Raw genomic sequence first — 54,163 nt, forward strand, 5'->3', positions numbered from 1 at the left:
AAGCCTGGGCGCAGGCAGCGCACTACGCCGTACAGACGCGACGCCCCTGTGAGCTCGCTTCGACGGACCGTTTCATCTGTGCGGTGACCGTGACGGACGACTTCGGCAGCGCGCTGGGGTACGTCGCGACCGACACGTTCATCATCACGGTCGAGGGTGAGCGCGCGTCGAACGTCGAGTTCGAGGGGAACGATCCGCCCGTGTTCGAGGAGCTGTTCGCGTGGATCGCGCAGCAGCGCCCGGAAGTTCTCGCCGGCCCGTGCCACGAGATGTTCGCCGGCGGCACGACTCCGGCCGAGTGTTCTCGTGCTGTCGCGGAGGCGGCGCGAGCTTTTGCGAGCCTCCGCAAGTAGCGCGGCGCGCAGGAACCACACGCGAGAATTCTCCGTGCTACGAACGCGCGCGGCGTGATCCGCTACGCCGCACACGATCCATCGCGAAGCGCACAGGAGTGAGAGATGACGACCCGCGACGAGCGCTACGACGTGATCGTCATCGGCGCCGGTGTGAGCGGCCTATACGCGCTCCACCACTTCCGCGAGATGGGCCTCTCGGTGCGCGTGTACGACGCCGCGAGCGATGTCGGCGGGACCTGGTGGTACAACCGCTACCCCGGCGCGCGCGTCGATGGCCCGGGCAGCCCCTTCTACTGTTACACGTTCTCCGCAGAGCTCATGCAGGCGTGGGACTGGCAGGAGACTCAGTCCGAGTGGTCCGAGGTGCTTGGGTACGTGCGATTCGTCGCCGACAAGCTCGACCTCCGCCGCGACATCCAGTTCGAGACGTGGGTGCGCAGTGCTCGCTACCACGAAGCGGCGCAGCGCTGGAGCATCGAGACCGATCGCGGCGAGCGCGCCTCCGCGCGCTTCCTGATCTGCGCGGTCGGCGCGCTCTCGACGGCGAACGTGCCGAACATCCCCGGCATCCACGACTTCGCGGGCGAGCGCTACCACACCGGCCGCTGGCCGCACGAGCCGGTCTCGTTCGCGGGCAAACGCGTCGCGGTGCTCGGTACGGGCTCGTCGGGGATTCAGTCGATCCCGGAGATCGCGAAGACTGCGGCGCACGTGACGGTGCTGCAGCGCACGCCGCAGTACTCGGCCCCGGCCGGGAACCGCCCCCTAACACCTGAGGAGCGGGCAACGGCGCGCGCCGACTTCGCGAAGTTCCGCGCGAAAATGATCGCGAACCCCGGCGGCTTCCCGTTCGATCCGAATCCGCGCGTCTCGCTCGACCACGACCGCGAGCAGCGCCGCGCCGTGTACGAAGAGCTTTGGCAGCGCGGCAGCTTCCGCTTCTTCACCGATGGCTACGGCGACGTCGCGACCAGCGAGCAAGCCAACGCCATCTTGTCCGACTTCATCCGCGACAAGATCCGGGAGATCGTGCACGACCCCGAGATCGCGCGGAAGCTGCTGCCCGACTTCTACGTGATGACGAAGCGGCCGATTCTCGACGACGGTTACTTCGAGTGCTTCAACCGCAGCAACGTCACGCTCGTCGACCTGCGCGAGGACCCGATCGAGCGCTTCACCAAGAACAGCGTGGTGACGCGCTCGGGTGAGCATCCGATCGACATGCTCGTGCTCGCGACCGGCTTCGACGCGATCAGCGGCACGATGCTGAAGCTCGACCCGATCGGGCGCGGCGGCGTGCACCTGAAGGAGCGCTGGCACGATCGCTTCCACAACTACGTCGGCATGACGGTCGCCGGTTTCCCGAACCTGTTCATGATTCACGGTCCGGGCTCGCCCGGCGTTCTCTACAACATGCCGCTCGGCGCCGAGCGCCAGATCGGCTGGATCGGGGAGCTGCTGCGCCACCTCGAGAAGACCGGCGCCGGTGCCGTGGAGCCGACGCCAGAGAGCGAGACTGCCTGGTCCGCCGAAGTCGCCGGCATCGCGAACATGACGCTCTTCCCGCGCACGAACTCGTGGTGGACGGGCGCGAACATCGAGGGCAAGCCCCGCTACTTCTCCGCCTACCTCGGCGGCTCGATTTATTATGCGCGCATCGCCGACGTGGCGGCGAAGGGCTACGCGGGCTTCACGTGCGAGCCGGCGCACACGTGAGCCTCGCGCGATGCGCCCCGCGGACGCGCCCGGTGAGCGCACCCACCACGCGCGATTGCGTCTCACGTAGGAACTGAGCGCCGGCGCGACCGAGGCTCTCTTCTGCAAGTTGCCGCCGCGCGACTGAGTCGCCGCGCGCGCGGGCTACGGTGCGCCGCCGCACCTGGAGAGCAGGCGATGGCGATTCGCGTGATCCAGTGGACGACGGGCCACGTCGGCCGCGAAGCGGTGAAAGCGATCCTCGCGCACCCGGAGCTCGAGCTGGTCGGCGCCTACGCGTGGAGCCCCGAGAAGGACGGCCGCGACATCGGCGAGCTGTGCGGGATCGGCCGCCTCGGGATCACCGCAACACGCGACGTCGACGCGCTGATCGCACGCGGCGCGGACTGCGTGTGTTACACGCCGAACCATCCCGAGCTCGACGAGATCTGCCGGCTGCTCGCCGCGGGGCTCGACGTCGTGGCGAGCAATCTCACGAACTGCCGCTCGTGGGGCGACGGCGCGCGGGCGCGCGTCGAACAGGCCGCGCGCGCCGGAGGCGCGACGCTGTTCGGCTCCGGGATCTTCCCCGGCTTCGCCAACTACATCGCCGCGCAGATGGCGAGCGTTAGCCACGGCTTCCGCCGCATCCGCTTCCTCGAGTCCGTCGACGTCTCGACTTATCAGGCGATCGCGAACTACGCGAACCTCGGCTGGGGCCAGCCGCCGGCGCCGCAGTGGCTCGAAGCGAGCCGCCGCGTGCTCGGCTTCTACGGCGAGTGCCTCGACGTGATGGCGCAGATGCTCGGCGTGCCCGTCGCCGAGTCGAGCTTCTCGTGCGAGTGGGCGCTCACGCCCGCCGATCGCGAGATCTACGGCTTCCGCATGCCCGCCGGCACGATCGCGGGTCAAAAATCCAGGTGGACCGCGCGCGTCGCGGGCGAAGCGGATCCCGTGATCGAGCTCGACGTGTGCTGGATCGCGGGCCGTGGCCTCGAGCCCGAATGGCCGATTCAGCACGGCTACACGATGCAGGTCGAGGGCAATCCGAACGTGCAGACGCGCGTCACGTTCTCGCCGGCGAAACGCAACGCGGGGCTGAAGGACTGGGTCGACATGTCGAACACCGTGACCGCGATGCCGGTGGTCGCCGCGATCCCCACCGTGTTCGCGGCGCCGCCCGGCATCCGCACGTACGCCGACCTCCCGCTGATCACGACGCGCTGGTCGCCGGGGCCGCGCGCGTGAGCGCGGCAGCGATCGCCGCAGGCGCGAACTCTGAGCCCGCTCGCCGCCTGGAGTGATTAGGGACGGCGAGGCAGCGCGAGCTCCTCCGGCGTGAGCGCGAGGAACTTGCGCCACACCGCGTCCATGCGCGGCTCCCACTTCGCGAGCATCGGCGAGCGCGCCTCGGCTTCGGGCAGGCCGAGGTCGTGGCGCAGGTAGTGGTACATGAATGCCGAGACGCGCAGGTTCATCGCGCAGTGCACCCACACCGGGCGATCCTCGAGCGCGCGCATCACGCCCACGAACGTGCGCAGCTCCCCTACGCGCGGCGCGTCGAACAGCACGGGCAGGTGGAAATAGGACATGCGCAGGCGCGTCACGTGGCCGGCCTCGTCCGCGAGCGCGTTGTCCGAGGTCGGCAGCGCGAGGTTGATCACGGCCTGATAACCCGCGCCCGCGATCTCCTTCAGCTGTGCGGGGGTGGGCTGGCCCGACGTGCCGACGCGCGGCGTGAGCTGCACGTAGTTGAGGATGTCGGCGAGCGGCATCGCTTCTCCCTTGCGGCGCGCAGCGAGGCTTAGCAGCCTGCGCGATCGCGGAGGTGAGATGAAGCTCGAGCATCAGTTCACGGTGAAGGCGAGCGTCGACGAGACGTGGCGCGTGCTGACCGACCTCGAACGCCTGGCGCCGCACATGCCGGGCGCGGAGCTCACGGGGCGCGAGGGCGAGGCCTACAAGGGCCGCGTGAAGGTGAAGCTCGGGCCCGTGCTCGCGCAGTACGAGGGCAAGGCGAGCTTCATCGAGAAGGACGACGCGGCCAAGCGGGGTGTGCTGCGCGCCGAAGGGCGCGAGACGAAGGGGCAGGGCAACGCCAAGGCCACGGTGACGGCGGCGCTCGCGGAGACGCCCGAGGGCACGCGGGTCACGGTGGAGACCGATCTCGCGATCGTCGGCCGGCTCGCGCAGATGGGCCGCGGCCTGATCGCCGAGGTGAGCGGGAAGCTGTTAGGGGAATTCGTCGCCAATCTCGAGCGCGAGCTGGCGGCGCGCGCGACGCCACTCACCGGAGTCGCGGCGACCGAGCTCGCGCCTGCGGCGGCGGATGTCCCGGCTCCCGCGCCGGCTCCGCGCGAGGCCGCGCCGGTCGACCTGCTCGCGACCGCGGGCGTGCCCGTGATGAAGCGCGTGCTGCCGCTCGCGATCGTCGCGGCGCTGCTCGTCACCGCGCTGCTCTGGCTGCTGTAAGAGGCGGCTTCGCGATGCGCGACGAGGCCGAGCTGCTCGCGCGCATCGAGGCGAACGTCGCGCGCGATCCGCGCGACGTCGCGCTGCGCACGGGCGACCTCGTGCGCGTGTTCGGCGAGCGCGCGCGCGGCATCTCCCCCGAGTCGCTGCGCGCCTCCGCGGTGCTCGTGCCGATCGTGCTGCGCGCGGGCGGCGCCACGCTGCTGCTCACGCGCCGTGCGAGCGGCGTGCCCGTGCGCGGCGGCGACATCGTGTTCCCCGGCGGCGGCGTGCGAGGCGAAGAGTCCCTCGTCGAGACCGCGCTGCCCGAAGCGGAGGAAGAAGTGGGCGTGCCCGCGGGCCGCACGCGCGCACTCGGCTTTCTCGATGCACACCCCACGCTGATCGGCTTCTGGATCCAGCCCGTCGTCGCGCTCGTGCCGGGCGACTTCACGCCGCGTCCGAATCCGCGCGAGGTCGACGCCTTCTACGAGCTGCCGCTCGCGAGCGCGCTGGATCTCTCGCGCCATCGCCGCGTGCGGGTGACGTTCGACGGCGGCGAGCACGAGGTACAGAACTTCGAGCACGACGGCGTCGCGCTCTGGGGCGTCAGCGCGGCGATCGTGCACGACCTCGCGGAGCGCGCGGGGAGCGCCTGACAACTCCGCGCTTCAGCTCCGACCGCTCTGGGCGTCGGCGCGCGCCGTGAGCTCGCGCCAGAATCCCCCCGCTCCCCACTGCGCAGCGGTTCCGCCGAGCTGCTCCGCCCAGAAGCGGTCGTTGCCGAGCTCCCCGCGCCAGGCGAGCAGGCGCTGCGTGAAGAGGCGCAGGTCTTGCTCGCGCGTGAAGCCGATCGCGCCGTGCACCTGATGCGCGCCCGCGGCGCACAGGTCGGCCGCGAGATTCGCGCGCAGCTTCGCGCACGCGATCTCGAAGCCCGCCTCGCCGCAGTCGGCGGCGCGGCTCGCCGCGGTGACGGCGCAGTCCGCCGCGATTCCCTCGCTGCCCATGCACGCGAGCAGCTGCTGCACGGCTTGGAACTGCCCGATCGGCTTGCCGAACTGCACGCGCGTCTGCGCGTGTGCGATCGAGCGCGAGATCGTCGCCGCGAGCGCGCCGGCCATCTGGCCCGCGCGCAGCAGCGCCGCCTGTGCAAAGAGCGCCGCGCCTGCGCCAGCCGCGGCAGGTGCAGACGCCGCCCGGGCGTTCTCGAAGCGCAGCGTGGCGCGCGGCTCCGCCGCGAGGTTCGCGCTCGGCTCGCAGTGCGCGGCGTGCGCGGGCGCGAGCAGCGCGACGCGCGGCGCTGCGGCGTCCCCTAACAACGCGACCACGCCTGTCGCTTCTGCGCCCCACCGCACGCGCGCGAGCGTGCCGCGGAAGAGCCCGCGCTCGGCATCGAGCTGCGCGCCGGGCGCGGCCTCGAGCGCGAGTGTGAGCGCGCCCGCGGGCCGCTCGATGCCGGCAGCCGCGAGCGCCTGCTGCGCGAGCAGTGTCTCCGCGAGTGGGATCGCAGCCGCGTGGCGCCCCACCTCGCGCGCGACGACGAGCGCGTCCTCGAAGCCTCCCCCGGCGCCGCCCTCGGCGTCGGGCACGAGCAGCGCAGGAATCCCGAGCTCCTCGACCTGCGCCCACAGCGGCGCGTCGAAGCCGGGCCGCTCCGTTTGCGACGCGAGGCGCGCGGCGGCTTCGGCGAACAGCCGGCCCACGGTCTCGGCAAGCATCTCGCGCTCACTCATGCTCGACCCCGCTACCGCGTTGAACTTCGCTCGGCTGCGCCTCGCTGCGCGCTTCGCTTGCGCGTTGAACTTCGCTCGGCTGCGCCTCGCTGCGCGCTCCGCTTGCGTGTTGAACTTCGCTCGGCTGCGCCTCGCTGCCCGCTTCGCTTGCGTGTTGAACTTCGCTCGGCTCTGCCTGGCTTGCGCTCATCGCAGCCCCAGTCCGCGCGCGATGATTCCGCGCAGGATCTCGCGCGTGCCGCCGCGCAGCGAGAACGAGGGCGCGACCTGCAGCAGGTACGCGAGCACGCGGGCGAGATCGCTCGCGCTCGCGAGCTCCTCGTCGAGCGCGGCCTGCACGAGCCTCGGCAGCTCCTGCTCCAGGGCGTTGCCGAGATCCTTCACGACCGCCGCTTCGAGCATCGGGTCGCGACCGGCGGCGAGCTGGCCGGCGACCGAGAGCGACATCTGCCGCAGCGTCCAGAGCTGCGCGGTGGTGCGGCCGAGCAGCGCGCGCACCGCCTCGCTCGGCTGCGGCCCCGCAGCCCGTAACAACTCGACGAACAGCGCGAAGCTCGATAGGTATCGCTCGGGCCCGCTGCGCTCGAGCGAGAGCTCGCCCGTGACCTGCTTCCAGCCCGCGCCCTCGGGGCCGAGCAGCGCGCCGTCGGGCAAGAAGGCGTCGTCGAAGAACACCTCGGCGAAGTGAGCGTCGCCCACGAGATCGACGATCGGGCGCACGCGCACACCTGGCGTGCTCATCTCGATCAAGAACTGCGAGAGACCGGCGTGTTTCTCCGCCTCGGGCCGCGTGCGCACGAGCGCGATCATCAGCTGACAGTCGTTCGCGTGCGTGGTCCAGATCTTCTGGCCGCGAATGCGCCAACCGCCGTCGACCTTGGTGGCGCGGGTTCGCACGGAAGCGAGGTCGCTGCCCGAGCCGGGCTCGCTCATGCCGATGCAGGTGTAGATCTCGCCGCGGCCCATGCCGGGCAGCCACTTCTGCGCCTGCGCCTCGTTGCCGTAACGCAGAATCGCCATGCCCGATTGGCGGTCCGCGATCCAGTGCGCCGCGACTGGCGCGCCCGCTGCGAGCAGCTCCTCGAGCACGACGTAGCGCTCGAGCGGACTGCGCTCGTGCCCGCCGAATCGCTTCGGCCACACCATGCCGATCCAGCCGCGCGCGCCGAGCTTGCGCGAGAACGCGGCGTCGAACTGCGCCCACGAGTTCGCGCGCCGTTCGGGCGCGAGCGCGGGCATCTCGGCTGCAAGGAATCCGCGGATCTCCTCGCGGAGCTCTCGCACGGAAGCGGGGAGGTCGACTGCATCGAAACGAAACTGCATCGTGCCACTCTATAACGCGAAGCCGTACGATCGCGCGGAGGAAGCGAGGAGCGTTCCATGATCAAGCGCGTCGGCGGCAATCTCACGGTTCGAAGCGAGCCGGCGCCCGAAGCGAGCGCGCAGCTCGAGCGCGACGGCTACGCGGTGTTGCGCGGCGTGCTGGCGCCGGAGCTCGTCGCGCACCTAACAAGCGAGATCGAGGCGACGTTCGAGACGCTGCCTCCCGAGCGCGGCCGCTCCGATCGCGCCGAGTTCCGCTACGAGATGCTGAACCGCTCCGCCGCCGCGCAGGAAGCGGTGGGCCACGCGGCGATCCTCGCCGCGATCGAGCCCCTGCTCGGAGACGACTGTCACGTCATCGCGAACACGGCGTGGAAGAATCCGCCGGAGTTCGGCGGCGGCCAGTGGCACTGCGATGCGGGCCCGCACGTCCCGCGGCCCGACGGCGTGCCCTGGGACGACCGCATCCCGTACCCGGTGTTCGCGATCGGCGCCCATCTCTACCTGCGCGACTGCCCCCTCGCGTGCGGCCCCACCGCCGTCGTTCCGGGCAGCCATCGTTCCGGACGCCTCCCGCCGTTCGAGCGCATGAACGACCCGGCGCTGAGTTATCAGGGCCGCGGCGCGGTCGCGCTCGAAGCGCAGGCGGGCGACGTCGCGCTGTTCGTCTCCGACTCGTGGCATCGCGGCATGCCGGCCCTGCCCGGCGGCACGGGGCGCCTGTTCTTGCAGGTGCACTACGCGCGCCGCGACATCGCGCAGCGCATCCGCACGACCGTCGACGCGAATCAGCTCTCGCCGGAGGCCGCCGCGCGCATCAAGACGCCGCGCTAGCGCAAGCTGTTAGGGCTGCACGCCGCGTTCTTCTACGATGGTTGAGCGCGGCGATCAGCGCCGGCCGGCCACGAGCCCCTTCAGCAGCTGGGCCCCGAGCTGCCCGAGCTGATTCTGCGCGGGCGCCTTGCCCTGCGGTGTGAGCTGGTCGATCACGACGGGCAGCAGCTGCGCGAGGACGCTCGCGCCCTGGCCCTGCGGAACGCCGCCGCGCTGCGCGAGCGCGTCGATGCGCCACTGACCGAGCGCTTTTGTCAGGTCGGCTGGCGAGATCGCCTGGTTCTTCCCGGTCGACACCCACGAGGCCATCGCGTCGCCGAGGCCGGCCTGCTGGAACTGCTTCGCGAGCCCATCGATGCCCCCCTGCTGTCCGGCCAGCATCTCCATCACGCCCTCGACGAGCGCGCCGCCGTTGGCACCGGCCTTCGCGCCGCCGCCGGCGAGCGAGCCGAGCGCCTGACCGAGCACCTGATCGAGAAGTCCCATCGCGCGTCCCTCCTGATGGGTTCGAGTGGACGGAACGCTAGGCCCCGCGCTTCAGCTGCCGTGCGCGAAATCCGCGAATGCGAGCGGTCGCATCGCGCCGTCGAGGCGCGAGCCTCACTCCTCGATCACGTTCGGCTTCCCGAGCCCCTGCGCTTCGCATGCGGCCTTGTAGAACGCGAGCGTGCCGATGCCGTCGGCGACCGACTCGACCGTGCCGTCGGCGCGCAAGTTCAGGTTCACGCCGTACATGTGGAACCACACGCGCGTGTCGTTCTCGACGGCCACGAGCGTGTGCACGGAGCCCGCGGGCTCGTAGAGGAACGAGCCGGCTCGGTTCACGTAGTCGTACTCCTTGTACTTCCACGCGCCGGAGACCGTGTAGCCCCAAACCGGCCCCGTGTGGCGATGCGTCTGCACCGCGTAGCCGGCTTGGAAGACGTTCTCGACGATCCACAGCCCCTCGCCGCGCTTCACGTGCAGCACGCGCAGCTTGTTGCCGCCGCCGATCTCCACCCACGGCAACTCGTCGCGACCGATGTGCTGCGCAACCTGATTCGCGTACGGGTTCTGCATCGCGTTCTCCTGTGCGGGCGCACGTTGGTAGCGCACGCACGAACGCTGCCGGACGCGAGCGAATCGCATACGGTCGCGAGCGGACACGAACGGACAAATCGAGGGTCCAGCGTCAGACGCGGAATCCTCGATTCCGGGGAGAGACGATGCGCATCGAGTACGCCGGCAGCGTTCACGACGAGGAGGAGATCGCGGCGGTCGTCTCCGTGCTGCGCGGCGGCCCCTCCGCGCTGCGCATCGGGAAGCACGTGCGCGAGTTCGAGCGGCTCGTGGCGGCGAGCTTCGGCAAGCGGCGCGGCGTCATGTGCAACAGCGGGTCTTCCGCGTTGTACCTCGCGATCGAGCTGTTAGGGCTCGCCGAGGGCGACGAGATCGTCACTTCGCCGCTGACGTTCTCGACCGACATCGCGCCGATGGTGAAGAGCCGCCTGGTGCCCGTGTTCGTGGACGTCACGCCCGACACGTTCCAGATCGACGTCGCGCAGATCGAACGGAACATCTCGCCGCGCACGAAGGCGATCCTGGCGCCGAACCTCACCGGCAACTGCCCCGACTGGGACGCGATCCGCCGCATCGCGGACACGCACGGCCTGCGCGTGATCGAGGACTCGTGCGACTGCCTCGGCGCGACGCAGGGCGGCACGCCGACGGGCACGCGCGCCGACATCTCCGTCACGAGCTTCGCGCTCGCGCACATCATCACCGCGGCGGGCACGGGCGGCATGGTGTGCGTGGACGACGAGGCGCTCGCGGATCGCTGCTTGTTGTTACGGCGCTGGGGTCGCCGCAGCGAGGTTCAGCTGTTCGGCAGCCGCAAGGGCAAGGGCGACCGCTTCTTCAGCGACCTCGACGGCATGGAGTACGACAACCTCTTCATCTTCGACGAGGTGGGTTGGAACTTCGAGCCGTCCGAGCTCTCCGCCGCGTTCGGCGTGGTGCAGATGAAGAAGCTGCCCGCGAATCTCGAACGCCGGAAGCGCAACTTCGCGATCCTGTGCGAGCGCCTCGGCCGTCACCCCGGCGCGTTCGTGCTGCCGCGCACCACGCCCGGCATCGACACCGCGTGGCACATGTTCGCCACGCTGATTCGGCCCGAGAGCGGCATTCGCCGCGCGCACTTCCAGCAGTACATGGAGCAGAGCGGCGTCGACACGCGCATGGTGTGGACCGGCAATGCCGCGCGGCAGCCCGCGTTCAAGAAGATCGCGATGCGCATCGACCCGAACGGGCTTCCGAACGCCGATCGCGTGATGGAGCACGGCGTGATCCTGCCGATGAACCACGCGCAGGGCGACGAGCAGATGCACTACATCGGCGATCTCGTCGACGCGTACGTGAAGGAGCACGCGCGGTGAGCGAGTCCCGCGAGCCGCGGCTGCTGCTCGCGCTCGGCGCCGTCGCGCTCATCGCCTCCGGCATCGCCCCGTACGATCGCCTCACCTGGGCGCTCGAAGTCGCGCCCGCCGTGATCACCGCCGCGATCCTCGTCGCCACGCGCCGCCGCTTCCCGCTCACGCCGCTCGCGTACCGCCTCGTCTTCCTGCACGCGCTCATCCTGCTGCTCGGCGCGCACTACACCTACGCACGCGTCCCGGTCGGCTTCTGGGTGCAGGACGCGCTCGGCCTCGCGCGCAATCACTACGACCGCGTCGGGCACTTCATGCAGGGCTTCACGCCCGCGATCGTCGCCCGCGAGGTGTTGCTGCGGGCCTCGCCGGTTCGCGCGAACCCGTGGCTCGCGTGGCTCACGCTCTGCGTCGTGCTCGCCGCGAGCGCGTTCTACGAGTTCATCGAGTGGTGGGCCGCGCTGATCGGCGGCGTCGCCGCGGAGGCGTTCCTCGCGACGCAAGGCGACGTGTGGGACACGCAGTGGGACATGTTCCTGTGCCTGTGCGGCGCATGCGCGGCGCTCGCGCTGCTCGGGCGGCGGCATCAGCGCGAGGTGGAGCGCCTCTCGCGCTGATCTACCGTGCTCCCACTTCTCGAGGAGCACGCCATGCACGTCGGCACCGGCATCGTCTATCAGGCCATCGGCGCAGGTCGCACCGATCGCGAGGTGTATCAGCGCGAGCTTGCCCTCGCGGACCTCGCGGAGCCGCTCGGGTACGACTCGCTGTGGGGAGTCGAGCACCACTTCACCGACTACACGATGTGCCCCGACGTGCTGCAGCACCTCACCTACTTCGCGGGGCGCACCTCGCGCATTCAGCTCGGCTCGATGGTGGTGGTGCTGCCGTGGCACGACCCGGTTCGCGTCGCGGAGCAGGTCGCGATGCTCGACCACATGTCGAACGGGCGCTTCGTGTTCGGCATCGGGCGCGGGCTCGGGCGCGTCGAGTTCGAAGGCTTCGGCGTGAATCAGGGCGACTCGCGCGAGATCTTCACCGAGAGCGCGCAGATGCTGCTCGAGGGCCTCGAGCGCGGCTACGTCGAGTTCTCGGGCAAGCACATCCAGCAGGCGCGCCGCGAGATTCGGCCGCGCCCGTTCAAGTCGTTCCGCGGGCGCACGTACGCGGCGGCGGTGTCACCCGAGAGCAGCGAGATCATGGCCCGGCTCGGCGTCGGCATCATGATCGTGCCGCAGAAGCCCTGGCCGCACGTGGTGCGGGAGCTGAAGGCGTATCGCGAGATCTATCGCGAGGTGAACCGCGCGGATGCGCCGCCGCCGCTGCTCTCGGGCTGGGTCTTCATCGACGACGACGAGAGCGTCGCGAAGGAGCTCGCCCACAAGTACATCGGCCGGTACTACCGCTCGGTCGTCGAGCACTACGAGCTCGACGGCACGCATCTACAGGGCCTCAAAGGCTACGAGATGTACGGGAAGATCCAAGAGAAGATGGGCGCGCCGGGCGGCGTCGACGCGGGCGTCGAGTTCTTCACGAGCCTGCATCCGTGGGGCACGCCGAAGCAGGTGTACGAGAAGATCATGGACGCGCGCGGGCTGATCGGCGCCGAGGGCTTCGTCGCGATGTTCAGCTACGGCGGCATCCCGTACGACGTGGCGGAGCAGCAAAGCAAGCGCTTCGCGGCGGAGGTGATGCCGAAGCTGAAGGCCGTCGTGCCTCTCGCGGAGCAGCAGGTCGCGCGCGCGCGGCCCGCGCTCGCAGGCGGAGCGATCTCGGCGAGCGCTTAGCTCTGCTCGTTCGACTTCGTCGCCGGTTGCGCCTGCGCCGTGGCGGCGTCGGGCATCTCGATCAGGCGGAACTTCGCGCCTTCGTCGCCGAACACGTAGAGCCGGCACGCGCCCCATTCATCGGGCACGCGCCAGTTCTTGGCCGTCTCGAACTTCGCGGTGAAGCGTCGCCCCTGACAACGCAGCTCGAAGCGCTCGATCTTCCCGACCACGTCGACGAAGCCGAACTCGCGCCGCAGGAGGCGCGCCTCCCAGAGCGCCGGCTGCGCTTCCTTGTCGCAGCGGCAGGTGAGCTCCCCCGCGGTGGCGATCGCTTTGTCGCCCTTCACCTTGCCCGCAATCTCTTCGCCCACGTTGCGAAGCGGCTCGCTCAGCTCCTTCGGGTATTCGGTCTTCAGCTCCTCGTAGAGCGAGAGCGCGTCTGCCCATAGCTGCAGGTTCGTCGCGAGCGCGAAGGCCGAGCGCGTCGCGTCGGCCTTGAGCCGCTTCTCGACGCCGTACTCGAAGCGTCGCGCGGATTGCGTCTCCTCGTATTGCGCTCGTCGGTCGTTCCTCTTCTCTGCGATGCGCGCACGCGCGAAGTGCATGCGCGCAGATTCGTAGTTGTTCTCGGGCACGAGCTCGCTCAGCTTCGCCTCGGCGCCGGCGAGATCGTTCGCGTCGATCAGCTTCTGCGCGGCGCGCCACGGCTTCGCGAACTCTTGTCGAGCGCCGAGTGGACCTTCCATGTTGAAGCTCAGGCGGACTTGCGTTGCGCACTGCTCTACGGGCGCGCCATCGAGCGTCGCGGGTTCATACTTCCACTTCGGAATCGAGTTCAGAGCGGCGCGTTCGAACTCCTTCGCCCCGCTCGAGCGATCGATGACTGGGTCTCTCACGGCGCCGGTCGCATCGATGCAGTACGAGACGACCACCCAGCCTTCCTTCCAGCGCGAGATTGCGGTCGCCGGATAGCTCGGGTTCCGACGCTCCACGGGCTTCGCCGAGACGAACGTGCCGAACTGAGGCAGATCCGCGGCAGCAGGAGCGCACACGAGCAGCGCAGCGAAGAGCGCAAAGACAGTCATTCGCGATCGCTTCTTCATCGTGAGCCTCCGACGTTCTGACACGAGCCTACTCGGCGAGCTGGCGCGAGCGCGCGTCAAACTTCGTCAAAGCGAGTCGGAAGCCGTCGCTTCGCTGGAGGGCGGCTCGACGAGCGTGAAACGCGCGCCCTCGGATCCGCGGATCTGCACCTGACACTGACTGGCGCCTTCCGGAACGCGGATCAGGGTGTCCGGTGCGAACTCGAGTGCCGCGTCGAGGCAACACAGCTCGGCGCGAGTGATCTCGCCGCTCTCGCGCGCGAGGAGAAAACGCTTGCGCGTGAGCGGGCTGCTCCAGTGGCTCGGGGCGCGCTCACTCGCGCCGAGCCGTCTCGCGACTCCCGGCGTTGCGAGATCGACGCCGCCAGGCGCCAGACCGTCGAGCTGTTCCGCGAGTCCGACCAGCTCGGCCGGCAAGGCACCCAGCTCGCGCAAGCCGCGCACGATCGCCGCGGCTCGCCCGTACTGACGCGCGGCGACGAGTGCGCTCGCTTGCCGGCTCGAGGTTGCGACGAACGCATCGAGGGAGAGCTGGTCGGCCCGCGCTGCCCTGTTTCGCGCGGTTCTTTCGACGTGTGGACCGAAGCGCGAGGGCAGGCCCGCCCGAGCCACGCGCTCGAGCGCGACGAGCTCGCCCTCGATGTCGCCCGACGCGCGGGCGAGGTGTGCGCGCATCAGCTCGCGCTGCGTGAGCTCTCGGAGCGAGTTTGCGTGGAAGTCATCGAAGATCGCGCGTGCCGCAGCGATGTCGCCCGCCGCGAACGCCTCGTCGAATCGCTCGAGGCGTTTGTTGGGTCCGGTCCTTACGCCCATCTGCAAGGAGAGCCGAACCTGCACCCCACAACGCGCGGACGAGCCCGGTTCGTAGGTCCACTTGGAAACCGCGCGCAAGACGGAGGCATCGATTTCGGCTTCGCCACTCGAGTCGGAGACGAAGGCGTCCTCGACATTCCCGGAAGTGCTGATCCGAAACGAGATGACGCTCCAGCCCTCGACGCGCCGCTCGACGAGCGCCCGGGGGTAGTCGGGACCCACGCGTCGTCGCGGAGTGCTCAGCGGCGCGTCCTACGCGAGCACCGGCATTGCGACGAAAGCGGCCAGCAGCGATCCCCAGCCCAATCTCATCGCCTCACCCCATTCGCGCACTCTCCAAATCGCGCAGCAGCGTACGCGTCCCTAACAAGAGCGACACCACGCCGAGGCTCATCGTCGCGAGCACGGCGATCATCGCGACGCGCAGCGACTCCGCGCCGTAGCGCAGCGCGAGCGCGTCGCTGAGCGCGCCCATCGCCCACGGCCCGAACAGCATGCCGCCGCCGGTGATGAAGAGGATCAGCACCGAGGAGGTGACGGCGCGGATGCGCGCGGGCGCGAGGCTCTGCGCGATCGCGAACAGCACGGGCGCGTAGCCGGCGCCGACGATGCCGCTCGGCACGGACAGCCAGATCGCGAGCTTCGGGTCGGGCACGGCGCAAATCGCGATGAGGATCGGCATCGAGAACGCCACGGAGGCGGCCGCCACGCGCAGGCGCCAGCGCGGATCGAGCCGCGCGAGGCGGTCGGCGAGGAAACCCGCGAGCAGCGTGCCGGTGATCGCGGCGGCGCCGTTCACGAGGCCGTAGCTCATGCCGAACGACGCCAGCGACATGCCGTGCGAGCGCTGGAACATCTGCGGAAGCCAGGAGCCGAAGCCTGTGCCCGCAAGCGAGGCGAGCATGCCGCCGAACGCGATCGCCACGAACGTCGGGATGCGCAGCAGCAGCGCGATGCTCGAGAAGAAATCAGCGAGCGCGGAGCCGAGTGACGAGGGGCGCGGCGCGGCGCGCGCGGGCTCGCGCACCGTCGTCCACAACAACACGGCCAGCACGATGCCGGGCAAGCCCGCGACGAAGAATGCGCCGCGCCAGCCGAGCGGCTCGACGAGCAGCCCGCCCATCAGCGTGCCGAGCATCGAGCCGATCGGGACGCCGAGCTGGAACACCGAGAGCGCGAACGCGCGGCGCTCGGGCGGGAAGTAGTCGGCGATCAGCGAGTGCGCGGGCGCGGCGCCAGCGGCTTCGCCGACGCCTACGCCGATGCGCGCGAGCGCCACCTGCCACGCCGTCTTCGCGATGCCGGTGTAGGCGGTGAACGCGCTCCACACGAGCATGCCTACGGCGATCAGCTGCGTGCGCGAACGCCGATCCGCCAGCCACGCCACGGGAACGCCGAGGCCGGAGTAGAGCAGGGCGAAGGCGGGGCCGAGGAGCAGGCCCATCGTGCCGTCGGAGATCGCGAACTCGGCCTTGATCGGACCCGCGAGCATCGAGAACACGAAACGGTCGAGGTAGTTGACGACGTAGCTCGCCGAGAGCAGCGCGAGCACGTAGCTCGCGTTCGAGCGGGGCGTTTTTTCGCTCACGGCGCGCGAGTTACCCCGGCGAGCGCTCACATTCAACGCAGCGCGTGCCCCGGGTCACAGATGCGAGCCGCGTTCGCGTGCACGATTCGCGCGGGGTGCCACCCATCACTTGCGCGCATCGACCCGTCGGTGACGCGCTTCATTCAGGGAGAGCTCATGCGGAAGGTGATCTAGGGTCTCATGCTGGCTTTGCGCTCGCCGCTGTCGGCTGCGCGTCGACCTCGGACATGGACACGCTGCGCAGCGACGTGAACGCGGCGCGCTCGGAAGCGGCCGAGGCGAAGCGCGCCGCGGACGAAGCGAAGGCGGCGGCAGCGGCAGCACAGCAAGAAGCGAGCGCCGCGCGCTCGGCCGCGGATGCAGCCGCGGCGGAGGCCAAGACGGCGAGCGAGAAGGCCGACCGCATCTTTCAGCGCTCTCTGCACAAATAACGAGCGCTTCTCGATCGGGGCGCGGGAGGCGCAGGTGCAGCCGGCGGCTCAAGAGGCCGCGGCTGACCTGTTCAATGCGACCGAGGGTGAGCGGGCGGGGCTTCGCCCCGCAGGCCAGCTACTCGGAGATGACACGTCCGGGCCGAGCTGCGCGGAGCGCGTTGCGTCCGGCGAGATTCGCCCGCGCGTGGAACGCGTGCTCGTGGAGAAGAGCGCGCGGCGCCTCACGCTCTGGTTCGCGGGCTTCGCGGTGCGCGAGTACCGCGTCGCGCTCGGCCGCGAGCCGGTCGGCGACAAGCGCTTCGCGCGCGATGGGCGCACGCCCGAGGGCGTGTACACGATCGACGCGCGCAATCCGGGCAGCGAGTTCTACCGCTCGCTCCACATCTCGTATCCGAGCGCGGCCGACCTGAAGGCTGCGCGCGAGGCCGGGCGCGATCCGGGCGGCGAGATCATGCTTCACGGGCTGCCGAACGGTGCAGACTGGGTGGCGCGCGATCACGCGCGCTTCGATTGGACCGAGGGCTGCATCGCGGTCACGAACGAAGAGATCGACGAGATTTGGGAGCTGGTCGCGGATGGCACGCCGATCGAGATTCGCCCGTAACAACTCGGCGCTCGCGCTCGCCGCGGGCCTCGCGCTGGCGGGCTGTGGCTCGCTGCCGAGATTCGAGCTCGCGCCGAAGCCCGCGCCGGCGCATGCGCTCGAGAATCCGCCTCCGTCGGCTGATTTGGTCGGGCGCCTCTCGTTTCGCGAGGCGAAGGCGGAGGACACCTTCGTCGATCTCGCGATCGAGCTCGGCGTCGGATACCTCGAGCTCGCCGAGGCGAACCAGGAGATCGACCCCTGGGTGCCGACCGCCGGCGCGCGCCTCGTGATTCCCGACGTGCACTTGCTTCCCGCCGGCGCGCGCGAGGGCATCGTCGTCAACACGGGCGACCTGCGGCTCTACTACTTCGCGCCCGGCGAAGCGCCGCGCAGCTACCCGATCGGCGTGGCGAAGGAAGGTTTCGCGACGCCGCAGGGCACGACCAAGGTGACGCGCAAGCAGAAGGACCCGACGTGGTACCCGGGCCCGACCGCGCGCCGCGACGATCCTTCGCTGAAGCGCGCGGTTCCGCCCGGCCCCGATAACCGCCTCGGCGCGTACGCGTTGTATCTCGGCTGGCCCTCCTACCTCATTCACGGCACGAACGATCCCGCGGGCGTCGGGCGAAACACCTCCCGCGGCTGCATTCGCCTCTACCCCGGGCACATCGAGGAGCTGTTCGCGGCCGTGCCGATCGGCACCAAGGTGCGCGTGACGCACGAGCCGGTGAAGACGGGCTGGGTCGCGGGCGAGCTCTATCTCGAGGTGCACCCCGATCGCGAGCGCGCGCTCGCCTTCGATCAGGGCGAGAAGCTCGTCCGCGAGCCCGCTCGCGACTTGCGCGCGCTCGTCACGAAGGCGGCCGGCGCAGAGCTTGCGCGCGTCGACTGGGATCGCGTCGCGCGCGCCTCGCTCGCGAGCGCGGGGATCCCGGTGCGCGTCACGCAGCCCGCTGCGACTGTGGCTGCGGACTGAGCGTTCGCTCTGCGCGCACGAACGGCGTGCGCACCTGAGCCCACCAGCCGTGCGGATGGCTGTGTTCCTCGCCCGGCACGCCGAGCTTCGCGTCGCGCGCCGCGGGCGCGGTCGTCAGGCGCCGCGCGAGGCGATCCCACACCGAGAAGATCGCGCCGAAGTTCTGCTCGCAGCTCTCGGGGATGTGGTGGAGGTGATGCAGGCGCGGCGTCACGAGCAGCCACTCGAGCGCGCGCGAGCCGACCTGGAGGTTGCCGTGCACGAACGCCGCCCAGCCGCCGGCGAGGATCGAGGCGACGGCGACGTGCGCAGCGGGGAAGCCTGCGAGGAGCATCAGCACCGGCGAGATCGCGTGGCGGATCGCGTGCTCGAGCGGATGCATGCGAAATGCGGCGAGCCAATCGAGGTGTGGGCTGGCGTGATGAACCTTGTGCGCCTCCCACAGGAACGCGAAGTGATGCATCGCGCGGTGCGCGAGCCAGGCGCCGAGGTCGTAGACGAGGAGCGCCAGCGCGAGCGCCGCAACCGGCGGCCACGCGGCGAGCGGCGCGAAGCCGAGCTGCGCGCCGAGCGCGGCGGCGGCGCTTCGCATCGTGAGCCCGAGCGCAACCACGCCGGTCGCGAAGAAGGTGAGGTCCGCGGCGAAGTGGGGGCGCAGAAAGCGCGCCGGCAGTCGTCGCCAGCGCGTGCGCTCGAGCCCGATCACGGCCAGGAACGAGAGTGCGATCCACGGGAGTTCCATGCGTGCTCCTTTTCTCAGAGCACGCGCAGTGCGCGCGAATCGTTACGGCGCGAACGAGATGCGCGCGAGCTTGCGGGTCCCGAGCACCGAGTGAATTGCGGCGATGCGTCCGCCCGCGTCGAGCTCGCAGCGCATCAGCACGTGGCGCGCTTGGCGCGCACTCGCGCGCGCGAACGTGATTGCGAGCGCGGGTAGGCCGTTCGCGGTGCACGGCAGGATGCGCGCGCCGACGCCGCGACTCGTCGCGATGCGCAGATGGAAGCGCGCGACGCCGATGCGCCCGCGGCGCACGCCGCGCAACGCGTTGAATTCGCCGCCCGCGTCGGTGGTGGTGGAGACGTCGTCGCGCAGCAGCGCCGTGAGCCCCGCGAGGTCCCGCGTGACGAGGCACTTCACCAGCGCTTCGAGCGCTTTGCGGTGCCTCGCCACGAGCTCCGCGTCGGGCCGGCAAGGCGCCGCGTCGTAGCCGCCGAGCACTTTTCGCGCGCGGTGATGCAGCACGCGCACGCTCTGCTCGCTCGCATCGAGCACGGCGGCTGCCTCGCTCGCCGAGAAGCCGCACACGTCGCGCAGCACGAGTGCAGCGCGCTGGCGAGGCGTGAGCGCTTCGAGCGCGAGCAGGAACGCGAAGGTCGCGCTCTCGAGCGTTGCGTAGCGAACGTCGGGCGCGCGCTCGCGCGGCGCGGGCAGCTCGCACGCGTCGTCGCGGGCGAGCGGCGACGGCAGCCAGCTCGCGTCCTCGCCGCGGCGGCGCCGCTTGCGCACGACATCGATCGCGAGATTCGTCGCGACGCGCACGAGCCACGGCGCCCACGGCTCCTCCGTGCGCGCGGGGGGCTTCGCGAGAGCACGCACGAACGTCTCCTGCACCACCTCGTCAGGGTCAGCCGCGCAGCCTGTCAAGCGGTACGCGAGACCGAACAGCTCTCGGGCGTGCGTGCGATAGAGCGCCTCCGTGCTGGGTGCGCGCCCGCTGAGCTCGGTCATTCGGAGGAAGCTAGTTCGCCGACGAGCGCTTCCACGCGCCTCTCCAGCGTCGCGCGCGAACGCCAACACCGTTCTCGCATCGGAGGGGAAAAGGCAGGAAGGAGGATTCGCAGCATGCGTTCTCCACGCGCGGGCATCGAGAATCGTTACGCGGTACCAGTGCTCCGTCGCCCCGGAGGCCCCATGCGCAAGCTCGCCATCGCGCTCATCGCCATCTGCGCGGTCGGGTGCACGCAAGAGACGCAGAACAAGCTCGGCCGCGCCGTTCAGAACTGGACCGGCACCAACGGCGTGCTCGAGATCTACGCGGGCGACACGCTCGTGAAGCGCTTCGTGCAGATCGACAAGCTCTCGACCGCGATGGGCACGAGCGATGGCGAGCCGCGCGAGTACCGCTTCGGCTATGGCGTGCTCGACGCGAATCAGAACGGCGCCGCGGACCCGGGCGAGAAGAAGATCTACTTCGAGGTGAGCAACTTCTCGACCTACGTGTTCTACGAAGACCCGAATGGCTGAGGGTTCGCCCGGTGTAGAGCCTGCGCCCCCGCGCGAGTCACTAGGGCGGCTGTTCCTCCGGTTCCTGCGCTTCGGCGCGCTCGCCTGGGGCGGGCCGGTCGCCCAGATCGGGATGATTCGGCAGGAGCTGGTCGAGGAGGAGCGCTGGATCTCGCCGGCGCGCTTCAACCGCGTGCTCGCGGTTTATCAGGTGCTGCCGGGGCCCGAGGCGCACGAGCTGTGCGTGTACTTCGGGGCGCGCGCGCGGGCGAATCGGGGGAGTGCTCGCGGGGCTCGGCTTCATGCTGCCCGGCTTCGTGCTGATGTTCGCGTTGTCGGTCGCCTACGTGCATCTCGACTTGCGCGCGAGCGCGCTCGCCGCGGCCTTCGCGGGCGCGCAGCCCGCGGTGGTGGCGCTGATCGTGCGCGCGGTGCACCGCATCGGCTCGCACGCGCTGCACGACCGCTGGTTGTTAGGAATCGCGCTCGCGTCGGCGGTCGCGACGCTCGTCGGCGTGAGCTTCGCGTTCGTGCTGCCGCTCGCGGGCATCGCGTACGCCGCGGTCCGCGGGGCGCTGCCGAGCGCGCACGCGGGCGTCGTGTTCCTCCCGCTCGCTGCGAGCGCTGCGCCGGCGAATGCGTTCGCGCCGAGCGTGCTCGCCCTGTTCGTCACGGGGCTGCGCAGCGGCCTGCTCACCTTCGGCGGCGCCTACACCGTGATCCCGTTCCTGCGCGCAGACGCCGTCGGCCCCGGCGGCTGGATGACCGACGCGCAGTTCCTCGACGGCATCGCGCTCTCGGGCATGCTGCCGGCGCCCCTCGTGATCTTCTCCACGTTCGTCGGCTACGTCGGCGCGGGAACCGCCGGCGCGCTCGCGCTCACCGCGGGCGTGTTCCTGCCCGCGTTCGCGTTCACGCTGATCGGGCACCAGTGGGTCGAGCGCGTCGTCGAGGAGAAGCGCACGCACGCGCTGCTCGACGGCGTCACCGCGGGCGTCGTCGGCCTCATCGCGGTGACCGCGCTGCAGCTCGCGCGCGAGACGCTGCTCGCGGACGCAGGCGTGCGCTGGGGCGCCGCTGCGATCTTCGCCGCCGCGCTCTTCGCCGCGTTCCAGTGGAAGGCGAAGACGGCGGTGCTCTGGATCGTGCTCGCGAGCGCCGCGGCGGGTTTCGTTCTGCTGGGCTGACGAGATGCGCGCGAAGTTTCCGCGAAGATTCGGTGATTCCCGACGGAACACACTGATAGAGTGCGCGCGCCTCGGGAGGGCGTGATGGCGTTCCGGTTGATTCCGCGGGAAGAGAAGTTCTTCGACGACTTCGCCGAGATGGCGGGCGCGATCCAGAAGGGCGCGACGCTGCTCGCGGAGATGCTCGAGCCCGAGCGCCCGATCTGGGAGAAGTCGCAGGCGATCAAGACCGTCGAGCACCGTTGCGACGAAATCTCGCACGACGTGCTCACGCGCCTGCATCGCACGTTCGTCACCCCGATCGATCGCGAAGACATCCACGCGCTGCTCGGCGCGCTCGACGACGTGATCGACGACATCGACGCGTCGGCGGACATGCTGCGGCTCTACCGCATCGAGACCGTGCGGCCTGCGGCGCGCGAGCTGTCGCGCCACATCGTCGAGGCGTGCAACGAGATGCTGCGCGGCGTCGAGGCGCTGGCGCGCGGCAAGGGCGTGACGGAGGCGGTGCGCGAGATCTCGCAGATCGAGAACAAAGCGGACGGCGCGTACACGACGGGCGTCGGCACGCTGTTCGAGCAAGAGAAGGATCCCATCCAGGTCATCAAGTGGAAGGAGATCCTCGACATGCTCGAGGGCGCGACGGACCGCTGCAAAGACGTCGCGAAGGTGCTCGAAGCGATTTACGTGAAGCACAACTAGGCCGCGCGATGGAGACCGGGCTGCTCGTCGTCGTTGCGCTGGTCTTGCTGGCGCTGGCCTTCGACTTCATCAATGGCTTCCACGACGCAGCGAACTCCATCGCGACCGTCGTCTCTACGCGCGTGCTGTCTCCAGGGATGGCCGTCGCGTGGGCGGCGTTCTTCAACTTCATCGCCGCGTTCTTCTTCGGCACCGCAGTCGCGAAGACGGTGGGCGCGGGGATGGTCGATCTCGGCGTCGTCACGTTCGCCGTGATTGCCGCCGGGCTCATCGGCGCGATCGTGTGGGACCTGATCACGTGGTACTTCGGCCTGCCGACCAGCTCGTCGCACGCGCTGTTCGGGGGCTACGCCGGCGCCGCCGTCGCGCACGCGGGCTTCGATGCCGTGATCGTGTCGGGCTGGACGAAGACGCTCGTCTTCATCGTGGTCGCGCCCACCATCGGCCTGTGCGTCGGGCTCGCGCTGATGACCGCGCTCTACTGGACCTTTCAGCACACGCCGCCGAAGCGAATCGACGGCTGGTTCCGCCGCCTCCAGCTCGTGTCGGCCGCCTTCTACAGCCTGATGCACGGCGCCAACGACGCGCAGAAGACGATGGGCATCATCACCGGCGTACTCGTTACAGGCGGCTATCTCGCGACCTTCGAGGTGCCGTTCTGGGTCGTGATCGCAGCGCACACGGCGATCGGCCTCGGCACCCTCGCGGGCGGCTGGCGGATCATTCACACCATGGGCAACAAGATCACGAAGCTGCAGCCCGTGAGCGGCTTCGCGGCGGAGACCGGCGCCGCCGTCGCGATCTACACGGCGACCGCGCTCGGTGTCGGCATCAGCACGACGCACACCATCACCGGCGCGATCGTCGGCGTCGGCGCGACGCGGCGGCTCTCGGCGGTGCGCTGGGGCGTCGCGACGCGCATCGTGTGGGCGTGGGTGCTGACGATTCCCGCGAGCGCGGGCATCGCGGCGCTCACGTACTGGGCGGCGGCGGTGTTCGGGGCGGAGTAGAGGCGGAAGCTGCGCCTGCGCTCGATGGCAGCGCAGAAGGCCCGGGGCTAGGGTGCGCCGCCTTTCGAGAGACGAAGGCAACGCCCGACCGAACGCGGCTCGAGAAGCCGCAAGCGGTCCAGCACCGCGACGCGGTGCAGGCCGCGCGCAGTGAGCCGCAGGCGAACGGAGCTCGTACGAAATGGCGCGAGACGATCTGATCCAGGCGACCGGCGCGGTCGAGAAGATTCTCGGCGGCGGCCGCTATCAGATCGCGCTGGACGGCGGCCAGTCCGTAACCGCGCAGCTCTCGGGCCGCATGCGCCGCTTCCGCATCCGCGTGATCCCCGGCGACCGCGTGCAGGTCGGCCTCTCGCCCTACGACCCGTCGCACGGCTTCATCACGTTCCGCCTGCGCGACGGCGAGGGGCCTCAGACCGTCACCGAGTAGGGCGGTGAGCGCGGCGGACGCGTTCCGTCGCGCGTGGCGCATCGGCGGCATGCGCGTGCGCGCTGCGAACGGGCGCGTGCGGATCGCGGCGCTGTCGGCGCTGCATCCGGGGCTGAGCGTGGACGCGAGCGCGTCGCCGTGCTTCGGCGTCGCGCGCATCTCGCTCACGCCCGGCGCGCGGCTCACGATCGGCGCGAACGCGGCGACCGAGTACCGGCCCGGCCTCTTGAACCTCGTCGTATACGACGGCGCGGAGATCGTGCTCGAGCCGAGCTCGTGGCTGCGCACCGAAGTGGGCGCGGTGAATCTGGTGGCGCACGCCGGCGCGCGCATCGTGGTCGGGCGCGAGGTGATGCTGAACGCGTGCAGCGTGAGCGCGCAGCGCGAGGTGGTGCTCGAACGCCGCGCGACGGTGGGCCCCGGCTCGCGCATCTACGACTTCACGCACGACCTCGATGACGCGCGGCGCGGGCACGCGGCGCCCGTGCGCATCGGCGAGTGCAGCTGGGTCGCGAGCGACGTGACCGTGCTCCCCGGCGTCACGATCGGTGCGCACTGCGTGATCGGCGCGCGCAGCGTCGTGACGCGCGACGTACCCGCGCACTCGCTCGCGTTCGGCGCACCGGCGCAGGTGCGCGGCGAAATAGGGGACCGCACGCAGGCGGGGTGACCCATTGGGGTCTGGCACGGAATGGCGCCGTTTCGTGCCAGGCCCCAATTGGCCGGGCTGCGACTTTTTCCCGGCTTCGTGCGGGAGCGCGCGCATCGCGGCGCGGGCCGCGCGAGACTCGCGCCTTCGCGCGCCCTCGCGCGTGAAGGAGACCTCGATGCCGCTGCGAATCGCTTACTTCGGGCAGGCGCCGTTCGGGCGCGACGTGCTCGTGCGCCTGCTCGAGGCCGGCCACGAGATTGCGGGCGTGTATGCACCGCCGGCGCGCGCGGGCGCGAAGGAGGATCCGCTCGCGGAGGAGGCGGCGAAGCGCGGGCTCGCGCTGTTCCGCCACGCGGCGATGCGCAAGAAGACGGGCGAGCCGATCGCGTCGCGCATCGCGGAGCACGCGGCGCTGAAGGCGGACCTGAACGTGCTCGCGTTCGTGACGATGATCCTGCCGCCCGAGATCGTCGACGCGCCGCGCTTCGGCTCGCTCTGCTTTCACCCCTCGCTGCTGCCGAAGTTCCGCGGCGGCAACGCGCTCGCGTGGCAAATCATCTCGGGCGAGCGCGAGGCGGGCGTCACCGTGTTCAAGCCCGACGTCGGCGTCGACACGGGGCCGATCGTGGTGCAGAAGGGCCCGGTGCCGATCCTCCCGCACCACACCGCGGCGAGCCTGTACTTCGAGTCGCTCTATGCGCTCGGAGTCGACGCCACGGTGGAGGCGGTGGCGCGCGTCGCGAGCGGCAGCGCGACCTACGCGCCGCAGGACGAGTCGCGCGCGAGCCATCAGGGCCTCGTCGACGACTCGGTCGCACGCATCGACTGGTCGCGCCCAACCGCGCAGATCGACTGCTTGATCCGCGGCTGCGACCCGAACCCGGGCGCGCACGCTCGGCTCGGGGACCAGACCGTGCGCCTCTACGGCTGCACGCTCGCGGCGGGCGAGACCACCTCCGCGCCCGCCGGCACCGTGCTCGCGATCGACGCGAAGGGCGCGCGCATCGCCGCAAGCGGGGGCGTGCTGCTCGTGGCGAAGCTGAAGCTGGGCGCCGGCGCGAAGGTGGCGGCAGCGGAGGTGGGGATCGCGGCGGGGACGAGCCTCGGCTAGCCGCATCGCCAGTGTCAGACGCGAGGGATGCGGGCAGGGCCACCGATGGCGTCTGACGGTCGCGATGCGGCTTTGCCCCCAGGGACTCGCGCTGCGAGCCTTGCCCCTCGAATCGAAGCGCCTACTTTCCGCGCCCGTTTCCGGCCCCGCCTGTAAGGGTAGGACGGTGACCGGCCGACACTCCGGCCCGATTCCTCCCCTTCGCAGCTCACAGCACAAATCGATCGCACCGGGGCCCGCCAGGCCGCGCACCACGCCGAGAGTCGGCAGTCGGGGCGCACGCCGCGGGCCCACTTCTTCGGCCCGGCTCCCGCAGCCGTCGCCGACTGGTTCAGCCCATGGCCATGGAACTCTCGAAGATCCGCAACATCGGCATCAGCGCGCACATCGACAGCGGCAAGACCACGCTGACGGAGCGCATCCTCTTCTACACGCAGCGCATTCACAAAATCCACGAGGTGAAGGGCAAGGACCAGGTCGGCGCGACCATGGACTTCATGGAGCTGGAGCGCGAGCGCGGCATCACGATCCAGTCCGCCGCGACGCACTGCGAGTGGGCCGACCATCACGTCAACATCATCGACACGCCCGGCCACGTGGACTTCACGATCGAGGTCGAGCGCAGCCTGCGCGTCCTCGACGGCGCGATTCTCGTGCTGTGCGGCGTGGCCGGCGTCCAGTCGCAGTCCATGACCGTCGACCGCCAGATGCGCCGCTACAAGGTCCCGCGCATCGCGTTCATCAACAAGCTCGACCGCTCGGGCGCGAACCCGCGCCGCGTGGTCGAGGGCCTGCGCGAGAAGCTGAAGCACAACGCGGTGCTGATTCAGCTGCCGATCGGCCTCGAGAGCGAGTTCCGCGGGATCATCGATCTCGTGAAGATGAAGGCCTTCCGCTTCGAGGGCGACAACGGCGAGCACATCATCGAGGAAGAGATTCCCGCCGGGCAGCTCGACGAGGCGAAGGCTACGCGCGAGGAGATGCTCGACGCGGTGTCGATGTTCTCGGACGAGCTCACCGAGGCGATCCTCGAGGAGAAGGTCACCGAGGAGCTGATCCACGACGCGATCCGCCGCGGCACGATCTCGCTCGATCTCACGCCGGTGATGGTCGGCTCGGCCTACAAGAACAAGGGCGTGCAGCTTCTGCTCAACGCGGTCACGCGCTATCTGCCGTGCCCGACCGACGTCGAGAACACGGGCGTCGACCTCAGCAACAACGAAGCGCCCGTCGTGATCTCGGCCGATCCGAACAAGCCGCTGATCTCCCTCGCGTTCAAGCTCGAGGACGGCCGCTACGGCCAGCTCACGTACGTGCGCGTGTACCAGGGCACGCTCTCGAAGGGCCTCACCATCACGAACATGCGCACCCAGAAGCGCCACAAGGTGGGCCGCCTGGTGCGCATGCACGCGAACGAGATGGAGGACATCGAGCAGTCCTCGAGCGGCGACATCGTCGCGCTGTTCGGCATCGACTGCGCCTCCGGCGACACGTTCACCGATGGCACCGTCGACGTCGCGATGAGCGCGATGCACGTGCCGGACCCGGTGATCTCGCTCTCGATCAAGCCGAAGGACAACAAGGCGCAGGCCAACCTCGGCAAGGCGCTCGGCCGCTTCGTGCGTGAGGACCCGACCTTCCGCAGCCGCGTCGACCAGGAGTCGGGCGAGACCGTCATCAGCGGCATGGGCGAGCTGCACCTCGAGGTGTACGTCGAGCGCATGAAGCGCGAGTACGGCGTCGAGGTGATCACGGGCGCGCCGCAGGTGGCGTACCGCGAGACGATCTCGCAGCGCGCGGACTACATGTACACGCACAAGAAGCAGACCGGCGGCTCGGGCCAGTACGCGAAGATCGGCGGCTACTTCGAGCCGATCACCGATGGCAGCGCCGACTTCGAGTTCGTGGACGAAGTGCGCGGCGGCTCGGTGCCGATCGAGTTCATCCCGTCGGTCGAGAAGGGCATGCGCTCGATGATCCACAAGGGCCGCCTGATCGGGTTCCCGGTGATCGGCCTGCGCGTGGTGCTGAACGACGGCGCTGCGCACTCGGTCGACTCGTCGGACAACGCGTTCCAGGCGGCGGCGCGCGGGGCGTTCCGCACGGTGTACCCGCAGGCGAAGCCGATCGTGCTCGAGCCGCTGATGAAGCTCGGCGTCGAGGGTCCGACCGAGTTCCAGGGCGCGATCATCAAGACGATCATGCAGCGCCGCGGCGTGATCATCGGCACCACCGAGCTGGAAGGCTTCACGCAAGTCGAAGCCGAAGTGCCGATGGCGGAGATGTTCGGCTACGCGACGGACCTGCGCTCCAACACGCAGGGCAAGGCCGAGTTCACGCTCGAGTTCTCGAAGTACGCGCCGGCGCCGAACGAAGTGAAGGAAAAGCTGGTCGAGAAGTTCGCGGGCCGGCTCAAGGGCGACGACGACGAATAATTCTCGATCGCTACGCGCGGACGCGACCTCGCACGGGCGTAGAATCGAGCGAACTCGCGCATCAGGAGATGAGACGATGTATCGGAAATTCTTGACGGCGCGGAGTCCGCTGCGAGTGCTCGAGAAGGGCCTGCACGGCGGACTCGGTCAGGGCAACGTCGGGCTCGTGCTCGCGGGCCGCGGCGTGGGAAAGAGCTCGTTCCTCGTCGGCGTCGCGCTCGACGACTTGTTACGGGGCGGGCGCGTGCTGCACGTCGCCCTCGATCAGACCGTCGCGCACGTGCGCGACTACTACGACACCGTGTTCGCGGACCTGCGCGCGACGACGCAGCTCGTGGACGGTGCGGTGGTGCAAGGCGAGATCGAGCAGCTGCGCTCGATCCGCGCGGTCAGCTCCGCTGGCTTCGGTGCGGCGAAGGTGCGCGAGGCGGTGCAGCTCACGGAGGCTGCCGGCGGGAAGCCGAGCGCCGTGATCGTCGACGGCTGGAACGTCGCGAGCGCGAGCGCTGCCGATCTCGAGGCTCTCTGCGCGCTGGCGAAGGAGATTCCCGCGGAGATTTGGGTTTCGGCGCAGTCGCCCGGCGAGAAGATCCCGGCGCTGCCCGCGCAGTTCACCGCGGCGCGCGACAAGTTCGCGGTGATCTTGGCGCTCGAGCCCGAAGCGGGAGCGGTCGGCCTGCGCGCGCTCAAGGACCACGAGAACCCGAATCCCGAGGCGCTTCGCGTCGCGCTCGATCCACGCACGCTGCTGCTGAAGCGCTCGTAAGCGCGAGACTCACCCCGCAGCGCCGCGGGCCGGCGCCGCCTCCGCGGAGGACGCGCCGATGAGCGCCACCCTTTACCTCGTACTCGCGGCGCTCGGCTTCGGCGCTGCGCTCTCCACCAACGTGCAGGCGCGCAGGCTCGGCCCGCTCGTCGCGCCGTACTTCCTGTTCGCGTGGCTCGTCGGCGAGCTCGCGCCGCACGCGATCACCGCGCACGCGCTGCTGAGCGCGGGCTTCATCGCCGGCGGCGCGCTCGAGAGCGGGCGCGGGGTGGCGGCGCTCGCGCTCACGCTCGCGAGCGTGGTGTTGTTGCTGCGCGCGCACCTGCGCGGCGCGAACGGCGGCGCCGAGGCGGCGAGCGCGCTCGGCGAGATCGGCGTGCGCGCGAAAGGCGAGGTGCCCGCGCTGTTCGGCTTCCCGCGCGCGTTCTCGTTCGCGCAACCCGGCGTGGAGAAGCTCACGGACATCGCGTACGGCCCCGTGCTCCCCGGCGACAAGGGCAAGCGCAACTTGCTCGACGTGATCCGCCCGCGCGGAGCGAAGCCCGGCGAGCGGCGCCCGGTGCTGCTGCAAGTGCACGGCGGCGGTTGGATCATCGGCGACAAGCGCGAGCAGGCGCAGCCGCTGATGACGCACATGGCCGCCGAGCACGGCTGGATCTCGGTCGCGGTGAACTACCGCCTCTCGCCGCAGGCCACGTTCCCCGATCACATCGTCGACGTGAAGCGCGCGATCGCCTGGATCCGCGCGCACATCGCCGAGTACGGCGGCGACCCGAGCTTCGTGTGCGTCACGGGCGGCTCCGCGGGCGGTCACCTCACCGCCCTAACAGCGCTCTCCGCGAACGATCCGCGCTTCCAGCCCGGCTTCGAGCACGTCGACACGCGCATGGTCGCCGCGGTTCCGTTCTACGGCGTGTTCGACTTCCTCGACCGCAAGAACCTCCGCGGCTCGCAGTCGATGATCCCGATGCTCGCGAAGACCGTGTTCAAGAAGTCCCCCGAGCAGGATCCCGAGCTCTGGAACGCGATGAGCCCGATCACGCGCATCACCGAGGACGCGCCGCCGTTTCTCGTGATACAGGGGACGCACGACACGCTCGTGTTCGTCGAGGAGGCCCGTGAGTTCGTGCGCGCGCTGAAGGAGAAGTCGCGCGCCCCGGTCGCCTACCTCGAGATGTTGGGTGCTCAGCACGCCTTCGACGTGTTCCACTCGCCGCGCTCTAGGCATGCGGTGCTCGCGGTAGCGGCGTTCCTGGAGAAGGTGCGGGCGGAGCGGCAGCGCTAGCGCGCCCGCCAAATCGCGGGAGGTCGGGGACGAACGCCCACGAGCTTCCGTCGACAACCGCAGGGCAGTCGCCGCCGCCTCTCGTTCGAGATCGGCCCACGTCGCCACGAGTTCCCACGTCGGCAGCTACCGCCTGCTCTGAAACTCGCTCAGCCGCTCCCGATACTTCGCCTTCACCGCGTTCGCCTCGGCGCGCGTGAACCCGAGCTCTTCGGCGATCGCGACGATCTCGGCGCTCTCGGCGGGCGCGACGGTGCCGTCGGCGGCGGCGACGGCGAACAGGCACTCGAGTAGCTGCGCGCGCTGGACGCGCGTCGCGAGGTTCTTGAACTCGCGCGTGACGACGTAGTTCTCGGTGCCGCAGAGCAGGCGCACCTGCGAGCGCGCGATCTCGACCACGAGATCGGCCTCGTCGGGCGCGAGGTTCGCGAGCTCCGAGACGATGCGGCGCATCTCGGTCGCCTCGGCGTCCTCGATGCGCAGGTCGGCGCCGGCGCCGCGCGCGAGCACGTAGGCGAACGCGGCGAGGTAGCGAGCGGTCTGTGGCGGGAGGCGCTCCAGGCGCGCGGAGATCTCGCGCACCGAGGCGGTCTGCGCCGCCGTCTCCGGCTTCGCGTCACCACCGATTCCCAGCCAACGCAAAATCGACGCGTCCGCCCCCGCGAGCGCGGCAGGCTAGGGGAGCACGCCGCGCGCGGCGAGCGTCGCGAGGTCGAGCGCGAAGCTGCGAGCGCAAGGCAACTCCGCAGGGTCCGACCCCGCGAACCCGCCTCCATGCCCGCGACTCGCGTCCGGCTACGTTGCGCAGATGCTTCCCTTCGATGACGACGCGCTGCTGCTGCTCCACAACCCGCGCTGCTCGAAGAGCCGCGAGGCGGCAGCGCTGCTGGATGCGCGCGGGGCACGCTACGAGACGCGGCTCTACCTCGAGGCGCCGCTCTCGCGCGGCGAGCTTGCGGATCTCGCGCAGCGGCTCGCGCGCCCGGTGCGCGAGCTCGTGCGCACCAAGGAGCCGGCCTTCGCCGCGCTCGGGCTCATCGCAAGTGCTGGTGACGACGCGCTGCTGGACGCGCTCGCGCGCGAGCCCGCACTGCTCGAGCGGCCCGTGCTCGTGCGCGGCAAGCGCGCGGTGATCGGGCGTCCCCCCGAAGCGGTGCTGGAGCTGCTCGCGTGAGCGGCGAGCGCGCGCCGTTCGCGCTGCCGCCCGAGGACGCGGCGCTCGTTGCGGAGCTGCGCGCGGGCAGCGCGTCGGCCTACGAGCGCTTCGTGCGCGAGAACGCGCCGCGCGTGCTCGGCGTCGCGCGGCGCATGATGCGGAACGACGAGGACGCGCGGGACATCGTGCAGGACACGTTCCTCTCGGCGTTCCGCCACATCGGCGACTTCGACGGCAACTCGCGGCTCGCGAGCTGGCTGCACCGGATCGCGGTGAACGCGGCGCTGATGAAGCTGCGCTCGAAGCGGCGCCGCCCCGAGGAGTCGATCGAGGAGCTTCTGCCGAAGTTCCTCGCGGACGGAAACCACGAGCGCGAGCCGTCGCCGTGGGCGCTCGGCGGCGAGGCCGCGACCGCGAGCGCCGAGGTGCGCAAGGCGGTGCGCCGCGCGATCGACGAGATGCCCGATCTCTACCGCGATGTCGTGTTGTTACGGGACATCGAGGATCTCTCGACCGAGGAGGCCGCGCGCGCGCTCGGGATCACGATCCCGGCGCTGAAGACGCGCCTTCACCGCGCGCGTCTCGCGCTGCGCGAACGGCTCGACGATCTCTTGCGCGAGCTGGGAGGCGCCCCATGACCTGCCGCGAGTTCACCGAATTCCTGATGGCGTACCTCGACGGCGAGCTCGCGAGCGACGTCCGCAGCGCCTTCGAGTCGCACATGTTCGGCTGCCAGACGTGCGTTAACTATCTCGAGAGTTATCAGGCCACGATCCAGCTCGGGCGCGTCGCGTGCGCGGAGGACGAGCCGGTGCCGAGCGACGTCCCCGAGTCGCTCGTGCAGGCGATCCTCGCCGCGAGGAAGCTGCAGTAGCGGCGCTCAGGGCAGGGCGGCTTCGCGGGCGCGCGGCGTCGCCCTCGTCCGCAGGTGAACTGAGGCGCGCTATTGGCAGCGGAAGTTGCTCGCGTTCGTCGTGCTGCCGTTCGGGTCGATCAGTCGCGCGCGCTGCGGGTAGGGGCACAGCGGACGCGTCATGCCGCCGCCCGATGCGACGATTGCGTCGGGCCGAGTGCCCCGCTCACTCCACGCCTCGAGCGCGCTCAGGGCGTCGAAGTTCGAGGGGCCGCGGCCGTTGCGGCAGTGGTAGCCGCCCGGCGCCATGTACAAGCGCACGAAGTCGTCGCGCGTCGTGGGGCCGAGCCGCAGGCCGATCGTCTCGAACGTGTCGACCGTGGCGCGCGCGGGGATCGCGGCGTCCCACAGCCGTGCCACAGGATCAGCTTTCCGCCGCGCTGCTGGAACGCGCGCAGGTCTTGGTTCGCGGAGAAGCCCGCCGGCTCGGGTAGACCGAAGTCGCCGTTTGCGGGATCGAAGCTGCGAAAGTCCATCGTCGGCGACACGAAGCCGCGGAAGAAGCTGTCGATCATCACGTGTTGCATCGACGGGAACTGGCCCGGAGCGCTGCTCGACACCATCCAGTTGCGCCAGTTGCTGCTGTCGCTCTCGCCGCCCTTCGAGTAGCCGAGCGCGCGGTGCCGCCCACCTGGGCCGGCGTAGATGGCGGCGATCACATCGATCTGCGCGGTGGTGAAGCACGAGGGATCCGCGGCGTTGCCCGGCGCGCACACGGGGAGGTCACGCCTCGGGTCGAAGGTGCACTCGCGCGGGTCGTCGAGAATGCGGTCGACGATGCCGTCGAGCGCATCGCAGCTCGCGAGCACGTGCTGCTCGAGCGCCGCGAGCTTGGCGCTCGGAAGAGCCGGAGCGTTGAGCCGCGTCGGGTCGGGATACATGTGGCGCTGATTCCACGCGAAGCTCGCCATTGCGGCCGCGAGGTCCGCCGGTGCGCCTGCGATCACGCCATCGAAGTCACCGGGGTACTGCATCGCTTCCCACAACCCCTGGCGGCCGCCGGTCGAGCAGCCTTCGAAGTAGGCGCGGGTCACGGCGCTGCCGTAGTAACGCAGCAGCACCTGCTTCACGCCGACGGTCGCGGCATGAACGCCGCGATCGAGGAAGTCGATGCGCTTTGCGGCCTGGCCCTGCGCCCAGCTCGCATCGGTGCCGGCGCTCTGGTGGCCCGTGTCGGTCACTGCAGTCGCGTAGCCGCGAGACAGCTCGCGACTCGCGACCGGCGGCAGCGCGCCCGAGAACCCGGAGTTTCCGGAAAAGTGCAGCTTCGCGTTCCAGCCGGTCGGAAGCTCCGCGCGAAAGTTGACGCGATTGAGACCGACGCGTTTGTCACCCGTGTCCACGTATCCCGACACGAGGCAGTGCTCGGGCACGCCGCTCGCTGCGGGCTGCCACACGCTCGTGAGGACCGTGGGCTTTCCCGTGCGCGCGCGCTTGCGGATCTTCTTGCGCTTCGTCGCCGCCTTGAAGTCCGTCGTCAGCGCACTGCAGCTCGTTTGCGATGGGGCGGCGCTCGCCGGCGGCGGCACGGCGATCCAGCCGAGCGCGAGCGAGCAGCCGAGGACGAGCGCGGAGCGAAGCAGCGTGGACACGAGCGCAGGCTATCGCGCCGCGTGCCGCCCCGCGGTGACGAGATCACACCGCTCGCTTCAGCTTCACGATCGCGCCGAGCGCGCGCTTCGCGAACGGCGTGAGCCGCGTGCGCGTGTAGAGGCCCGCGACGCCCTTCAGTGCCTCGCCCTGCGTCGGGTACGGGTAGATCACCCGCGTGAACGCGCCGAGGCCGATGCCTTGCGTGATCGCGAGGGTGTACTGCGTGATGAGGTCGCCCGCGTGCGCGGCCACGATCGTGGCGCCCACGATCTCGTCCGTGCCCTTGCGCACGTGCACCTTCACGAAGCCTTCCTCGGCGCCGTCCGTCACGGCGCGGTTCGCGCGCGTGATCGGCACCTGATACGTGTCGATCGCGATGCCCTTCGCCTGCGCGTCGCGCTCGTACATGCCGACGTGCGCGATCTCGGGCGCGGTGTACGTGCACCACGGCATCACGAGCCGCGAGAGGCGCTGCTTGCCGAACGGGCCGAACGAGAAGAGCGCGTTCTGCACGACGATCTTCGCGGCCGCGTCGGCGGCGTGGGTGAACTTCCAGGCCATGCACACGTCGCCGGCGGCGTAGATGTGCGGGTTCGACGTGCGCAGGAAGTCGTCGACTTTCACCCCGAGCCGCGCGTCGTAGTCGACGCCCGCGACCTCGAGGCCCATGCCCGTCACGTTCGGCGCGCGGCCCGCGCCCACGAGGATCTCGTCGACGGCGAGCACGCGCGCGCGGCCCGCCTTGTCCGTCACGTGCACGAGCTTCTCGGCGCCGCGCTTCTCCACGCGTTCGAGCTTCACCTCGAACCACAGGTCGACGCCGTCGCGCGCGAGCGCGTTTTGCACGATCGCGGCGGCGTCGGCGTCCTCGCGCGTCAGGATCTGCGGGCTCATCTCGAGGATCGTGACTTCGCTGCCGAGGCGCCGGAACGACTGCGCGAGCTCGCAGCCGATCGGCCCGGCGCCGATCACGGCGAGCCGGCGCGGGCGCTCCGTGAGCCTGAAGACCGTCTCGTTGTCGAGGTAGCCCGCATCGGCGAGCCCCGGGATCGGCGGCGCCGCGGCGCGCGCGCCGCTCGCAATCACGGCCCGCCGGAAGCGCAGCGTCTGCTCGCCGACCGCGATGGTGTTCCTGCTCGTGAACTCGGCGTCGCCGAGGTGCACGTCGACGCCGAACTCTTCCGTGTACCGCTTCGCACTGTCCTCGTGGCTGATGCGGGCGCGGATCTCGCGCATGCGCTCCATCGCCTTCGCGAAGTCCGGCAAGCCTGAGGACTCGCCGCCGAGCCCGAGCTTCGCCGCCTCGCGCGCTTCGTGGACGTAATGCGCCGCGCGGATCACCGCCTTCGACGGCACGCAGCCCACGTTCAGGCAGTCGCCGCCCATCAGGTGGCGCTCGATCAGCGCCGTCTTCGCGCCGAGGCTGGATGCGAGCAGCGAGGTCACGAGCCCCGCCGTTCCGGCGCCGACCACGACCAGGTCGTAGACGCCGTCGGTTCGCGGGTTCTGCCAGGTGGGCGGATGCACGTTCGCGACGAGGTGCTCGTTGTGCTGGTCGAAGGGAGCGATGCGCAGGGACACGGGGCTACTCCTTGGCCGCGGCAGTGAGGTCGGAACCGCTCGCGTCGGCGAGGGCGCGCCGTGCGATGCGCGTCACGAGCACGGTGACGACGATGGTGGCGAGCAGGCCGACCGCGGTGAGCGCGGTCTTGCCGGCGCTCGCGCCGCCGCCCGCCGCCGCAGCTGCGACGTCGCCCGCGAGGCTGCCGAGGTACACGTAGAGGAACGTGCCGGGCAGCATGCCCGCCGCGCCGAGCACGTAGTCGCCGAGGCTCACGCGCGTGAGGCCGAGCGCGTAGTTGCCGAGCGAAAACGGGAAGACGGGCGAGAGCCGTAACAAGAACACGATCTTGCGGCCCTGCTGACCGATCGCGCGGTCGATCGCGGCGAACTGCGCGTTGCCCGCGATGCGCGCCGCCACGAAGTCGCGCGCGACGTAGCGCGCGATCAGGAACGAGAGTGTCGACCCGAGCACCGCCGCCGTGAACACGATCGCGGTGCCCTCCACGACGCCGAAGATGCCGCCGCCCGCGAGCGTGAGCGCTGCGCCGGGCAGGAACGCGACGACGCCGAGCGCGTAGCCCGCGATGAACACGATCGGCCCGATCGCGCCGAGGCTCGCGATCCACACGCGGAACTCCTCGATGCGGCCGCCCGCGTACTTGCCGAGCACGATCAGCGCCGCGACCGCGAGCAGGCCGAGCGCGAGCTTCGCCCACGGGATGCCGCGCGGCGGCGCATCGCTCATCGGCATGGGCGCATTCGTCACGGGCCTCTCCTCTCGGGTTCGCGGGCTCTGATGCTCGCTGCGCATGCGGGTCACGCGAGCGCGCCGCCGCAGCTCGAGCCGGCGCCGGCGGTGCAGCCGAAGCAGTGCGCAGCCGTGGCGATGCGCAGCCCTGACAACTCGCGCACGTCGCCCAGCTCGAACAGCGTGCGCGGACCGCGCAGCGGCAGCGCGAGGGCTTGGTTGAAGTCGCAGTCGTAGAGCGCGCCGTCCCATGCCACGGAGAGCGTGGTGCGGCACATCAACGCGGGGGTCGTCTCCGCGTTGAAGTGATTCACGAGCAGCGCCATGTACTCCGCGTGCTTGCCGCTGCGCGCGAGATCGCGGGCGAAGCGCTTGATGGGCATGTTCGTGATCGTGAGCAAGCGATCGAACGCGATGCCGAGCGCGGCGAGCTCGCGGCGGTAGTCGGCTTCGAGCTTCTGCTGCGGACCGGGCAGAAACGCACCGAGCGGGTTGTACACGAGCGCGAGCACGAGACCGCCGCCGCGCGCGTAGCCGAGCGCGTTCAGCTTGCGCAGCGCATCGAGGCTGCGCGCGTAGACGTTCTTGCCGCGCCGCGCGTCGACGTTGCCGGGCGTGTAGCAGGGGAGCGACGCGACCACTTCGACGCGCTGCTCGGCGAGGAACGCCGCGGTGTCCTCCTGACCTGGCTCGAACAGCACGGTGAGGTTGCAGCGATCGATCACGCGGCGGCCGAGCGCGCGCGCACCGCGCACGAGCGCGCGGAAGTGCGGATTCAGCTCCGGTGCGCCGCCGGTGAGGTCGAGCGTCGCGAGCTGCGGATTCTCCGCGAGCACGGCGAGCACGCGCGCGGCGAGCTCTTCGCCGAGCGCCTCGCTGCGTTTCGGGCCAGCCTCGACGTGGCAGTGGTGGCAAGCGAGGTCGCAGCGCAGGCCCACGTTCACCTGCAGCGTCGTCGTCTCCGCGCGCGCGAGCGGCGGCAGCCCGTGCTCGGCGAGCCTGCGGTCGAAGTCGAGTTGTGGCGTAGTCATTAGGGCCTCGGCCTCGGGCTTTACGCCGCTCTCGCGCGCGAGGTTACGCTGATTCGCAGCGAGGAGAGTGCATGAAGCCGGGCATTGCGTGGATCACGGGCGCCTCCTCCGGCATCGGGCGCGAGCTCGCGCGGCAGCTGGCCGGGCAGGGCTGGCGGCTCGCACTGATCGCGCGGCGCAAGCAGCGACTCGATGCGCTCGCCGCGGAGCTCGCGGCGCGGCACGGGACGCAGTCGGAGGTGATCGCGGCAGACCTGCTCGCGCCGGGCGATCTCGAGCGCGTGGCCGAGCGCATCGCCGCGGCGCCGCCGGACCTGCTCGTGAACAACGCCGGCTTCGGCACCGCGGGCGCGCTCGCGCAGCTCGACGCCGCGCGTGAGCTCGACGAGGTGCGCACTCTCGTGCTCGCGGTCGTGCGCCTCACGCGCGCGGCGCTGCCCGGCATGCTCGCCCGCGGCAGCGGCGCGATCGTGAACGTGTCCTCGCTCGCGGGCGAAGCGCCCGGCCCCTACAACGCGACCTACTCCGCGAGCAAAGCGTTCGTCACGAGCTTCAACGGGGCCGTCTACGAAGAGACGCGCGGTAGCGGCGTGCGCGTGATGGCGCTGCTGCCAGGCTTCACCGCGACCGAGTTCCAGGAAGTCGCGGGCGTCAGCCGCGACGCGATCCCGCCCGCCGCGCGCCTCAGCGCCGAGTTCGTGGTGGCCGAGGCGCTGCGCGATCTCGAGCGCGGCGCCGCGCGCTCTATTCCAGGCGCCGCATACAAGCTCGCCGCACGCGCCGAGGGCGTCCTCCCGCGCGCCCTGATCCGCCGCATCGTGGGCGAGGTCTGGCGCCGCGCGCAGCGCTGAGCCATTTGGGGTCTGGCCCCAAGTGGCGCCTCCCTCCGGGGCATCGCGCAAGTTCGCGGTTTCGCTCACCGATTGGCGGGCTAGCTTGCTGAACTGAACTTCATGTCAGTCTCGACTCCGTCACGCCCGATCGTCGATCTCAGCGCCCACCGCGCTCGCCGCGATCCCGTGCGCACGCGCGAGCGCCTGATCGCAGCCGGCACCGACCTCTTCGCGCAGCACGGGCTGCACGAGGTCACGAGCGCAGGGGTCGCACGCCACGCGGGCGTTGCGACCGGCACGTTCTACCTGCACTTCCCCGACAAGCTCGCGCTGTTCCGCACGATCGTGTTCGACGGGCTCGCCGAGCTGCGAGCGCGGCAGGACGCCGCCGGCGCGCAGCAGCCGCGCGGCACGGCCGAGGAGCTGCGTGCGCGCCTCGCCACGTTCCTCGAGTTCGCGGAGGAGAAGCGCGCGCTGATGCGCGTGCTGTTCGCGCGCAGCGCCGAGGCGGCGGGCATCGCGGACGAGATCGTGGCAGCGCTCGCGCCGGGCGTGGAGCGCAGATACGTGGCGCTCCGCGCTGCCGGGCGTCTGCCCGCGGGCGTGAGCCCGGCGGTCGCCGCGCAGGCGCGCGCCGCCGCAGTCGTGCGCATCGCGGCATGGTGGACCGAAGACCCCGCGCGCGCCACGCGCCGCGAAGTGATCGACACGCTCGTCGCCCTCGACCCCGCCGCGTTCGCGCCGAGCGTCACTCCCTAACAACCGCGCCCGACCTGGAGCCGATTCCGATGCCCCACATCACGCACGACGCCGCCTACAACACCGTTGACCGCGACGACTTCCTCGCGATGATCGAGCCCGCGCGTTACGGCACGCGCTGCGACGCCTTCGACGACATCATCTCCGCGACGCGCGATCACCACTGGGATCCGACCGATCCCGTCTACATCGATTTCGACGCCGATGCGTTCGACGTGAAGACGCAGCTGATCATGCCGCGCGAGTTCACCGTCGAGCTGCAGTGCGCGGTGAAGGACCGCCTCGACGAGGGCCAGCAGATCCGCCTCGCGAACGAATCCACACGCTTCTCGCTCTCCTCGATCCTGCACGGCGAGCAGGGCGCGCTCTCGCTCTCGGCGAGCCTCACGCACATCCTGCGCGATCCGGGCGCACAGGAGTACGCCACCAACCAGGCGCGCGAAGAGGCGCGCCACGTCGCCGGCTTCTCGCGCTACGTCGCGAAGCGCTTCGGCACGCCGCTCGGCTGCGGCTCGACGCTCGCGAGCCTGATGAACGAGCTCGTGCTCGCGCCCGAGGTCTACAAGAAGCTCGTCGGCATGCAGATGCTGATCGAGGGCCTCGCGATGGGCGCCTTCGCGACGTTCCACTCGATGACGAACGATCCGGTGCTGCGCCGCCTGATCCAGCTCACCATGAGCGACGAGGCGTTCCATCACAAGTTCGGAAAGATCTGGGCGGATCGGACGATCTCGAAGCTCAGCGAGGAAGAGCACATCGTCGTCGAGGACTGGGCGGCGAAGTGCTTCCAGACCTTGCTCTTCAATCTCATCAACGCGGAGCAGAAGCAGGCGATCTACCCGCAGTTCGGGCTCGAGTGGCAGTGGGTGCGCGGCGCGGTACTCGAAGCGTTCACCGACAAGGATCGCCGCCAGGCGATGACGCAGAGCACGAACATCTTCCGCGTACTGATCAAGACCTTGCTGAAGGCCGGCATCATCACCGAGCGCACGCGCGCGGTGTACGCGGGCTGGGTCGACATGAACGAGCTGCAGCGTGAGGGCGACGAAGTGATCGGTCACGAGCTCGCGATGCAGACCGTCGCCGAGCTGCGCGACCTGAACGCGCAGCAAGCGAAGGTGATGAGCCGCGCGCTGAAGGAGCGCCGCGCGAGCTGAGCAAGGGCTGCGCTCGCCTACTGGTACTCGATCACCAACACAGGCGCGCGAGTTCCATTCGCGGCTTCGGCGGTGCGCTTGCCCACACCGTTGACGAGAAGCGTGAGAGCGTTCCCGGAGGCCCAACCGGGCTGGCTGAGGATCTCGCTCACGATGGGCGCGAGGTTTGGCGTGCGCTGGTCGACGCCTGCGACCTGAGCTGTCGGCCACGGAGCGGGAGCCCAGGTGACACTCGAAGTTGTCCGCGCGCGACTCGAGAGCGAGAACGGCGTCGTCGCAAATGGGGTGGAGTTGGCGACGCGCTTGCCGGTGAGGGTGAGGGTGCAGCTGGCCGTGGTGACTTCATCCGCCTCGAACTGCACGTAGGCATTCGTGATCGTCGCGGTCGCTGGGATGGCGATGTTCGTGAAGCGCAGGGCGACGGTTTGGTTGCCGCCCGCGTCGACCACGAGCTCGAGGTCGGAGCTGTTCAGGTCCACCACGCCCGTGGCGAGCTCCGAACCTGCTCGGCGGAAAGCCGAGCGACGTGTCGATCAAGCTGGCCGGGCACGACGTGTCGGGCTGGCAGGCGGTCGTCGACGCCCACTACGACCGACTGGTCGCCGACCTCGCCGCCGCAGGCATCGAGGTCGTGCCACAAGCCGAAGTCCGCGCGCAGAAGGAGTACGCGGCGATCGCGAAGGCCGCCGTCGCGTTGCCGAAGGAAGTCGGCGGCAAGGCGGGGAAGGGCACTTATTACGGCGCACGCGATCTCCCGGTCGTGGTGCAAGACGAGCTCGCGGTGTTCCAACGCGGCTTCAAGCTCGAGGGCGGCCTGTTCGGCGGGAAACCCGTCGAGGATCTCTACATGAGCGGTGGCTCGAAGATCGCGGCGAGCTTCAGCACGGGCGCCGTGCTCGCTGCGGAGCGCCAGCTCGCAAGGAAGCTCGACGCGCACGTGCTGAAGGTGCGGCTCACCGTCCTTCCCGCGCAGCTCACGGCGGACCGAGACTTCTGGAAGGGCGGCGGCGTCGAGACTAACGCGGCCGTCGCACTGGTGCCGCTCGTCAATCGGTACTTGTTCTCCGGGCCGGACGGCAAAGACGCGCGCCTGTCCGTGAAGCGAGACCTCGTGAGTACGCGCAGCACCGGCCAACTGAAGGACGTGACCTCGGCCGCGCAGAAGGTCAACCAAATCGCCGGCGTCGGCGTTCGCGTGGTCGGCGCGCTGTACGGCGTCTCGACGCCGGGGGCGATCGGCAAGGTGAAGGACTACGAGTTCCGCGTGGACAACGCCGCGTACCCGGGCGTCGTCGCGGAGACCCTGACGACCGCGCACGAGCTCTTCCTCGCGCGCCTGCTCGAAGCACGCGACGCCGCGGAGGACTGAGCGGGCGGCGTGCGGATCAGGCCGCCGCCGCGGTGTCGTCTTCCTTCAGCGCCGTCGCGATCTCGGCGATCACGCCCTTCGCGTCGCCGAACACCATGATCGTGTTGTCGGCGTAGAAGAGCGCGTTGTCGATGCCTGCGAAGCCGGGATTCTTCGAGCGCTTGATCGCGATCACGACGCGCGACTTGTCGGCGTCGATGATCGGCATGCCGAAGATCGGCGACGACTTGTCGCTGCGCGCCGCGGGGTTCACCACGTCGTTCGCGCCCACGATCACGCACACGTCGCACTGCGGCATGTCGGGATTGATCTCGTCCATCTCGAGCAGCGCCTCGTACGGAATGTCGGCCTCGGCGAGCAGCACGTTCATGTGGCCGGGCATGCGCCCCGCGACGGGGTGGATGGCGAACTTCACGTCGATGCCGCGCTTCGTGAGCGAGTCGTACACCTCGCGCACGCGGTGCTGCGCCTGCGCGACGGCCATGCCGTAGCCGGGCACGATCACGACGCGCTGCGCGTTGGCGAGGTAGTCCGCGGCGTCGTGCGCGCTCGCGCCCTTCATCACGCGCTCCTCGACCTGGCCGCTCGCCACCTGCACCTGTCCGAACGCGCCGAACAGCACGTTGGTGAAGGAGCGGTTCATCGCCTTGCACATGATCACGCTCAGGATGAAGCCCGACGCGCCGTCGAGCGCGCCCGCGATGATCAGCAGCTGATTCTCGAGCACGAAGCCCATCGCGACCGCGGCGAGGCCGGCGTACGAGTTCAGCAGCGAGATCACGGTGGGCATGTCGGCGCCGCCGATCGGGATGATCAGCAGCACGCCGAACAAGAGGCTCAGCGTGATCACGACGGGGAACAGGTAGGACTTGGTCGGGTCGGCGATCAGCGCGAGGCCGGCGAGGATCGCAATCCCCAACAACACGAAGTTCACCGCGTTCTGGCCGCGGTAGGTGATCGGCCGCGTCGGGATCACTTCCTGAAGCTTGCCCGCCGCCATCAGCGAGCCGGTGAAGGTCAGGAAGCCGAGCAGCACCTCCACCACGATCGCGCCGGTTCGGAACGAGGTGAGCGTGCCTTCTTCGAGCCAGATCAGGTACTTCGCGGTGCCGACGAGGCCCGCGGCGAGTCCGCCGAACGCGTGCGAGATCGCCGTTCGCTGCGGCACCGCAGTCAGCGGCACGCGCGAGAGCGGCACGCCGACGGCGATGCCCGCGAGCGCGGCGAGGCCGATCCACAGGTAGTGCTCGACGTGTGGGTCGAGCAGCGTGCCGAAGATCGCGAGGCCCATGCCGACGACGCCCGCGAGCACGCCGCGGCGCGCGGTGTTGGGGCGATTCAGCCAGCGCAGCGAGAAGATGAAGAGCATCGCCGCCGCGAGATAGGAGAGGTGCGTGACGATCTCGCTCACGACTTCGGCCCCTTCTCCTTGAACATCTTCAGCATGCGGTCCGTGATCAGGAAGCCGCTGACGATGTTCGTGATCGAGGCGAACACCGCGATGGCGCCGAGCACCGTCGTCAGCGTGTCCTTCTGCTCGCCCGCGATCAGGATCGAGCCGACCACCGCGATCGCGGAGATCGCGTTCGTGAGCGACATCAGCGGCGTGTGCAGCAGCCGCGAGACGTTCTGGATCACGCTGAAGCCGACGAAGGTCGCCAGCATCAGCGCGAACAGCATGGAGAAGCCGAGATCGAGGTCCACGCGTGCGCTCCTTGCGCGCGAGCCAGCGGCGGAAAGCGCGGCTCGGAGCGCCGCTAGCTAGCTAGCGCGCGGGGGCGATGCAAGGCGGCGGCGTGGCTACGCGCGGCGACGGGACGTGCGCTTCTTGGCGGGAGCCGTCGCAGGCTTTCTCGCACGAACCGTGTGCGGGCGACGAACGAGCGGCGGCGATGAGGTGGGGAAGCCATCCGCGTACTTGCGAGCCGGCTTGATTCCGAAGGTCTCGAACCGCACCCGGTCCCAGAGGTACTCCGGCGAGAAGTCAGCGCCGTTCGGCCAGCACAAAGTCCGATCGACGAAGAGCCTCGCGAAGTATGCGGGGTCTACGAGTGGCTCGAAGATCGCTCCCCACAGCTCGGATCGAAGGTCCAGTTCGCCCGTGAGCCCGTCCGCGAACTGCAACCAGACGCGGTGCGCGCCGAGCGGCCTCGCAGCGACGACGGGCGAGTAGTCGCGACGCGTCTTTTTCGTACTCATTCGAGCGGCTCGATTCGCGCGAGCGGGAGCCTCTGCCGGGCAGCGTCCCAGTTGGCGATCAGCTCGTCGCCGTGAAGGTTGGCCCACTCGCGGACGAGCCTGAGCGCGCGGGATGGAAAGTCCCCGACCACGCGGCCCGTTCGGATGTAGAAGTCGATCTCATGGCTGCCGTAGATCGCATGGAAGTGCGGCGGTCCATGATCGCGGGTGTGCATCTGAATCACGATCCCAAAGAACCTGCTGATCTCGGGCACAGCGCTCTCGAGCGCGTGGGACTTCGCGCGCGCTCGGGGTGAGCGCGGGCAACCTACCGCCGCGGGCTGCCTCAGCAACGAGACCGCGCGTTCACGCGCGTTGAAACGCCTCGCGCGCGCTGGCAGAGTCCGCCGCTTCGCGCGCAGCACGCGCTCCGTCGGCGCGCGGCAAAGGAGCGTCCATGTCGCAGATCAGCTTCGCCGGCCGCGTGGCCGTCATCACCGGCGCCGGGGGTGGGCTCGGCCGCACGTACGCGCTCGAGATCGCGCGGCGCGGCGGGCGCGTCGTCGTGAACGACCTCGGCGGCAAGCCCGATGGCTCCGGGGCGAGCACGAGCATGGCCGACCAGGTCGTGAAGGAGATCGCCGAAGCCGGCGGGCAGGCCGTCGCGAACTACGACTCCGTGTCCACGCCCGAAGGCGGCAGGGCGATCGTGCAGACCGCGCTCGACCACTTCGGGCGTGTCGACATCGTGATCAACAACGCGGGCATCCTGCGCGACAAGACCTTCGCGAAGCTCACGCCGGAAGAGCTCGAGATCGTGCTCGACGTGCACCTGAAGGGCGCGTTCTACGTCACGCAGCCCGCGTTCCCGGTGATGAAGCAGAACGGCTACGGGCGCATCCTCTTCACCGCGTCGGCGGCGGGCGTGCTCGGCAACTTCGGGCAGACCAATTATGGCGCCGCGAAGATGGGCCTCGTCGGCCTCTCGAACGTGCTCGCGATCGAGGGCGCCAAGAACGGCATCCAGTGCAACGTGATCACGCCGATCGCGAACACGCGGCTCACGCAGGACCTGTTAGGCCCGATCGCCGCGAAGCTCGCGCCCGAGTGCGTCACGCCGCTCGCGCTCTACCTCGTCTCGGAGCAGTGCACGCTCACGCACGAGATCTTCACGGTGGGCGGCGGCCGCTACGCGCGCTTCTTCATCGGCATGAACGAGGGCTGGGTGAAGCCCGGCGGCGCGCCGGCGTCGATCGAGGAGATCGCGGGCCACATCGACGAGATCCGCGACACCACGAAGTTCACGATCCCGAGCGGCGTCGGCGACGAGCTGCGCGTGACCGCGAAGCTGTTCAAGTCATAGTCGACTCGTCCGCGCTGATCGCCAGCGAGGTTTGCGGCGATCGAGCAGGAGCGCGGAGGAGCTGATCCCCTCACCCGCTGGAGCCCACATGCCCATCAACCCCGCAGAAGCCCTGGCCGCGAAGTTTCCGTCCGCCGAGACGAGCTACGAGGTGGACGACGTGATCCTCTACCACCTCGGCATCGGCGCGGGCGTGCCGCAGACCGACGCGAACGAGCTCGAGTACACGTACGAGAAGAACCTGAAGGTGCTGCCGAGCTTCGGCGTGATCCCGACCTTCGGCGCGATGGGCGGCTCGCTCTTCAACACGCCGGGGCTCAAGTTCAACCCCGCGATGCTGCTGCACGGCGAGCAGGACATCGAGATTCACCGGCCGCTGCCCACGAGCGCGAAGCTCGTGAACGAGTCGCGCATCGCGGCGCTCTACGACAAGGGCAAGGCCGCGCTCGTCGTGTTCGAGGTGAAGACGAGCGAGAAGGGTGGCGCTCCGCTGTTCACGAATCGCTTCTCGCTCTTCCTGCGCGGCGAAGGCGGCTTCGGCGGCGACAGCGGCCCGAAGGTCGGCAACGACGCGCCGCAGCGCGCGCCCGATCTCGTGGTGGAATCGAAGACGCTGCCGCAGCAGGCGCTGCTCTATCGCCTCAGCGGCGACAAGAACCCGCTCCACGCGGATCCCGGCTTCGCGAAGATGGGCGGCTTCGACGTGCCGATCCTGCACGGCCTGTGCTCGTTCGGGATCGTGTGCAAAGCCGCCGTCGACAAGGCCCTCGGCGGAGACGTCACGAAGGTGGCGCGGTATCAGGCGCGCTTCGCGGGCGTGTTCTTCCCCGGCGAAACGATGGTCACGTCGATCTGGAAGGAAGGGGCGAGGTTGCTCGTGAGCAGCATCTCGAAGGAGCGCGGCACGCCCGTGGTGAGCAACGCTGCTGTCGAGCTTCGGGGCTGATGGGCTTGCGGCTGACCTCGCATGCATCCTGGCCAGCTTCGTTGCGCGGCCCTCGACGTATGTGACATACGCCGTCGGGCCGCGGCGCCTCGCTGGCCAGGCGCCTGCGAGGTCAGGACCGAGGTTCACGGGAAGAAAAGAGAGCAGGAGTCCGCATGAGCATTCTCGATCGATTCTCTGTCGCGGGGCAGGTGGCTGTCGTTACGGGTGGTGGGCGCGGCATCGGTGAGGGGATTGCGCTCGGGCTCGCGGAGGCGGGCGCGGATGTCGTGCTCGCGGCGCGGCGCACCAAGGAGGTGGAGGCGGTCGCGGAGAAGGTGCGGAAGCTCGGGCGGCGCGCGCTGGCGGTGACGACGGACGTGATGAAGATCGAGCAGGTCGAGGCGCTCGCGAAGACTGCCTTCGAGCGCATGGGCCGGCTCGACATCTGGGTGAGCAACGCCGGTGGCGCCGACGACCGCGTGCCGCGCACGTTCCTCGATATGCCCGAACGCCAGTGGGACTTCCAGCTCAACCTGAATCTCAAGGCGGTGTGGACCGGCGCGCAGGCGGCGGCGCGCATCATGAAGGACCACGGCGGCGGCAAGATCATCAACATCTCGTCCTCCGCGGCCGGCGCGGCGGCGCCGTTCAACGGCCCGTACGCCGTCGCGAAGAGCGGCGTGAACAACCTCACGCAGACCCTCGCCGTCGAGATGGCGCCGCTCGGCATTCGCGTGAACGGCGTCTCGCCGGGACCGATTCCGACAGAGGTGTTCCTCGAGTTCACGAAGATCAAGCCCGAGGAGATTCCGCAGCTCGGCAAGCGCCTGAACATCCCGCTCGGGCGCGTGGGAACGCCGGAGGACATCGCGCCGGCGGTCGTCTACCTCGCTTCGGATGCATCGTCTTGGATGACGGGGCAGACGATCGTGGTGCGCGGCGGGCCCTAACAACCTCACGTAGCAGGAGCATGCCATGAAGTTCGGACTCGCGTTCGCGGCGAGCATGGGCGTCGAAGGCCCGGCGGCGCTGGAGATCTGCCGGCGCGCGGAGGCTGCCGGCTTCGAGTCGGTGTGGGGCGGCGAGCACGTCGTGCTGCCCACGCGCATGACGTCGAAGTATCCGTATACCGCCGACGGCAAAATTCCCGCGGAGCCCGACACGCCGATTCCGGATCCGCTGATCTGGCTCGCGTTCGCCGCCGCCGCGGCGCAGAAGCTGCGCCTCGGCACGTGCATCCTGATCGTCCCGCAGCGCAATCCGGTCGTGCTCGCGAAGGAGCTCGCCACGCTCGATCGCCTCTCGGGCGGACGCGTCGAGCTCGGACTCGGCGTGGGCTGGCTGCGCGAAGAGTTCGAGGCGCTCGGCGTGCCCTGGGAACGCCGCGGCGAGCGCAACGACGAGTACATCGCCGCGATGCGCGCGCTGTGGGCCGGACCGCACGCCGAGTTCCACGGCAAGTTCGTCGACTTCCCGCCGGTCACGTGCAGCCCGCGCCCCGTGCAGCGCTCGATCCCGATCCTCGTCGGCGGCGACACGGACGCCGCGATCGCGCGCGCAGTGCGCATCGCCGACGGCTACTTCCCGGGCGAAGGCGACGCCACGCGCCTCGCCGCGTTGATCGCACGGCTGCGCGAGGCCGAGAAGCGCGCCGGCGGGGAGCCCGGCCGCATCCAGATCAACGCCATGTTCGGCGCGCAGATGGCGGACCCCGTCGCGGGAGCGCACCAGCTTGCGGAGCTCGGCGTCGCGCGCGCGATGCTGCCTGCGTTCTTCTTCGCGGGGCCGGGCGGCCTCGATCGCCTCAGCGAGTTCGGCGAACGCGTGATTCGCCGCGTCGGCTAGCGCGGCTGACTTCGCTCGGCTTCGCCGCGCTGCGCGCTTCGCTTGCGCACTCCGCTTGCGGCGCGGCTCAGCTTCCGAGCGGCTGCCACGAGTGGCGCCAGATGCGCCACTCGCCGGCGGCGTCGCGGCGCAGCACGTCGAGGTAGCGCGATCTCGTGGCGGCCTCGGTCAGCGCGCCGGGCTCCGTCACGCCGACCCCGGGGTTCTTCTGCGTGAGGTGGATCGTGTAGTCGTACTCGGCGACCGCGACGTCGCCGAGCACCGTGACTTCCGGCGCGCTGTGAATCTCGATGCGATACGTCGCCGGGCCGAACACGCCCTCGAGAAACTCGCCGTAGCGCTTCGCGGTGTCGATCGCGGGCGCGCCCGGCGGCATCAGCCGCACGTCGGGATGCAGCACGCGCAGGTAGCCCGGGATGCTGCTGCCCTCGACGGCGCGGCGGTACTCGGCGTAGAGGGACTCGATCTTGCGGCGCTCGCTCGCGGCATCCGTGCTGCTCATGCGTCTCCTTTCACTCAATCGCGCTCATCAGGCCGATCAACTCCTTCACCAGCTTCGCGCAGGTTGCGGCCGTGATCCCGCCCACGTCGCGATGCGGGTTGAGCTCGACGAGGTCGGCGCCAACGATCGGCGCGCGCGGATTCCCCGCCAGCGCGTGCAGCACGTCGAGTGCCTGTCGCGTCGTGAAGCCGCCGCCTTCGGGGTGCGAGACGCCGGGCGCGAACGCGGGATCGAGCCCGTCGACGTCGAACGAGACGTAGACGGGCGTGTCGAAGCGCAGCGCCGCGGTGCGCGCCCAGTGGCGCATTTCGATGAGCTCGACGCCGAAGCGCGCGGCCTGCTCGCGCTGGTGCGCGTGGAGCGAGCGCACGCCCACCTGCACGAGTCGCGTCGCGAGCCCGGCTTCCATGATTCGCGCGAACGGACACGCGTGCGAGAAGCGGTTGCCTTCGTAGTGGTCGTAGAGGTCCGGGTGCGCGTCGAAGTGGAGGATCGTGAGCGGCTGCGCGCGCGGCGCGACGGCGCGAACGATCGGCAGGGTGATCGAGTGATCGCCGCCGAGCGAGAGCGGCTTCGCGCCGCGGGCGAGCACGCCGGCGATCGCGGCCTCGATCACGGCTTGCCACGCATCGCTCTCGGGCACGGCGATGTCCCCGTGATCCGACCACAGGCCCGGCTCGGCGAGGTCGAGGCCGAGCTCGGTCCAGAGGTTCGAGGAATCGCTTTGCAGCGCTGCGCGAATCACCGGCGGAGCATCCGCCGCCCAGCGCAGGAACGAGGACTGCGCGTCGTAGCGAAAGCCGAGCAGCGCGACGCGCGCGGGTGCGGGGTCGGGGTTCGTCACGAGTGCGAGTCTCCGCGCCCGCGCGCACTCGCGTCAACGCCTTGCCGCACCGCCCGTCGCCGTTACCGTGCGCGCCGCTTCGCTCGAGGTATGCGCAATGTCTGCCGGGGTCTCTCACTCCTAGCCGGTTCGGCCGCGACGCTTTCGTCCGCGCGCTCTGACGCGCGACGTGTGCCGCGGCCTTGGTGAGTGCAAGCGGCGCTTCGCCGCGCGCACATCTCGGCTAGTCCGAGAGACCTCTCTCGCGCCGCCTGCGCGGCGCGTTTCGAGCAGACGATGGGACGCACATTCCGGCACGACCCGGACGAGCCGCACGCGCGCGAGCCGCGGCGCGAGTCCGAGAGCGACACATTCCGGTGTCAGCACTGCCGCGCGGAGATTCCGCGCGCGGCGTTCGGCACCGAGCACCGCAATCACTGCCCGCTCTGCCTGTGGAGCGTGCACGTCGACGAGCGCCCGGGCGACCGGCGCGCGGCGTGCCGCGGCGGCATGGAGCCGATCGCGGTGTGGGTGCGCGACTCGGAGGAGTGGGCGCTCGTGCACCGCTGCGGCACCTGCCACGTCGTGCGCGTGAACCGCATCGCGGGCGACGACAACGAGTACGCGCTGCTGACGCTCGCGGCGCGCCCGATGGCGCTGCCGCCGTTTCCGGTGACGCGGCTTCGCAAGTGAGCGCGTTCGCTCGCGCAGCCGAGCGAAGCGGACGCGGTAGCCTCGTCGCGTGAGTGAATCCGTCGACGCGCTTGCTCCCTTCAGCCCCGCCGCGCGCGAGTGGTTCGCCTCCGCGTTCGCGGCGGCGACTCCCGTGCAGCGCGACGGCTGGGCGCGCATCGCGGCCGGCGAGCACGCGCTGCTGCTCGCGCCGACGGGCAGCGGCAAGACGCTCGCGGCGTTCTTCTACGCGATCGATCAGCTCGGCAGCGCGCCGCGCGACGGCGGCGCCCGAGGTGTCGAGCTGCTCTACATCTCGCCGCTGAAGGCGCTCGTCGCCGACATCGAGCGCAATCTGCGCGCGCCCCTCGTGGGCGTGGCGCGAGCGGCGGACCGCATCGGCGCGCGCTTCGCGGCGCCGCGCGTGGCGCTGCGCACGGGCGACACGCCCGTGCGCGATCGGCGCACGCAGGCGCGCGATCCCGCCGAGATCCTCGTCACGACTCCGGAGTCGCTCTACCTGATCCTCGGCTCCGCGCAGCGCGAGACGCTGCGCGCGGTGCGCTGGATCGTGGTGGACGAAGTGCACGCGCTCGCGGCGACCAAGCGCGGCGCGCACCTCGCGCTCTCGCTCGAACGCGTCGCAGCGTTGTGCGGCGAGCGCGAGCCGCAGCGCATCGGGCTCTCGGCGACGGCTCGCCCGGTGAGCGAGGTGGCGCGATATCTCGGCGGCTCGCGCGCCGTCGCGATCGTCGACGCGACGGGGCCGCCGAGGCTCGACCTCACGATCTCGGTGCCCGTGCCAGACATGACGAAGCCGGGCACTGCGGCGCGAGTCACGCTGAGCGCGCGCGAGCCCGAGGTGCACGAGATCGCGCTGCCGGGGCACGAGGCGAGCGCTGGGTCGGAGCTGCTCGCGCCGTTCAAGTCGCGCGCGAAGGGCGCCGGCGGCGAAGACCCGGACACGAGCCTCTGGCCGGCGATCTATCCGAAGCTGTTGGAGGCGATCCGCGCGCATCGCAGCACGATCCTGTTCGTGAACAGCCGCGGCCTGTGCGAGCGGCTCGCGCGGCGCCTCAACGAGCTCGCGGAAGAAGATCTCGTGCGCGCGCATCACGGTTCGATCGCGCACGAGCAGCGCCGCGCGATCGAAGAAGATCTCAAAGCGGGGCGGCTGCGCGCGATCGTGGCGACGAGCTCGCTCGAGCTCGGCATCGACATGGGCGCGGTCGACCTCGTGCTGATGGTCGAGTCGCCCGGCGCGGTCTCGCGCGGCCTGCAGCGCGTCGGCCGCGCGGGGCATCAAGTCGGCGCCGCGAGCCGCGGCCTGATCTTCCCGAAGCACCGCAGCGACCTGCTCGAAGCGACCGTCGTCGCGAAGGGCATGCGCGCCGGCGCCGTCGAGTCGCTGCGCGTGCCACACACGCCGCTCGACGTGCTCGCGCAGCAGATCGTCGCGATCACCGCGCTCGAAGGTTGGGACGTGAGCGCGCTGCACGACTTGTTACGGAGAAGCGCGAGCTACGCCGACCTGTCGCGCGAGCTGCTCGGCTCGGTGCTCGACATGCTGGCGGGCCGCTATCCGAGCGCGGACTTCGCGGAGCTGAAGCCGCGCATCACCTGGGACCGCGAGCGCGACCGCATCGAGGCGCGGCCGGGCGCGGGCAAGGTCGCGCTGCTCTCGGGCGGCACGATTCCCGATCGCGGGCTCTACGGCGTTCACGTGGGCGCCGACGGCCCGCGTGTGGGCGAGCTCGACGAAGAGATGGTGCACGAGACGCGCGCGGGCGAGATCGTGACGCTCGGCGCCTCGAGCTGGCGCGTCGCCGAGATCACGCGCGATCGCGTGATCGTGAACCCCGCGCCCGGCGAGCTGGGCAAGCTCCCGTTCTGGCGCGGCGACGGCCCCGGCCGGCCGCTCGAGCTGGGCCGCGCGCTCGGCGCGTTCGTGCGCGAGCTGGGCGAGCAAATCGGGCCGGACGCCGCCGCCGGTGAGACATTTCGGCCCGGCCAGAATGATCGCCCCTCGCGCGATCGCGCCGAGGCGTGGCTCGCCGCGCACTGGGATCTCGACGCGTACGCCGCGCGCAATCTCGTGGACTACGTGCAGGAGCAGCGCGAGGCAACGGGCTCACTGCCGAGCGATCGCAGCATCACGATCGAGCGCTTCCGCGACGAGCTCGGCGACTGGCGCGTGTGCATCCTCACGCCGTTCGGCTCGCGCTTGCACGGGCCGTGGGCGCTCGCGATCCAGGCGCGCCTCGCGGCGGAGAAGGCGACCGAGGTGCACGCGCTGTGGAACGACGACGGCATCGCGCTGCGCTTCCCCGACGCCGACGAGGCGCCGCCGACCTCGCTGTTCTTGCCCGAGCCCGAGGAGGTGCGCGACCAGGTGGTCGAGCAGGTGGAGCGCTCGGCGCTCTTCTCCGGCCAGTTCCGCGAGAACGCGGCGCGCGCGTTGTTGTTGCCGCGCTGGCGGCCGGGCGGGCGCACGCCGCTCTGGAGCCAGCGCCTGCGCGCGCAGACGCTGCTCGGCATCGCGCGCGGCTTTCCCTCGTTCCCGATCTTGCTCGAGACGTATCGCTCGTGCCTGCAGGACGCCTTCGACCTGCCCGCGCTCGAGGACTTGCTCGCGCAGATTCGGCGGCGCGAGGTGCGCATCGACGACGTCGAGACGCGCAGCGCGTCGCCGTTCTCGCGCAATCTGGTCTTCGCCTACACCGCGGCGTTCCTCTACGAGTACGACAACCCCGTCGCCGAGAAGCGCGCGCACGCGTTGTCGCTCGATCGCGCGATGCTGCGCGAGCTGCTCGGCCACGAGGAGCTGCGCGAGCTGCTCGACCTCGCGGTCGTCGAGGAGGCCGAGGCCGAGCTGTGCGGGCGTGCGCCCGAGTTTCGAGCGCGCGCTGCGGAGCAGCTGTTCGACTTGTTGCGGCGCGTGGGCGATCTCAGCGACGCCGAGATCGAGGAGCGCAGCGAGGGCGACGCGCGCGCTTGGCTCGAAACGCTCGCGGCGGAGCGGCGGGTCGCGCGCGTGCGCATCGCGGGCGAACCTCGCTGGATCGCGGCGCACGAGGCCGGGCTCTATCGCGACGCGTTCGGCGTGAGTCCGCCCGCGGGTCTGCCCGCCGAGTTCCTCGAAGCGGCGCCGGATGCAATCGCGAGCGTGGTCGCGCGTTTCGCGCGCCGGCGCGGTCCCTTCGTGACGGGTGACCTCGCTTCGCGCTACGGGCTTCCGCTCGCGCAGGCCGAGCTCGCGCTCGCGAGTCTCGAAGCGCGGGGGAAGCTCGCGAGCGGAGACTTCCGCCCCGGCGGCGCCGCGCGCGAGTGGTGCGACGCCGACGTGCTGCAGTTGTTACGGCGCCGCTCGCTCGCCCGGCTGCGCGGCGAGGTGGCGCCGGTCGAGTCGCGCGCGCTGGTGCGCTTCCTGCCGGAGTGGCAAGGCGTCGCGAGCGGCGGCTCCCTCGCCGACGCGCTCGATCGCCTCGAAGGCGTGCCGCTGCCGTGGAGCGAGCTCGAGCGCGCGGTGCTGCCCGCGCGCGTGAAGAGCTTCGACCCGCGCGCGCTCGACGAGCTCTCCGCGCTCGGCGCGCTGGTGTGGATCGGCGCGGGCGCGCTCGGCGATCGCGACGGTCGCGTCGCGCTCTATCGCCGCGAGCGCGCCGCGTTGCTCGCGGATTCGCCCATCGCGCCCGATTCGCTGAGTCCCCTCGCGCAATCGATCCTCGCGCAGCTCACGGCCCGCGGCGCTCTCTTCTTCGGCGAGCTGCTCGCGGCGAGCGGCGGCGCCTCGGCCAAGGACGTACTCGACGCACTCTACGAGTTGGTGTGGGCGGGCCTTGCGACGAACGACACCTTCGCGCCGCTGCGCAGCCTCGGCACGCGCGCTCCGCTGCGGCGCGGCGCGCTGCCCGGCGGCGCAGCGGGGCGTTGGTCGAGCGTCGCGAGCGTGCTCGCGAGCGCGATCTCGGACACGCAGCGCGCGCACGCACGCGCGGGCGTGCTGCTCGAGCGCTATGGCGTGCTCGCGCGCGAGGCGTTCGCGCAGGAGCACTGGCGCGGCGGTTTCGGCGGCGTGTACCCGGTGCTGCGCGCGATGGAGGAGGCGGGCAAGGTGCGCCGCGGCCACTTCGTCGCGGGTTATCAGGGCGCGCAGTTCGCCTACGCCGGCGCGGTGGATCGCCTGCGCGCGGCGCGCACTCCGTACGAGGCGAACGCGAACGCCGCTGCCGCGCTGCTCGTGCTCGCCGCGTGCGATCCCGCCGTGCCGTTCGGGACGCTGCTGCCGTGGCCGACGCCCAGCTCGCCCCTCGCGCGTCCACGGCGCTCGGTCGGCGCGCGCGTCGCGCTCGCCGACGGCGTGCTCCTCGCTTTCATCGAGCGCGGCGCGAAGAAGCTGTGGACGTTCCGCGACGCCACCGAAGCGCAGCCGGAGCTCCTCGCTCGCGCAATGCGCGCGCTCTTCGCGGACCGCTCGCTCGCGGTCGTGCGCCTCGAAGAGATCGACGGCGCGCCCGCCGCCGAGTCGCCGCTCGCCGAGGCGCTGCTGCGCGGCGGCTTCCGGCGCGGCTACCGCGGGCTCGAGCTCGAACGGTCGGCGGCGAGTCGAGAGATCTAGGTGCCCGAGGGCGACACGCTCTACCGGGCCGCGCGCTGGCTCCACGACGAGCTGGCGGGCCGCGCGATCGACGCGCTCTGGATTCGCGGGCGCGGCCTCCTCCCCGGCGGAGTCGTGACGGAGTCGCGCGCGCTCGGGAAGCACGTGCTCGTCGGCCTCGCTGCGCACGCGAAGGAAGGCGAGGGCGCGCTGCAGCCGGACGCCGTGCTGCACTTCCACCTCGGCATGTACGGGAAGATCC

Annotated in this window: 57 protein-coding genes and 1 pseudogene (1 of these 58 cut by a window edge); 36 read left to right on the top strand and 22 right to left on the bottom strand. The window is 70.4% G+C overall.

Annotated elements, in window-relative coordinates; genetic code table 11:
* Positions 1 to 83 precede the first annotated feature (83 nt).
* From FJ091_10360 to FJ091_10370, 3 genes are all read left to right on the top strand, one after another.
* Entirely contained in the window at positions 84 to 353 is a 270-nt protein-coding gene (locus FJ091_10360; GenBank protein MBM4383758.1) for a hypothetical protein, read from the top strand.
* A 105-nt stretch (positions 354 to 458) separates the two neighbouring features.
* Positions 459 to 2,072, top strand: a complete 1,614-nt coding sequence (locus tag FJ091_10365; GenBank protein ID MBM4383759.1) for an NAD(P)/FAD-dependent oxidoreductase — start codon at positions 459 to 461, stop codon at positions 2,070 to 2,072.
* A 177-nt stretch (positions 2,073 to 2,249) separates the two neighbouring features.
* On the top strand, positions 2,250 to 3,299 hold the full coding sequence (locus FJ091_10370) for a dihydrodipicolinate reductase (protein MBM4383760.1): 1,050 nt from the start codon (positions 2,250 to 2,252) through the stop codon (positions 3,297 to 3,299).
* 56 nt (positions 3,300 to 3,355) lie between these two features.
* Here the strand turns inward: FJ091_10370 and FJ091_10375 are convergent, their stop codons facing one another.
* On the bottom strand, positions 3,356 to 3,826 hold the full coding sequence (locus FJ091_10375) for a protein tyrosine phosphatase family protein (GenBank protein MBM4383761.1): 471 nt from the start codon (positions 3,824 to 3,826) through the stop codon (positions 3,356 to 3,358).
* 58 nt (positions 3,827 to 3,884) lie between these two features.
* Here FJ091_10375 and FJ091_10380 point away from each other — a divergent pair, with 58 nt between their 5' ends.
* Positions 3,885 to 4,523: an SRPBCC family protein gene (locus FJ091_10380; GenBank protein ID MBM4383762.1), complete on the top strand. Its 639-nt coding sequence runs from the start codon at positions 3,885 to 3,887 to the stop codon at positions 4,521 to 4,523.
* Between the two features lie 14 nt (positions 4,524 to 4,537).
* Positions 4,538 to 5,161, top strand: a complete 624-nt coding sequence (locus FJ091_10385; GenBank protein MBM4383763.1) for a CoA pyrophosphatase — start codon at positions 4,538 to 4,540, stop codon at positions 5,159 to 5,161.
* Positions 5,162 to 5,173: 12 nt separating this feature from the next.
* On the opposite strand, the gene FJ091_10390 is transcribed toward FJ091_10385, so the two are convergent.
* Entirely contained in the window at positions 5,174 to 6,238 is a 1,065-nt protein-coding gene (locus FJ091_10390) for an acyl-CoA dehydrogenase family protein (protein MBM4383764.1), read from the bottom strand.
* A gap of 186 nt (positions 6,239 to 6,424) precedes the next feature.
* Positions 6,425 to 7,561 carry an acyl-CoA dehydrogenase family protein gene (locus tag FJ091_10395; GenBank protein MBM4383765.1) on the bottom strand — a complete coding sequence of 379 codons (1,137 nt, stop codon included), beginning with the start codon at positions 7,559 to 7,561 and terminating at the stop codon, positions 6,425 to 6,427.
* A gap of 57 nt (positions 7,562 to 7,618) precedes the next feature.
* On the opposite strand from FJ091_10395, the gene FJ091_10400 reads away from it, so the two are divergent.
* Positions 7,619 to 8,395, top strand: coding sequence for a phytanoyl-CoA dioxygenase family protein (locus FJ091_10400; protein ID MBM4383766.1), 777 nt, complete (start codon positions 7,619 to 7,621; stop codon positions 8,393 to 8,395).
* 54 nt (positions 8,396 to 8,449) lie between these two features.
* Here FJ091_10400 and FJ091_10405 read toward each other — a convergent pair whose 3' ends face one another.
* Both FJ091_10405 and FJ091_10410 read right to left on the bottom strand, forming a co-directional pair.
* Positions 8,450 to 8,881 carry a DUF937 domain-containing protein gene (locus FJ091_10405; GenBank protein MBM4383767.1) on the bottom strand — a complete coding sequence of 144 codons (432 nt, stop codon included), beginning with the start codon at positions 8,879 to 8,881 and terminating at the stop codon, positions 8,450 to 8,452.
* A gap of 114 nt (positions 8,882 to 8,995) precedes the next feature.
* Positions 8,996 to 9,454 carry a 2,4'-dihydroxyacetophenone dioxygenase family protein gene (locus tag FJ091_10410; protein MBM4383768.1) on the bottom strand — a complete coding sequence of 153 codons (459 nt, stop codon included), beginning with the start codon at positions 9,452 to 9,454 and terminating at the stop codon, positions 8,996 to 8,998.
* Between the two features lie 146 nt (positions 9,455 to 9,600).
* Here FJ091_10410 and FJ091_10415 point away from each other — a divergent pair, with 146 nt between their 5' ends.
* From FJ091_10415 to FJ091_10425, 3 genes are read left to right on the top strand one after another with little or no spacing between them, the layout of a single operon-like run.
* Complete coding sequence (locus FJ091_10415; protein MBM4383769.1) at positions 9,601 to 10,809, top strand: DegT/DnrJ/EryC1/StrS family aminotransferase; 1,209 nt, start codon at positions 9,601 to 9,603, stop codon at positions 10,807 to 10,809.
* Positions 10,806 to 11,417 carry a DUF2238 domain-containing protein gene (locus FJ091_10420; protein ID MBM4383770.1) on the top strand — a complete coding sequence of 204 codons (612 nt, stop codon included), beginning with the start codon at positions 10,806 to 10,808 and terminating at the stop codon, positions 11,415 to 11,417. The genes FJ091_10415 and FJ091_10420 overlap by 4 nt, the downstream gene beginning before the upstream one ends.
* Before the next feature lie 33 nt (positions 11,418 to 11,450).
* Positions 11,451 to 12,587, top strand: a complete 1,137-nt coding sequence (locus FJ091_10425; GenBank protein ID MBM4383771.1) for an LLM class flavin-dependent oxidoreductase — start codon at positions 11,451 to 11,453, stop codon at positions 12,585 to 12,587.
* Here FJ091_10425 and FJ091_10430 read toward each other — a convergent pair.
* The 3 genes from FJ091_10430 to FJ091_10440 form a co-directional block, all read right to left on the bottom strand.
* Positions 12,584 to 13,672, bottom strand: coding sequence for an energy transducer TonB (locus tag FJ091_10430; GenBank protein MBM4383772.1), 1,089 nt, complete (start codon positions 13,670 to 13,672; stop codon positions 12,584 to 12,586). The genes FJ091_10425 and FJ091_10430 overlap by 4 nt on opposite strands.
* 66 nt (positions 13,673 to 13,738) lie before the next feature.
* Entirely contained in the window at positions 13,739 to 14,707 is a 969-nt protein-coding gene (locus tag FJ091_10435) for an energy transducer TonB (GenBank protein ID MBM4383773.1), read from the bottom strand.
* A gap of 94 nt (positions 14,708 to 14,801) precedes the next feature.
* Positions 14,802 to 16,073 (bottom strand): MFS transporter, encoded by a 1,272-nt coding sequence (locus FJ091_10440; GenBank protein ID MBM4383774.1) that lies wholly within the window; start codon positions 16,071 to 16,073, stop codon positions 14,802 to 14,804.
* A gap of 227 nt (positions 16,074 to 16,300) precedes the next feature.
* Here FJ091_10440 and FJ091_10445 point away from each other — a divergent pair, with 227 nt between their 5' ends.
* The 3 genes from FJ091_10445 to FJ091_10455 are packed head-to-tail and all read left to right on the top strand — an operon-like array spanning position 16,301 to position 18,069.
* Complete coding sequence (locus FJ091_10445) at positions 16,301 to 16,504, top strand: hypothetical protein (GenBank protein ID MBM4383775.1); 204 nt, start codon at positions 16,301 to 16,303, stop codon at positions 16,502 to 16,504.
* The gene (locus tag FJ091_10450; GenBank protein ID MBM4383776.1) at positions 16,431 to 17,111 is read left to right on the top strand and encodes a L,D-transpeptidase family protein; all 681 of its coding nucleotides are present in this window, start codon (positions 16,431 to 16,433) and stop codon (positions 17,109 to 17,111) included. The genes FJ091_10445 and FJ091_10450 overlap by 74 nt, the downstream gene beginning before the upstream one ends.
* On the top strand, positions 17,083 to 18,069 hold the full coding sequence (locus tag FJ091_10455; GenBank protein ID MBM4383777.1) for a L,D-transpeptidase family protein: 987 nt from the start codon (positions 17,083 to 17,085) through the stop codon (positions 18,067 to 18,069). Before FJ091_10450 ends, FJ091_10455 begins: the two co-directional genes overlap by 29 nt.
* On the opposite strand, the gene FJ091_10460 is transcribed toward FJ091_10455, so the two are convergent.
* Positions 18,035 to 18,811, bottom strand: a complete 777-nt coding sequence (locus tag FJ091_10460) for a sterol desaturase family protein (GenBank protein ID MBM4383778.1) — start codon at positions 18,809 to 18,811, stop codon at positions 18,035 to 18,037. The two genes, FJ091_10455 and FJ091_10460, sit on opposite strands and share 35 nt — an antisense overlap.
* Positions 18,812 to 18,853: 42 nt before the next feature.
* A complete protein-coding gene (locus tag FJ091_10465) occupies positions 18,854 to 19,798 on the bottom strand; it encodes a sigma-70 family RNA polymerase sigma factor (protein MBM4383779.1) in 945 nt (314 codons plus the stop codon).
* 183 nt (positions 19,799 to 19,981) lie between these two features.
* Here FJ091_10465 and FJ091_10470 point away from each other — a divergent pair, with 183 nt between their 5' ends.
* The 10 genes and pseudogenes from FJ091_10470 to FJ091_10515 all read left to right on the top strand — a co-directional run bounded on the left by FJ091_10470 (position 19,982) and on the right by FJ091_10515 (position 29,871).
* Positions 19,982 to 20,314 carry a hypothetical protein gene (locus tag FJ091_10470; protein ID MBM4383780.1) on the top strand — a complete coding sequence of 111 codons (333 nt, stop codon included), beginning with the start codon at positions 19,982 to 19,984 and terminating at the stop codon, positions 20,312 to 20,314.
* Positions 20,307 to 21,480 (top strand): annotated as a pseudogene (chrA, locus tag FJ091_10475) (chromate efflux transporter). The gene FJ091_10470 and the pseudogene chrA overlap by 8 nt, the downstream one beginning before the upstream one ends.
* Before the next feature lie 84 nt (positions 21,481 to 21,564).
* A complete protein-coding gene (locus FJ091_10480) occupies positions 21,565 to 22,182 on the top strand; it encodes a DUF47 domain-containing protein (protein MBM4383781.1) in 618 nt (205 codons plus the stop codon).
* Positions 22,183 to 22,190: 8 nt separating this feature from the next.
* Positions 22,191 to 23,192, top strand: coding sequence for an inorganic phosphate transporter (locus tag FJ091_10485; GenBank protein MBM4383782.1), 1,002 nt, complete (start codon positions 22,191 to 22,193; stop codon positions 23,190 to 23,192).
* A 181-nt stretch (positions 23,193 to 23,373) separates the two neighbouring features.
* Positions 23,374 to 23,622, top strand: a complete 249-nt coding sequence (gene infA, locus FJ091_10490) for a translation initiation factor IF-1 (protein MBM4383783.1) — start codon at positions 23,374 to 23,376, stop codon at positions 23,620 to 23,622.
* 352 nt (positions 23,623 to 23,974) lie between these two features.
* Positions 23,975 to 24,292 carry an acyltransferase gene (locus FJ091_10495; protein MBM4383784.1) on the top strand — a complete coding sequence of 106 codons (318 nt, stop codon included), beginning with the start codon at positions 23,975 to 23,977 and terminating at the stop codon, positions 24,290 to 24,292.
* A 157-nt stretch (positions 24,293 to 24,449) separates the two neighbouring features.
* Positions 24,450 to 25,385, top strand: a complete 936-nt coding sequence (locus tag FJ091_10500) for a methionyl-tRNA formyltransferase (protein ID MBM4383785.1) — start codon at positions 24,450 to 24,452, stop codon at positions 25,383 to 25,385.
* Between the two features lie 338 nt (positions 25,386 to 25,723).
* Positions 25,724 to 27,820, top strand: coding sequence for an elongation factor G (locus FJ091_10505; protein MBM4383786.1), 2,097 nt, complete (start codon positions 25,724 to 25,726; stop codon positions 27,818 to 27,820).
* 76 nt (positions 27,821 to 27,896) lie between these two features.
* Positions 27,897 to 28,586: a hypothetical protein gene (locus FJ091_10510; protein MBM4383787.1), complete on the top strand. Its 690-nt coding sequence runs from the start codon at positions 27,897 to 27,899 to the stop codon at positions 28,584 to 28,586.
* 58 nt (positions 28,587 to 28,644) lie between these two features.
* Complete coding sequence (locus tag FJ091_10515) at positions 28,645 to 29,871, top strand: alpha/beta hydrolase (GenBank protein MBM4383788.1); 1,227 nt, start codon at positions 28,645 to 28,647, stop codon at positions 29,869 to 29,871.
* Between the two features lie 126 nt (positions 29,872 to 29,997).
* Here FJ091_10515 and FJ091_10520 read toward each other — a convergent pair whose 3' ends face one another.
* Positions 29,998 to 30,513, bottom strand: a complete 516-nt coding sequence (locus FJ091_10520) for a TerB family tellurite resistance protein (protein MBM4383789.1) — start codon at positions 30,511 to 30,513, stop codon at positions 29,998 to 30,000.
* A 166-nt stretch (positions 30,514 to 30,679) separates the two neighbouring features.
* On the opposite strand from FJ091_10520, the gene arsC reads away from it, so the two are divergent.
* From arsC to FJ091_10535, 3 genes are read left to right on the top strand one after another with little or no spacing between them, the layout of a single operon-like run.
* Complete coding sequence (arsC, locus tag FJ091_10525; GenBank protein ID MBM4383790.1) at positions 30,680 to 31,045, top strand: arsenate reductase (glutaredoxin); 366 nt, start codon at positions 30,680 to 30,682, stop codon at positions 31,043 to 31,045.
* Positions 31,042 to 31,665, top strand: coding sequence for a sigma-70 family RNA polymerase sigma factor (locus FJ091_10530; protein MBM4383791.1), 624 nt, complete (start codon positions 31,042 to 31,044; stop codon positions 31,663 to 31,665). The genes arsC and FJ091_10530 overlap by 4 nt, the downstream gene beginning before the upstream one ends.
* Positions 31,662 to 31,901 carry a zf-HC2 domain-containing protein gene (locus tag FJ091_10535; GenBank protein ID MBM4383792.1) on the top strand — a complete coding sequence of 80 codons (240 nt, stop codon included), beginning with the start codon at positions 31,662 to 31,664 and terminating at the stop codon, positions 31,899 to 31,901. The genes FJ091_10530 and FJ091_10535 overlap by 4 nt, the downstream gene beginning before the upstream one ends.
* Before the next feature lie 69 nt (positions 31,902 to 31,970).
* Here FJ091_10535 and FJ091_10540 read toward each other — a convergent pair whose 3' ends face one another.
* The 4 genes from FJ091_10540 to arsS form a co-directional block, all read right to left on the bottom strand.
* Positions 31,971 to 32,300, bottom strand: coding sequence for a tannase/feruloyl esterase family alpha/beta hydrolase (locus FJ091_10540; GenBank protein ID MBM4383793.1), 330 nt, complete (start codon positions 32,298 to 32,300; stop codon positions 31,971 to 31,973).
* A gap of 1,275 nt (positions 32,301 to 33,575) precedes the next feature.
* Positions 33,576 to 35,138 (bottom strand): mercuric reductase, encoded by a 1,563-nt coding sequence (locus FJ091_10545; GenBank protein ID MBM4383794.1) that lies wholly within the window; start codon positions 35,136 to 35,138, stop codon positions 33,576 to 33,578.
* A complete protein-coding gene (locus FJ091_10550) occupies positions 35,119 to 35,841 on the bottom strand; it encodes a TVP38/TMEM64 family protein (GenBank protein MBM4383795.1) in 723 nt (240 codons plus the stop codon). The genes FJ091_10545 and FJ091_10550 overlap by 20 nt, the downstream gene beginning before the upstream one ends.
* Before the next feature lie 71 nt (positions 35,842 to 35,912).
* Positions 35,913 to 36,875, bottom strand: coding sequence for an arsenosugar biosynthesis radical SAM protein ArsS (gene arsS, locus FJ091_10555; protein MBM4383796.1), 963 nt, complete (start codon positions 36,873 to 36,875; stop codon positions 35,913 to 35,915).
* Between the two features lie 71 nt (positions 36,876 to 36,946).
* Here arsS and FJ091_10560 point away from each other — a divergent pair, with 71 nt between their 5' ends.
* The 3 genes from FJ091_10560 (at position 36,947) to FJ091_10570 (ending at position 39,624) form a co-directional block, all read left to right on the top strand.
* On the top strand, positions 36,947 to 37,726 hold the full coding sequence (locus FJ091_10560) for an SDR family oxidoreductase (protein ID MBM4383797.1): 780 nt from the start codon (positions 36,947 to 36,949) through the stop codon (positions 37,724 to 37,726).
* Positions 37,727 to 37,828: 102 nt separating this feature from the next.
* On the top strand, positions 37,829 to 38,467 hold the full coding sequence (locus FJ091_10565; protein ID MBM4383798.1) for a TetR/AcrR family transcriptional regulator: 639 nt from the start codon (positions 37,829 to 37,831) through the stop codon (positions 38,465 to 38,467).
* A gap of 29 nt (positions 38,468 to 38,496) precedes the next feature.
* A complete protein-coding gene (locus tag FJ091_10570; protein ID MBM4383799.1) occupies positions 38,497 to 39,624 on the top strand; it encodes a ferritin-like domain-containing protein in 1,128 nt (375 codons plus the stop codon).
* 17 nt (positions 39,625 to 39,641) lie between these two features.
* Here FJ091_10570 and FJ091_10575 read toward each other — a convergent pair whose 3' ends face one another.
* Positions 39,642 to 40,073, bottom strand: a complete 432-nt coding sequence (locus FJ091_10575) for a hypothetical protein (protein MBM4383800.1) — start codon at positions 40,071 to 40,073, stop codon at positions 39,642 to 39,644.
* A gap of 77 nt (positions 40,074 to 40,150) precedes the next feature.
* On the opposite strand from FJ091_10575, the gene FJ091_10580 reads away from it, so the two are divergent.
* Positions 40,151 to 40,993, top strand: a complete 843-nt coding sequence (locus tag FJ091_10580; GenBank protein MBM4383801.1) for a hypothetical protein — start codon at positions 40,151 to 40,153, stop codon at positions 40,991 to 40,993.
* A gap of 16 nt (positions 40,994 to 41,009) precedes the next feature.
* Here the strand turns inward: FJ091_10580 and FJ091_10585 are convergent, their stop codons facing one another.
* From FJ091_10585 to FJ091_10600, 4 genes are all read right to left on the bottom strand, one after another.
* Positions 41,010 to 42,404 carry an NAD(P)(+) transhydrogenase (Re/Si-specific) subunit beta gene (locus tag FJ091_10585; protein MBM4383802.1) on the bottom strand — a complete coding sequence of 465 codons (1,395 nt, stop codon included), beginning with the start codon at positions 42,402 to 42,404 and terminating at the stop codon, positions 41,010 to 41,012.
* Positions 42,401 to 42,673 (bottom strand): NAD(P) transhydrogenase subunit alpha, encoded by a 273-nt coding sequence (locus FJ091_10590; GenBank protein MBM4383803.1) that lies wholly within the window; start codon positions 42,671 to 42,673, stop codon positions 42,401 to 42,403. Before FJ091_10590 ends, FJ091_10585 begins: the two co-directional genes overlap by 4 nt.
* 120 nt (positions 42,674 to 42,793) lie before the next feature.
* Positions 42,794 to 43,192 carry a DUF2442 domain-containing protein gene (locus tag FJ091_10595; protein ID MBM4383804.1) on the bottom strand — a complete coding sequence of 133 codons (399 nt, stop codon included), beginning with the start codon at positions 43,190 to 43,192 and terminating at the stop codon, positions 42,794 to 42,796.
* A complete protein-coding gene (locus FJ091_10600) occupies positions 43,189 to 43,446 on the bottom strand; it encodes a DUF4160 domain-containing protein (protein ID MBM4383805.1) in 258 nt (85 codons plus the stop codon). The genes FJ091_10595 and FJ091_10600 overlap by 4 nt, the downstream gene beginning before the upstream one ends.
* Positions 43,447 to 43,628: 182 nt before the next feature.
* On the opposite strand from FJ091_10600, the gene FJ091_10605 reads away from it, so the two are divergent.
* The 4 genes from FJ091_10605 to FJ091_10620 all read left to right on the top strand — a co-directional run bounded on the left by FJ091_10605 (position 43,629) and on the right by FJ091_10620 (position 47,307).
* Positions 43,629 to 44,534, top strand: a complete 906-nt coding sequence (locus tag FJ091_10605) for an SDR family oxidoreductase (GenBank protein MBM4383806.1) — start codon at positions 43,629 to 43,631, stop codon at positions 44,532 to 44,534.
* Positions 44,535 to 44,622: 88 nt separating this feature from the next.
* On the top strand, positions 44,623 to 45,480 hold the full coding sequence (locus FJ091_10610) for a MaoC family dehydratase N-terminal domain-containing protein (protein MBM4383807.1): 858 nt from the start codon (positions 44,623 to 44,625) through the stop codon (positions 45,478 to 45,480).
* 155 nt (positions 45,481 to 45,635) lie between these two features.
* The gene (locus FJ091_10615) at positions 45,636 to 46,412 is read left to right on the top strand and encodes an SDR family oxidoreductase (GenBank protein ID MBM4383808.1); all 777 of its coding nucleotides are present in this window, start codon (positions 45,636 to 45,638) and stop codon (positions 46,410 to 46,412) included.
* A gap of 25 nt (positions 46,413 to 46,437) precedes the next feature.
* A complete protein-coding gene (locus tag FJ091_10620; protein MBM4383809.1) occupies positions 46,438 to 47,307 on the top strand; it encodes an LLM class F420-dependent oxidoreductase in 870 nt (289 codons plus the stop codon).
* Between the two features lie 67 nt (positions 47,308 to 47,374).
* Here FJ091_10620 and FJ091_10625 read toward each other — a convergent pair whose 3' ends face one another.
* Positions 47,375 to 47,809, bottom strand: a complete 435-nt coding sequence (locus FJ091_10625; protein ID MBM4383810.1) for a nuclear transport factor 2 family protein — start codon at positions 47,807 to 47,809, stop codon at positions 47,375 to 47,377.
* Between the two features lie 10 nt (positions 47,810 to 47,819).
* The gene (gene speB / locus FJ091_10630; GenBank protein ID MBM4383811.1) at positions 47,820 to 48,653 is read right to left on the bottom strand and encodes an agmatinase; all 834 of its coding nucleotides are present in this window, start codon (positions 48,651 to 48,653) and stop codon (positions 47,820 to 47,822) included.
* A gap of 276 nt (positions 48,654 to 48,929) precedes the next feature.
* Here speB and FJ091_10635 point away from each other — a divergent pair, with 276 nt between their 5' ends.
* The 3 genes in view from FJ091_10635 to FJ091_10645 are tightly spaced (at most 49 nt apart) and all read left to right on the top strand, a layout consistent with a single transcriptional unit that may run on beyond the window.
* Positions 48,930 to 49,325 (top strand): RNHCP domain-containing protein, encoded by a 396-nt coding sequence (locus FJ091_10635; GenBank protein MBM4383812.1) that lies wholly within the window; start codon positions 48,930 to 48,932, stop codon positions 49,323 to 49,325.
* A gap of 49 nt (positions 49,326 to 49,374) precedes the next feature.
* Positions 49,375 to 53,922 carry a DEAD/DEAH box helicase gene (locus FJ091_10640; GenBank protein ID MBM4383813.1) on the top strand — a complete coding sequence of 1,516 codons (4,548 nt, stop codon included), beginning with the start codon at positions 49,375 to 49,377 and terminating at the stop codon, positions 53,920 to 53,922.
* Positions 53,923 to 54,163 carry the beginning of a hypothetical protein gene (locus FJ091_10645; GenBank protein MBM4383814.1) on the top strand. 572 nt of this gene lie beyond the right edge of the window, so only the first 241 of its 813 coding nucleotides appear in the window; its start codon is at positions 53,923 to 53,925; its stop codon lies beyond the right edge, outside the window.

This window comes from Deltaproteobacteria bacterium, assembly GCA_016875395.1.
Classification (GTDB): domain Bacteria; phylum Myxococcota_A; class UBA9160; order UBA9160; family UBA6930; genus VGRF01.

Bases quoted from the DNA above. Each gene is read 5' to 3' on its own strand.
- FJ091_10510 (MBM4383787.1), top strand. From the start codon at position 27,897: ATGTATCGGAAATTCTTGACGGCGCGGAGTCCGCTGCGAGTGCTCGAG.
- FJ091_10605 (MBM4383806.1), top strand. From the start codon at position 43,629: ATGTCGCAGATCAGCTTCGCCGGCCGCGTGGCCGTCATCACCGGCGCC.
- FJ091_10620 (MBM4383809.1), top strand. From the start codon at position 46,438: ATGAAGTTCGGACTCGCGTTCGCGGCGAGCATGGGCGTCGAAGGCCCG.
- FJ091_10610 (MBM4383807.1), top strand. From the start codon at position 44,623: ATGCCCATCAACCCCGCAGAAGCCCTGGCCGCGAAGTTTCCGTCCGCC.
- FJ091_10410 (MBM4383768.1), bottom strand. From the start codon at position 9,454: ATGCAGAACCCGTACGCGAATCAGGTTGCGCAGCACATCGGTCGCGAC.
- FJ091_10480 (MBM4383781.1), top strand. From the start codon at position 21,565: ATGGCGTTCCGGTTGATTCCGCGGGAAGAGAAGTTCTTCGACGACTTC.
- FJ091_10430 (MBM4383772.1), bottom strand. From the start codon at position 13,672: ATGAAGAAGCGATCGCGAATGACTGTCTTTGCGCTCTTCGCTGCGCTG.
- FJ091_10625 (MBM4383810.1), bottom strand. From the start codon at position 47,809: ATGAGCAGCACGGATGCCGCGAGCGAGCGCCGCAAGATCGAGTCCCTC.
- FJ091_10590 (MBM4383803.1), bottom strand. From the start codon at position 42,673: ATGCTGTTCGCGCTGATGCTGGCGACCTTCGTCGGCTTCAGCGTGATC.
- arsS (MBM4383796.1), bottom strand. From the start codon at position 36,875: ATGACTACGCCACAACTCGACTTCGACCGCAGGCTCGCCGAGCACGGG.
- FJ091_10550 (MBM4383795.1), bottom strand. From the start codon at position 35,841: ATGAGCGATGCGCCGCCGCGCGGCATCCCGTGGGCGAAGCTCGCGCTC.
- FJ091_10460 (MBM4383778.1), bottom strand. From the start codon at position 18,811: ATGGAACTCCCGTGGATCGCACTCTCGTTCCTGGCCGTGATCGGGCTC.
- FJ091_10395 (MBM4383765.1), bottom strand. From the start codon at position 7,561: ATGCAGTTTCGTTTCGATGCAGTCGACCTCCCCGCTTCCGTGCGAGAG.
- arsC (MBM4383790.1), top strand. From the start codon at position 30,680: ATGCTTCCCTTCGATGACGACGCGCTGCTGCTGCTCCACAACCCGCGC.
- FJ091_10515 (MBM4383788.1), top strand. From the start codon at position 28,645: ATGAGCGCCACCCTTTACCTCGTACTCGCGGCGCTCGGCTTCGGCGCT.
- FJ091_10485 (MBM4383782.1), top strand. From the start codon at position 22,191: ATGGAGACCGGGCTGCTCGTCGTCGTTGCGCTGGTCTTGCTGGCGCTG.
- FJ091_10595 (MBM4383804.1), bottom strand. From the start codon at position 43,192: ATGAGTACGAAAAAGACGCGTCGCGACTACTCGCCCGTCGTCGCTGCG.
- FJ091_10615 (MBM4383808.1), top strand. From the start codon at position 45,636: ATGAGCATTCTCGATCGATTCTCTGTCGCGGGGCAGGTGGCTGTCGTT.
- FJ091_10425 (MBM4383771.1), top strand. From the start codon at position 11,451: ATGCACGTCGGCACCGGCATCGTCTATCAGGCCATCGGCGCAGGTCGC.
- FJ091_10445 (MBM4383775.1), top strand. From the start codon at position 16,301: ATGGACACGCTGCGCAGCGACGTGAACGCGGCGCGCTCGGAAGCGGCC.
- FJ091_10385 (MBM4383763.1), top strand. From the start codon at position 4,538: ATGCGCGACGAGGCCGAGCTGCTCGCGCGCATCGAGGCGAACGTCGCG.
- FJ091_10405 (MBM4383767.1), bottom strand. From the start codon at position 8,881: ATGGGACTTCTCGATCAGGTGCTCGGTCAGGCGCTCGGCTCGCTCGCC.
- FJ091_10370 (MBM4383760.1), top strand. From the start codon at position 2,250: ATGGCGATTCGCGTGATCCAGTGGACGACGGGCCACGTCGGCCGCGAA.
- FJ091_10560 (MBM4383797.1), top strand. From the start codon at position 36,947: ATGAAGCCGGGCATTGCGTGGATCACGGGCGCCTCCTCCGGCATCGGG.
- FJ091_10495 (MBM4383784.1), top strand. From the start codon at position 23,975: ATGCTGAACGCGTGCAGCGTGAGCGCGCAGCGCGAGGTGGTGCTCGAA.
- FJ091_10565 (MBM4383798.1), top strand. From the start codon at position 37,829: ATGTCAGTCTCGACTCCGTCACGCCCGATCGTCGATCTCAGCGCCCAC.
- FJ091_10390 (MBM4383764.1), bottom strand. From the start codon at position 6,238: ATGAGTGAGCGCGAGATGCTTGCCGAGACCGTGGGCCGGCTGTTCGCC.
- FJ091_10635 (MBM4383812.1), top strand. From the start codon at position 48,930: ATGGGACGCACATTCCGGCACGACCCGGACGAGCCGCACGCGCGCGAG.
- infA (MBM4383783.1), top strand. From the start codon at position 23,374: ATGGCGCGAGACGATCTGATCCAGGCGACCGGCGCGGTCGAGAAGATT.
- FJ091_10505 (MBM4383786.1), top strand. From the start codon at position 25,724: ATGGCCATGGAACTCTCGAAGATCCGCAACATCGGCATCAGCGCGCAC.
- FJ091_10500 (MBM4383785.1), top strand. From the start codon at position 24,450: ATGCCGCTGCGAATCGCTTACTTCGGGCAGGCGCCGTTCGGGCGCGAC.
- FJ091_10450 (MBM4383776.1), top strand. From the start codon at position 16,431: ATGCAGCCGCGGCGGAGGCCAAGACGGCGAGCGAGAAGGCCGACCGCA.
- FJ091_10570 (MBM4383799.1), top strand. From the start codon at position 38,497: ATGCCCCACATCACGCACGACGCCGCCTACAACACCGTTGACCGCGAC.
- FJ091_10535 (MBM4383792.1), top strand. From the start codon at position 31,662: ATGACCTGCCGCGAGTTCACCGAATTCCTGATGGCGTACCTCGACGGC.
- FJ091_10415 (MBM4383769.1), top strand. From the start codon at position 9,601: ATGCGCATCGAGTACGCCGGCAGCGTTCACGACGAGGAGGAGATCGCG.
- FJ091_10375 (MBM4383761.1), bottom strand. From the start codon at position 3,826: ATGCCGCTCGCCGACATCCTCAACTACGTGCAGCTCACGCCGCGCGTC.
- FJ091_10400 (MBM4383766.1), top strand. From the start codon at position 7,619: ATGATCAAGCGCGTCGGCGGCAATCTCACGGTTCGAAGCGAGCCGGCG.
- FJ091_10365 (MBM4383759.1), top strand. From the start codon at position 459: ATGACGACCCGCGACGAGCGCTACGACGTGATCGTCATCGGCGCCGGT.
- FJ091_10465 (MBM4383779.1), bottom strand. From the start codon at position 19,798: ATGACCGAGCTCAGCGGGCGCGCACCCAGCACGGAGGCGCTCTATCGC.
- FJ091_10470 (MBM4383780.1), top strand. From the start codon at position 19,982: ATGCGCAAGCTCGCCATCGCGCTCATCGCCATCTGCGCGGTCGGGTGC.
- FJ091_10455 (MBM4383777.1), top strand. From the start codon at position 17,083: ATGGCACGCCGATCGAGATTCGCCCGTAACAACTCGGCGCTCGCGCTC.
- FJ091_10380 (MBM4383762.1), top strand. From the start codon at position 3,885: ATGAAGCTCGAGCATCAGTTCACGGTGAAGGCGAGCGTCGACGAGACG.